Origin of the sequence: Granulosicoccus antarcticus IMCC3135, assembly GCF_002215215.1 — a bacterium.
GTDB classification, from domain to species: domain Bacteria; phylum Pseudomonadota; class Gammaproteobacteria; order Granulosicoccales; family Granulosicoccaceae; genus Granulosicoccus; species Granulosicoccus antarcticus.
Window position 1 is genome coordinate 505,344 of record NZ_CP018632.1, and the last position, 57,671, is coordinate 563,014.

General features: G+C 53.3%; 37 protein-coding genes, 1 tRNA gene and 1 pseudogene (2 of these 39 cut by a window edge). 23 read left to right on the forward strand and 16 right to left on the reverse strand.

The genetic code is table 11. From position 1 onward, the window contains the following. The 3 genes from IMCC3135_RS02320 to IMCC3135_RS02330 all read left to right on the forward strand — a co-directional run. A protein-coding gene (locus IMCC3135_RS02320; RefSeq protein ID WP_205737873.1) for an EAL domain-containing protein crosses the window boundary here: on the forward strand, positions 1-390 show its 3' portion. It extends 2,970 nt beyond the left edge of the window; the window shows 390 of its 3,360 coding nt (coding positions 2,971-3,360); the start codon falls outside the window, past its left edge; its stop codon occupies positions 388-390. 125 nt (positions 391-515) lie between these two features. Next, positions 516-1,223, forward strand: a complete 708-nt coding sequence (locus IMCC3135_RS02325; RefSeq protein ID WP_088916117.1) for an SDR family oxidoreductase — start codon at positions 516-518, stop codon at positions 1,221-1,223. 118 nt (positions 1,224-1,341) lie between these two features. After that, positions 1,342-1,417, forward strand: a tRNA-Phe gene (locus IMCC3135_RS02330). A 22-nt stretch (positions 1,418-1,439) separates the two neighbouring features. On the opposite strand, the gene IMCC3135_RS02335 is transcribed toward IMCC3135_RS02330, so the two are convergent. Together IMCC3135_RS02335 and IMCC3135_RS35385 are read right to left on the reverse strand one after the other, a co-directional pair. Continuing rightward, entirely contained in the window at positions 1,440-2,453 is a 1,014-nt protein-coding gene (locus IMCC3135_RS02335; RefSeq protein WP_418251432.1) for a tyrosine-type recombinase/integrase, read from the reverse strand. After that, the gene (locus tag IMCC3135_RS35385; RefSeq protein ID WP_088916119.1) at positions 2,336-2,668 is read right to left on the reverse strand and encodes a helix-turn-helix domain-containing protein; all 333 of its coding nucleotides are present in this window, start codon (positions 2,666-2,668) and stop codon (positions 2,336-2,338) included. The genes IMCC3135_RS02335 and IMCC3135_RS35385 overlap by 118 nt, the downstream gene beginning before the upstream one ends. A gap of 233 nt (positions 2,669-2,901) precedes the next feature. Between IMCC3135_RS35385 and IMCC3135_RS02345 the strand changes: the two genes are divergently transcribed. Then, the gene (locus IMCC3135_RS02345) at positions 2,902-3,384 is read left to right on the forward strand and encodes a helix-turn-helix domain-containing protein (protein ID WP_088916120.1); all 483 of its coding nucleotides are present in this window, start codon (positions 2,902-2,904) and stop codon (positions 3,382-3,384) included. Further along, the gene (locus IMCC3135_RS02350) at positions 3,365-4,039 is read left to right on the forward strand and encodes an IS630 family transposase (RefSeq protein WP_088916121.1); all 675 of its coding nucleotides are present in this window, start codon (positions 3,365-3,367) and stop codon (positions 4,037-4,039) included. The genes IMCC3135_RS02345 and IMCC3135_RS02350 overlap by 20 nt, the downstream gene beginning before the upstream one ends. Here the strand turns inward: IMCC3135_RS02350 and IMCC3135_RS02355 are convergent. Together IMCC3135_RS02355 and IMCC3135_RS02360 are read right to left on the reverse strand one after the other, a co-directional pair. Next, on the reverse strand, positions 4,036-4,971 hold the full coding sequence (locus tag IMCC3135_RS02355; protein ID WP_157735717.1) for a replication initiation factor domain-containing protein: 936 nt from the start codon (positions 4,969-4,971) through the stop codon (positions 4,036-4,038). The genes IMCC3135_RS02350 and IMCC3135_RS02355 overlap by 4 nt on opposite strands. A 42-nt stretch (positions 4,972-5,013) precedes the next feature. Continuing rightward, positions 5,014-5,388: a hypothetical protein gene (locus IMCC3135_RS02360; protein WP_088916123.1), complete on the reverse strand. Its 375-nt coding sequence runs from the start codon at positions 5,386-5,388 to the stop codon at positions 5,014-5,016. A 406-nt stretch (positions 5,389-5,794) separates the two neighbouring features. Here IMCC3135_RS02360 and IMCC3135_RS02365 point away from each other — a divergent pair, with 406 nt between their 5' ends. The 9 genes from IMCC3135_RS02365 to nhaC all read left to right on the forward strand — a co-directional run bounded on the left by IMCC3135_RS02365 (position 5,795) and on the right by nhaC (position 16,903). Beyond that, the gene (locus tag IMCC3135_RS02365) at positions 5,795-6,640 is read left to right on the forward strand and encodes a TIGR04255 family protein (RefSeq protein WP_088916124.1); all 846 of its coding nucleotides are present in this window, start codon (positions 5,795-5,797) and stop codon (positions 6,638-6,640) included. Further along, entirely contained in the window at positions 6,637-7,380 is a 744-nt protein-coding gene (locus tag IMCC3135_RS02370) for a hypothetical protein (RefSeq protein WP_157735718.1), read from the forward strand. The genes IMCC3135_RS02365 and IMCC3135_RS02370 overlap by 4 nt, the downstream gene beginning before the upstream one ends. A gap of 73 nt (positions 7,381-7,453) precedes the next feature. After that, a complete protein-coding gene (locus IMCC3135_RS02375) occupies positions 7,454-7,963 on the forward strand; it encodes a hypothetical protein (RefSeq protein WP_157735719.1) in 510 nt (169 codons plus the stop codon). Positions 7,964-8,345: 382 nt separating this feature from the next. Then, positions 8,346-9,866, forward strand: a complete 1,521-nt coding sequence (locus tag IMCC3135_RS02380) for a phospholipase D-like domain-containing protein (RefSeq protein WP_169727396.1) — start codon at positions 8,346-8,348, stop codon at positions 9,864-9,866. After that, the gene (locus tag IMCC3135_RS02385; protein ID WP_088916128.1) at positions 9,867-10,124 is read left to right on the forward strand and encodes a Ku protein; all 258 of its coding nucleotides are present in this window, start codon (positions 9,867-9,869) and stop codon (positions 10,122-10,124) included. It abuts the gene before it with no gap. An 86-nt stretch (positions 10,125-10,210) separates the two neighbouring features. Continuing rightward, the gene (locus tag IMCC3135_RS02390) at positions 10,211-11,116 is read left to right on the forward strand and encodes an MBL fold metallo-hydrolase (RefSeq protein ID WP_088916129.1); all 906 of its coding nucleotides are present in this window, start codon (positions 10,211-10,213) and stop codon (positions 11,114-11,116) included. 12 nt (positions 11,117-11,128) lie between these two features. Beyond that, positions 11,129-11,326 carry a hypothetical protein gene (locus IMCC3135_RS33895; protein WP_157735720.1) on the forward strand — a complete coding sequence of 66 codons (198 nt, stop codon included), beginning with the start codon at positions 11,129-11,131 and terminating at the stop codon, positions 11,324-11,326. A 259-nt stretch (positions 11,327-11,585) separates the two neighbouring features. After that, entirely contained in the window at positions 11,586-15,242 is a 3,657-nt protein-coding gene (gene putA, locus IMCC3135_RS02400) for a bifunctional proline dehydrogenase/L-glutamate gamma-semialdehyde dehydrogenase PutA (protein WP_088916131.1), read from the forward strand. A gap of 134 nt (positions 15,243-15,376) precedes the next feature. Next, entirely contained in the window at positions 15,377-16,903 is a 1,527-nt protein-coding gene (gene nhaC / locus IMCC3135_RS02405; RefSeq protein ID WP_088916132.1) for a Na+/H+ antiporter NhaC, read from the forward strand. A gap of 306 nt (positions 16,904-17,209) precedes the next feature. Here the strand turns inward: nhaC and IMCC3135_RS02410 are convergent, their stop codons facing one another. Next, positions 17,210-18,121 (reverse strand): LysR family transcriptional regulator, encoded by a 912-nt coding sequence (locus tag IMCC3135_RS02410; protein ID WP_088916133.1) that lies wholly within the window; start codon positions 18,119-18,121, stop codon positions 17,210-17,212. 95 nt (positions 18,122-18,216) lie between these two features. On the opposite strand from IMCC3135_RS02410, the gene IMCC3135_RS02415 reads away from it, so the two are divergent. From IMCC3135_RS02415 to IMCC3135_RS02440, 6 genes are all read left to right on the forward strand, one after another. Then, on the forward strand, positions 18,217-19,674 hold the full coding sequence (locus IMCC3135_RS02415) for an aldehyde dehydrogenase family protein (RefSeq protein ID WP_236994731.1): 1,458 nt from the start codon (positions 18,217-18,219) through the stop codon (positions 19,672-19,674). A gap of 141 nt (positions 19,675-19,815) precedes the next feature. Further along, positions 19,816-20,829, forward strand: coding sequence for a membrane dipeptidase (locus tag IMCC3135_RS02420; RefSeq protein WP_088916134.1), 1,014 nt, complete (start codon positions 19,816-19,818; stop codon positions 20,827-20,829). Between the two features lie 30 nt (positions 20,830-20,859). Beyond that, positions 20,860-22,572 carry a hypothetical protein gene (locus IMCC3135_RS02425; protein ID WP_088916135.1) on the forward strand — a complete coding sequence of 571 codons (1,713 nt, stop codon included), beginning with the start codon at positions 20,860-20,862 and terminating at the stop codon, positions 22,570-22,572. Further along, positions 22,569-23,237 (forward strand): DUF3726 domain-containing protein, encoded by a 669-nt coding sequence (locus tag IMCC3135_RS02430; RefSeq protein ID WP_157735721.1) that lies wholly within the window; start codon positions 22,569-22,571, stop codon positions 23,235-23,237. The genes IMCC3135_RS02425 and IMCC3135_RS02430 overlap by 4 nt, the downstream gene beginning before the upstream one ends. Positions 23,238-23,279: 42 nt before the next feature. Then, the gene (locus IMCC3135_RS02435) at positions 23,280-24,275 is read left to right on the forward strand and encodes an Ldh family oxidoreductase (protein ID WP_088916137.1); all 996 of its coding nucleotides are present in this window, start codon (positions 23,280-23,282) and stop codon (positions 24,273-24,275) included. 124 nt (positions 24,276-24,399) lie between these two features. Continuing rightward, a complete protein-coding gene (locus IMCC3135_RS02440; RefSeq protein ID WP_088916138.1) occupies positions 24,400-26,217 on the forward strand; it encodes a BCCT family transporter in 1,818 nt (605 codons plus the stop codon). 185 nt (positions 26,218-26,402) lie between these two features. Here IMCC3135_RS02440 and tsaA read toward each other — a convergent pair whose 3' ends face one another. Next, on the reverse strand, positions 26,403-27,140 hold the full coding sequence (gene tsaA, locus IMCC3135_RS02445) for a tRNA (N6-threonylcarbamoyladenosine(37)-N6)-methyltransferase TrmO (protein ID WP_088916139.1): 738 nt from the start codon (positions 27,138-27,140) through the stop codon (positions 26,403-26,405). A 350-nt stretch (positions 27,141-27,490) separates the two neighbouring features. On the opposite strand from tsaA, the pseudogene IMCC3135_RS02450 reads away from it, so the two are divergent. Then, a pseudogene (locus IMCC3135_RS02450) lies at positions 27,491-27,745 on the forward strand (enolase C-terminal domain-like protein); the annotation flags it as partial. An 85-nt stretch (positions 27,746-27,830) separates the two neighbouring features. Then, positions 27,831-28,307 (forward strand): M24 family metallopeptidase, encoded by a 477-nt coding sequence (locus IMCC3135_RS02455; protein WP_088916141.1) that lies wholly within the window; start codon positions 27,831-27,833, stop codon positions 28,305-28,307. Positions 28,308-28,353: 46 nt separating this feature from the next. Here IMCC3135_RS02455 and IMCC3135_RS02460 read toward each other — a convergent pair whose 3' ends face one another. From IMCC3135_RS02460 to dctP, 7 genes are all read right to left on the reverse strand, one after another. After that, on the reverse strand, positions 28,354-29,304 hold the full coding sequence (locus IMCC3135_RS02460; protein WP_088916142.1) for a LysR family transcriptional regulator: 951 nt from the start codon (positions 29,302-29,304) through the stop codon (positions 28,354-28,356). A 94-nt stretch (positions 29,305-29,398) separates the two neighbouring features. Beyond that, positions 29,399-30,748, reverse strand: a complete 1,350-nt coding sequence (locus IMCC3135_RS02465) for an NAD(P)/FAD-dependent oxidoreductase (protein ID WP_088916143.1) — start codon at positions 30,746-30,748, stop codon at positions 29,399-29,401. 48 nt (positions 30,749-30,796) lie between these two features. After that, positions 30,797-32,305 (reverse strand): aldehyde dehydrogenase, encoded by a 1,509-nt coding sequence (locus IMCC3135_RS02470; RefSeq protein WP_088916144.1) that lies wholly within the window; start codon positions 32,303-32,305, stop codon positions 30,797-30,799. Positions 32,306-32,308: 3 nt separating this feature from the next. Beyond that, the gene (locus tag IMCC3135_RS02475) at positions 32,309-33,226 is read right to left on the reverse strand and encodes a dihydrodipicolinate synthase family protein (protein ID WP_088916145.1); all 918 of its coding nucleotides are present in this window, start codon (positions 33,224-33,226) and stop codon (positions 32,309-32,311) included. Positions 33,227-33,266: 40 nt separating this feature from the next. Continuing rightward, positions 33,267-33,722: a TRAP transporter large permease subunit gene (locus tag IMCC3135_RS34630; RefSeq protein WP_205737875.1), complete on the reverse strand. Its 456-nt coding sequence runs from the start codon at positions 33,720-33,722 to the stop codon at positions 33,267-33,269. A 2-nt stretch (positions 33,723-33,724) separates the two neighbouring features. Further along, on the reverse strand, positions 33,725-34,123 hold the full coding sequence (locus IMCC3135_RS34635) for a TRAP transporter large permease subunit (RefSeq protein WP_205737876.1): 399 nt from the start codon (positions 34,121-34,123) through the stop codon (positions 33,725-33,727). Beyond that, positions 34,108-35,043, reverse strand: a complete 936-nt coding sequence (gene dctP / locus IMCC3135_RS02485) for a TRAP transporter substrate-binding protein DctP (protein ID WP_088916146.1) — start codon at positions 35,041-35,043, stop codon at positions 34,108-34,110. The genes IMCC3135_RS34635 and dctP overlap by 16 nt, the downstream gene beginning before the upstream one ends. 511 nt (positions 35,044-35,554) lie before the next feature. Between dctP and IMCC3135_RS02490 the strand changes: the two genes are divergently transcribed. Next, a complete protein-coding gene (locus IMCC3135_RS02490; RefSeq protein WP_088916147.1) occupies positions 35,555-41,377 on the forward strand; it encodes a tRNA wybutosine-synthesizing protein 4 beta-propeller domain-containing protein in 5,823 nt (1,940 codons plus the stop codon). A gap of 469 nt (positions 41,378-41,846) precedes the next feature. Here the strand turns inward: IMCC3135_RS02490 and IMCC3135_RS02495 are convergent, their stop codons facing one another. The 3 genes in view from IMCC3135_RS02495 to IMCC3135_RS02505 are tightly spaced (each overlapping or abutting the next) and all read right to left on the reverse strand, a layout consistent with a single transcriptional unit that may run on beyond the window. Continuing rightward, entirely contained in the window at positions 41,847-44,831 is a 2,985-nt protein-coding gene (locus IMCC3135_RS02495) for a bifunctional diguanylate cyclase/phosphodiesterase (RefSeq protein WP_088916148.1), read from the reverse strand. Beyond that, positions 44,828-56,797, reverse strand: a complete 11,970-nt coding sequence (locus IMCC3135_RS02500; protein ID WP_157735722.1) for a tandem-95 repeat protein — start codon at positions 56,795-56,797, stop codon at positions 44,828-44,830. The genes IMCC3135_RS02495 and IMCC3135_RS02500 overlap by 4 nt, the downstream gene beginning before the upstream one ends. Continuing rightward, a protein-coding gene (locus tag IMCC3135_RS02505; protein WP_088916150.1) for a DUF4347 domain-containing protein crosses the window boundary here: on the reverse strand, positions 56,746-57,671 show its 3' end. 6,556 nt of this gene lie beyond the right edge of the window; 926 of the gene's 7,482 nt are visible here — the last part of the coding sequence; its start codon lies beyond the right edge, outside the window — the gene reads right to left on this strand; it ends in the stop codon at positions 56,746-56,748. Before IMCC3135_RS02505 ends, IMCC3135_RS02500 begins: the two co-directional genes overlap by 52 nt.

Consider the following 57,671-nt stretch of genomic DNA (forward strand, 5'->3'; position numbering starts at 1 on the left):
AATGATGCCGCCGATTTCATTCTAAGCCTACGTGCCTTGAATGTTAAAACAGCCCTGGATGATTTTGGCGCAGGCGCCTCCTCTTTCAGTTATCTGCGGAACCTGCCAGTGGATGCCTTGAAGATCGATGGGCAGTTCATCGGCAATCTTGTCGAGAATCCCTTGAATGCTGCGGCCGTTCGCTGTTTTGTGGATGTTGCAGAGGTGGTGGGTCTGAGGACGGTGGCTGAATACGTGCAGACTCCTGAAGCCCTGGCCTACGTCAAAGAGCTGGGGGTGGATTTCGCCCAGGGTTTTTTGATGCACGAACCAGAGCCTATAGGGCAGTTACTGCGCCGCTCGCTGGGCGCTCAAAGCGAATCCAATGAAGTGGGTGGTGCGCTTGTCTAGCTAGTCCAACCGGAAGATATTTGCGGGTTCAGCGCTGAGTGGCAGATGTACAAGAGATGTAGCGAGGGTTGAGTGCAGCGCTATAGTGTCGGCCTATTCGAAATACGACGAAGGCCAGAATGCCCATGAGCGATTCAAGTAACTCCGACTCCCGCGTACTGTTGATTACCGGGGCTTCCAGCGGAATTGGTGAGGCCACTGCACGTCAGGCGGTTGAGGCTGGCTGGCAAGTGGTGCTGGCTGCCCGGAGTGCGGACAAGCTGCAGGCTCTGGTTCAGGAGCTGGGTGTGAGCAATGCCATGGCGATCACAGTAGATGTCACCAGCTATGAAGAGCAAGTGGTCATGGTGGAGACCATTCTCAAGCACTACGGACGTCTGGATGCGGTGTTTGCCAATGCCGGTACCGGCGGTGAGGCTGGAGGCTTTTCAGGCGCTCCAGTGGGCTCTTGGGAGACCATGGTGAACGTCAATGTACTGGGTGCGGCCTACACTATGCGGGCGACGCTGGATACGCTGAAGCAGAGCCAAGGGCATCTGTTGCTGACGGGGTCTGTAGCGGGTCGTCGTACGCTGGCAGGATCCATGTATTCGGCGACCAAATGGGCGGTGACGGCCATGGGTTATGGGGTGCGAGAAGAGCTGCGAGGCACGGGTGTGCGGGTGACTCTGATAGAGCCCGGTCCGGTGGATACCCCGTTCTTTGACAAGCCGATGGATAATTCTCTGATGCCTGAGGATGTGGCTCGGACTGTCATGTTTGCTCTGTCTCAGCCAAAGCATGTCGACATTCATGAGTTAATGGTGCTGCCGACGCCGGCGGTGGAGCAGTAGAAACAGGCGTGCTGGCGTGTTATTGGAGTTTTTTGGCCCGAGTTGGCAGAATTTAGTGATTCTTGCTTGACGTGGCCGCTGGATTTAGTTCTAATACGCGCTTCGCGCAAGACCTGATGCCCAGGTAGCTCAGTCGGTAGAGCAGGGGACTGAAAATCCCCGTGTCGGCAGTTCGATTCTGTCCCTGGGCACCATTAGTTTTCAAGGTCTTAGCCATCATTCTTCGGTTTCTGAATTTGCAGGTTGTGACAGTTTTGTGTCATCCAACCGATTAGCGACCTCCCGAAGATGATCACCAGCCAGATGTGCGTACCTCAATACCATCTGATAAGACGACCAACCACCTAGCTCCATCAGTTCCTGCAAGCTCGTGCCTTTCTGCACATGCCAGGACGCCCATGTGTGCCTGAGATCATGCCAGCGGAAATCTGTTATTCCAGCTCGATTCAAGGCATTGGTCCACGCCTTGGTCGAAGTTCGATGCAAAGGTTGATCATGAAAGGTGAAGGCGTACACCTCATTGATTCCGGCCCTTCTAGCTAGAACGGACATCGCTCCACGATTTAGGGGAACCGTGAGAGCTTTGGAGTTTTTGGAGTCTTCTGCATGGATCCAGGCCAATTGACGTTCCAGAGAGATTTGGTCCCACTTGAGATAGCTGACATTTGATTGTCGGAGGCCGGTGTTGAGGGAAAACTCTGCCATGTCGGCCAGGTGCGTAGGCAGCTCTGAGAGGAGCGTTCTTGCCTGATCTTGCGTAATCCAGCGAACACGTTTTTTTGGTTCTTTGTAGAGCCTGATTTTTGGGGCTTTGTCGATCCAATCCCACTCATCGCGTGCCATGATGAGGATCGCTCGAATTACAGCCAGATACCGATTTGCAGTTGAAGCGCTTGCCTCGGAGCGTTTTTTTTCTGCAATATGGTCAATGACGTCACGGTCGATTTCATCAAGGTATAAGTCAGCGAGAAAGCCGTCAAGCCAGCAGAGTTTGGCAATGTCTTTGTTGTGGTCTGCCTTGTGTTCTGTGTTGCTCAGCCAGCGCACAACAGCCTCCTGCCATGTTCGGCGAGGCTTGTCACCAAGTTGTTCAACACGCCATAGTTCTGCCTTTAACCGGTCTTCGAATTCTTGTGCTTGTTTCTTGTTTTGAGTCCGAGCAGAGCGTCGTATTCTTTCCCCCTTCGGAGACGTGAAGTGGACCCACCAGTTGGCGCCCCTTTTGTAGATTGACATTGTGTGTTCCTCAGATCACAGCCAACCAGCGGTACATGCTGTTGGACTCGATAAAGTGATCTGATGTATTCGATGAGGTCTTCTTCGAGAAATACCCATCGCCTTCCAGGCTTTGCGGCTTTGACGATCCCTGAGCGAGCCTTCTGGCTGAGTGCTCCTGTGCTCATCTTGAGAAGCTCGGCAGCTTGAGCGATATCCAGGGTAATCATTCATTCTCCGCTAGCCTCATTAGGCGCGTCAGGCAGCTTGAGACGCTTAGGGACGCCGTCAGCGTGAAGTAGGGATACAACGGCCTCATGGTTGCCCTCGTAATGGAGCATGACGTTAACCAGTGGTCCGTATGCTCGTTTTGCGTGTCGTACTAGTGGTGTAACCGCTTGATAAATTCCAGTTATAGTCTAACTTCATAATAGTACTTTGCAACCTGTTGAAGTGATTGAGAATGCCTAAGCGTCATGTGGTTAAGTTGTCCGAAGAAGAGTGCCATGCTCTGGAGCAGATCTGTAAAACGGGACGCATAGCGGCGCAGAAGCGACGACATGCACAGATTTTGTTACTGGTTGATCAAGGAGAGCATGGTCCTTCGATGACCGATGCCGAGGTTGCTGAGCGAATGGAACTGACCACCCGTTGCATCGCAAAGACACGCCAGCGATGTGTGGAAGAAGGATTGGAACTGGCGCTGCAGCGTAAGAGACGCAGTCGAGAGCGAACGGCAAGATTGGATGGCGATGCGGAGGCCAGGCTAGTAAGCCTGGCTTGCAGTGATGCGCCAGAAGGCCAGGTGCGTTGGACGTTGAAGCTGTTGAGCGAGCGTCTGATTGAGCTGGAAATTGTCGAAAGCGTGGCTTATGAAACGGTGCGTCAAGTTTTAAAAAAACATCATAAAACCTTGGCAGAAACGCATGTGGTGCATAGCGCCTAAAGAGGACGCGGGGTTTGTCTGCCAGATGGAGGCTGTACTGGATGTGTATAAAAGACCTTTTGATGCAGAGTATCCTGTGGTTTGTATGGACGAGACAACCAAACAATGCACGCGTGAGGTACAAAAACCGATCCCGGCATCGCCTGGCCAAAGTGAGCGCTACGACGGAGAGTACGAGCGCAATGGAGTTGCCCACCTGATGGTGTTCTATACGCCATTGGAGAGTCGACGCACGGTGCGTATTGCCGACAATCATGCGTCGGGCGAATGGGCCGAAGGCGTCCGTGACCTGGTGGAGAATCAATACCCCCACGCGAAAAAGATCACGCTGGTTATGGACAACCTGAGCACTCATAGCGGAGCCTCCCTATACAGAACGTTCGAACCCGCCGTGGCACATGCGCTTATGCAGAAGCTTGAGTTTGTCTTTACACCCAAGCATGGCAGTTGGTTGAATATGGCTGAATGTGAGTTCAGCGTTCTGGCCAGGCAATGTTTGGATCGACGCATTGCCGACGTGCCTACGCTGACCAAGGAGATAGCCGCATGGCAGACCCATCGCAACGAGAACGCCAAGCCTGCCGACTGGCGCTTTACAACCGACGATGCTCGTATCAAACTCAAAAGGCTTTACCCGAAAGTATCATGCTGTTAACCTACTAGATGCTCGTAAGAAATCTCGGCTGTTTTGTTCAAAGTCGCTATCCGGCAGTCGTCTTCTGTCACCCAGGTCATTACTGCATAAGCACCAGCAACATAACCGCCGATGTTCACCAAAACATCCCATGGTATTTCTCGGTCTTTGCTGTGTAGCTCGAGTTCCCAGCGAACCCATGGACTATTGGCATCGCCGAGTTGTTTTCCTTTCTCATAGGTGCGGATCATTTTGCCGTTCTTGCGCTTGCCTACCTCAAAGGTTCTGCCGCGACCATCTGGACAAATCCAGTTTCCATGCTGGCAGCAGCTTGGCTTGTTGCCGCCTGTGCTGAATTCACCGGCTTGATACTGCCCAACCGCCCAGTCGACGGAGTGTTCTCCCCCGAAGTCATCAACAGCGCCGTCCCAGCGAGTGATCTTTCCTTTGTATTGGGTGTTCATGAGATGGGTGAAGTCCAGCCACGCACGGCGAGTAAACAGTGCGCAGGCTTCACCGGGCAGGCTGATGAATGCAGTGCCGTTCTGGCCGCCAATTGCGAACATCGCACTTGTGTCGCCAAACTTGTAGGAGCGTTTCCACCCGTGTAGTCCCCCTGGTCTTTCAATGACTGACCAGAAGCGTTCGCCTGTGATCTGATTGAATTCTTTGAAGAACTCGCTTAAGGATTCGGGGGTATTGGTGAGGGGGAACGTGACATTCAGCCAGTCGGTTAAGGCAGCGTTTTTAGAAACGCCTGGGCGAGGGACGGGTATGTCTATGGGGATTGGGGTGCCATCTCGCAGGAATCGGTATTCAGTCCGAGTCTGCGAACTTTCCCCCCGTATTACCGTACGGGGGAAGGCGTCGCCATCGATTGTCGCCTGGGGGGCGACTATCTTGTCGACGCTACTCTTCGTCGATACTGTTGAATTTAGAATAGGGATTTTCATAACCCCTAATGTATACATCTAAAAAGGGGTAATCAATACCCTCTATGAAATATCCTGACGATTTTCAACTTTTGTGTCGCCACTGACGATTTTCCAGTACCCTCCGAGCCTTAGCGCCCAACTGTAGCCGTTCGATCTTTCAGCGCTGGGGCCAGCTTCAGGGAAAAACTCCCTCACCGTGATACCCAAAATTTCCTCGTATTTTCTGATAGTTCGTTTGTTGTGGACGATGAGAAGAACGCGCCAGCCGAAGTGGTCTCCCATGTGAAGCATTCCGAGGGCGGAAGATAGTTCTGGGAGTTGTCCTGAGAAGTTGGCAATTGCTTCTCTCTCAACGGCGCTTAGCTCTCCTGCACGCTTTGGATCTAACGCTGCAAGCGATTGAAGATTTTCTCTATATTTTGGGTTCTTGGACATTAGAGTGTAAGGGTTGTTAAGACCCCTAATTGTAGCGAGTTCCCATTAAACGGCTAGGTTTGTCGTAGTATTTCTCAACGTCAGAAATTAGTAGCTAGTGGTAAATGGCAGAGGCAGTAGTTTACGAGGGGGTGAGGGCGCGGTTCTTTTTACTTAGAAGAGGTTTTGACAGCGCCAAAAGTTATGATTTTGAGGAAAGCTATATGTGTTGGATTTTGCTCCCAAATTGCCAGCGTTTGCTGTTAAAACCTATGGTTGAACAGATGAAAACTGAATATTAGCCCTCAACATTGGTCAATGCGTTTGTTGTGGTAGCCTAAACATACAATGTGAGCAGGTTGTCGCTACAACTAAATTTCCTGTAAGGCGTTGTTTGTAATGAATTTTTTAAATTCTTGGTCCGCAGATGAAAACTAATACAGGTATCGAGTTGCCAACGAGTAAGGACTTTCTGTACGAAATAGCACCTCTCGTCGAAGTGATCGCAGAAATTCATTGGAATCTGGTGCCGATTCAGAGTGCTCCAGGCAATGCCATAGATCCATACTTCCAAGACTTCAAAATTTCTTTTCAAGAAGAAATAATAAAGGCTGGATTTGGGTACGTAGAACCGTTGGTGCCTGATAGCGTCCCTTTGGAATTTATGGCGAACAAGCCTTTGCATAGGTATCGACAGAAGGAAGGAAAATGGCCTCTGTATCAAATAGGCCCAGGAGTGTTGACTATCAACATCGTCCCTCCTTATCAAGGTTGGGCGGACTTTTACAAATACATCGAATTGGGCATTGAATGTCTTTACAAGTGCTACCCAGTCTCCGAAAGGTATTTGAACATAGTGTCACTTGACCTTCGTTATCTGGACGCTTTCACAAAGGATCATGGTGTTGAGGATCGATTCGATTTTTTGAGAGATGATCTGAATCTTGCTGCGGAGCTGAATCCACGAATATCAGAGTTGGCAGCCGAGACTGATGAGGCGGTTCTCCAAGCAGCGAACTTATCCATCAATCTTAAATCCCCGGAGCGTACTGTTGCAAACGTATCTTGCCAAAATGGAATGTCAGGGCGTGATCCAGCCACTATAGTTACGTTTCAAACGACAAATTCGAATATTCTTGATAGTGAAAAATCAGCACCAGATGTGGCTCAATGGTTTCAGCTTAGCCATGTAGTGTTACATGACCTGTTTGATGCAATGCTGTCTGATCGAGTGAAAAAATTGCTAGGAGCGAAAATGGAGATAAGGCAATGAGTTCAACTGGAACAGCTGAATGGATGCTTTCAGGTGCTGGTCAACCAAGTATGCCTACTTCACTGCTTATCAAAGGAATTAACAACTTGGGCGGCTCTCTATTCGAGACCTCGTCTGAGTCAGCGTCTACTGTTCAATCTGAAGTTCGGGCTGGTAATGAAAATTCTTCGTCTGTGGATCGGTATGTGTTGTCGATCAAGGAAAGCTCTGTTGAAAATACTCGAATGTTCAAAATTAGAGAGTCGGGAAGAAAGCTATGGAAAGATCATTTTCCGACAGCTGCTGTGGATTTTTTAGAGCTTCAAAATTTTGTGAGTGCACGCACAGACTCGCAGAAAATTTGGAGTGATTATCCTCTTAAGACGATTCGAGAGAACGCTTGGCATAGATCATGTAATTTTTATGGAATGATTGAAGCCGCTAAAAAACTAACCGAGTTTCCTGAAAATTGGAACGGATGCGGCGGTGTGCCCCTGACAATTGACAATTTCAATCGAAGTATCGATCTTCTGTACTTGCTGTCTAAATACGAAGTCCACAATCCTTATTTATACCCTTCGCCGCGTGGAGGCCTGATTGCTGAAGTGGGGTCGAAGAATTCAAGAATAACTATAATTATAGATTCTGATATTGGATTGCTTCACACCAGAAATCAATCCGAGCAAATTGAGTTTGATTTCAGTTTAGGCGATAGTTTCAACAATCTTTTGAAACACTTAAGTGGGCTTTTGGACAGATAGGTCGCAGGATATGGTTTGGACACCGAATTCATCCGAAGTTAGGAAAAGTGAAATATTGGGGCGTAGGGTTTATATGGCTCCAGTATTTGATGCCTCAGACAGGCTCAGGGTAGATCATTTTTACGATAACCGATTAGAAAATGATCTATCTGTTGATAGGCTTGGCGAAGGTCAAGCCTTGGCTAAAGTAAAGGTGCAGTTGGCCCCAAAGGCCAAAGAGGATAACGCTGCTCATCCGTTCAAGGGGTGGGCAGGTTTGAAAGTAAAATCACTTGTTGTTCCTGCTAAAACTGCTGTGTCGCTACTGCCAACACCTTTAGTAGATAACGCATATCACGCTGACATATCACGTGAGGATTACAGAACCGCGAGCGCTGCGTATGCATTAGCTTTTAGACTCAGAGAAGTTTCAGAGTCTGATTTTACAGAGCTTCTAGTGGATGGCAATATAGCGGTTGCTGACGTGAAGCCGGTAGAAGTGGCTACAGAGGTATCAGCAAATGTAACTACCGAAGCACCCCAGATTGCCCTCCCGAGATGGTGGGCGATTTTTTCTAAATTTCTACCGAGTGGCAAGAGCTAAAAAGCACTGTGTCTGTTTTGTGTCAATCTCAGTAAACGTCAGTCTAAATCAAGCATACAAATTGTTCAGTTTGCTTAGGTTGTCCTTTTAATTCTGCATATGTTCCTATTTTCAATTTGAGACTTTACTGACTGAAAATCCCCGAGTCGGCACAGTGGGTGTGTACGCCAACAGGGAGGCACTCACAAAAAGGGCAGGCTGCGGCGCGCCCAAGGGTCCCGTCGTGCAAACGTTGCTTGATGCGCAGTGCAGTATTCTCTTTCATCCTTTCAAAACTGGACGCAAATATCTGAATACGACCTGATTGGGTTTATGGTGTACAAGAACTCTAACCGTAGCGGCCTTCATGCTATTTGATGCCTTGGCCAGAGGTGCTGGCCTAATGCCTGAGAGTCTGTGGACCGCCGTCTACGTTCTCTGGATTATCGGCGGCACCGTCTTTCTTCTGCTGAGACGACGGCGTCCAACAACGACGCTGGCGTGGATAATCGCTTTCTGGGGTCTGCCGCTTATCAGCGGCGTCGGCTATTTCATGTTTGGCCCCCGTCGCCTTGATGATCAAAGCGGTCTGCGTCAGCGCGCTCGGCAAGCTGCGGCCGATCACATACCTCCCGTAACAGAAGACTTACAGCAAGCCTTTATTGCCAAGTTCGATCTTGCATCGCTGGCGCGCGTATCGCAAACGGACGATGACCCCGAACCAGGTCCCAAGCAGGCAAGAGCGGTGCAACTGTTCGCCGATGGTGACAGCGCCTTCCCCGCCATTCTGAAGGCCATCGAGCAAGCCGAAGAAACCTTGCATCTGGAGTATTACATCTGGGAACCCGATGTGATTGGCACGCGCTTTCGTGACGCGCTGGCCGAGAAAGCCCACCAGGGAGTTACGGTACGTATCATTGTCGACGCCATTGGCGGCCAGGACTGTCGCGGAGAATTCTGGCAGCCCATCGTTGACGCCGGCGGTGAGGTAAGAAAATTCAACCCACCGCATATACTCAAACCGCAACCCGGCAAACTCAATTTCCGAACTCACCGAAAAATCGTTCTCATTGATGGTCATATCGCTTTCACGGGCGGAATCAATGTCAGCGATAGCAGCAGATCGTTTGACAACGGTGAAGGCGAACCGGCATGGCGCAACACACATCTGTCTATTGACGGCGCGCCGGCCACTGGCATTCAGTCGATTTTCCTGGAGGATTGGCTGTATTCAGTGTCGGTTGATGCCGTGAATCGTGGAGAGCGCAATGCTGCCGACCTGCTGCCGAAGTCCGAGAAAAAACCGGCCATTCCCGATGACATCTGGCGCTGGTTTCCAGATAGAGACGCCGAATCAACCACTCCCATGACTGATGATGCTCCCTGGGTGCAGATCGTGGACTCGGGACCCGACGAAAAAAGTGAGGATATTCATCTGCTGTTCTTCACAGCCATAACCAGCGCTAAAAGACGACTGTGGATAACGACTCCCTACTTTGTGCCCGACCCCCCAATTGAAACCGCGCTTGCCAGTGCTTGCGCCCGCGGGGTGGATGTAAGAATCATTATCCCTGCCGACAGCGATTCGAAGCTGGCCAAGGCGGCAGCGAAAACCTTCTCTGCTGACGCGTCTGACAGGGGAGCGAAAATCTGGCTTTTCGAGCCTCACATGAATCACTCAAAGACAATGATAGTCGATGATGAATTGAGTATCGTTGGCACAGCGAACATGGACAACCGCAGTTTTCGGCTGAACTTCGAGTTGGTTGCCGCCATCTACGATCACAATGTCAACGCAGAACTGGCCGAGATGTTCGAACGTGATCAAAGCAACTCCCGACCGTTTGAATCTGACGAAGACAATGCTGGGCTGGTCAATCGCCTGATGGCGAATACCTCACGATTACTTGCGCCATTGCTCTGAGTGATCACACGCACACACTCTGATGCCGCTGTGCCCTACTATGAAAAACCCTACTACGTGGTGTCGGCCGGTGAACTGGCATACGAGGCCTATATCGTGCTGCGCGAAGCGCTGAGAGACAGTAGCAAGGTCGATATCGGCCAGCTTGCGGTGCGAGGCTCCGAGCATCTGGTCAGTCTCAAGCCCTGCGGCAATGGTCTGGTCCTGGAAGCCCTGCGCTATGCCGATGAAGTGCACCAGGAACTGCCGGACATGTAGCGACAGTCAACGTGACAAGGTTACTGAAGTCTGTGTGTAATTGCGTAGCATGAGTACCAGCAAACGAATTCGAAAGGACACATCTAATGCAATACCATCCATCCTCATCCGCCCCTTGCAGCCCGGACGTGGCGGCGTTCTACGAAAAGGCTACCGGGTCCTGGCAATACGTGGCCTGGGATCCGAACAGTCGCAAGGCCATCATCGTGGACCCTGTTCTGGACTTCGATCCGGCCTCGGGCGCCACTTGGACAGACAGTGCCGATGAAATACTGCAATTTGTGAACGACAGGAAGCTGGACGTGGAATGGGTTCTGGACACTCATCCCCATGCGGATCACATCTCCTCGGCGCACTACCTCAAGGAAAAACTGGGCAACAAGCCGCAGCAGGCCATCGGTCGGAAGGTGCTGGATGTGCAGAACATCTGGGCTGACCTGTATGCAGACGACAGCATGAAGCAGCAGCCGCAGTTCTGGGACAGGCTGTTCGACGACGGAGACAGCTTCCAGATCGGTGATTGTCAGGTGGAGGTGACATTGTCCACCGGCCATACTCTGGCCTCGGTGACTTACCGGGTGGGGGATGCCGTGTTCGCCCATGACACCTTCATGGTGCCGGACAGCGGTACCGCACGCGCCGACTTCCCCGGTGGTTCCTCGGAAGAGCTGTGGGACAGTCTGCGGGCGATACTGAGTCTTCCCGGCGATACCCGCATATACATCGGACATGATTACTGCAAGGATGGGCGAGAAGTGATGTGCATGGCAACTGTGGGTGAGCACCGGGCGAAGAACATTCACGTGCGTGATGGTATCAGCAAGGAGGAGTTCATCAAGATTCGCGATGAGCGTGATGAGACCCTGTCATTGCCGGATCGCATGCTGGCGGCCCTGCAGATAAATATCCGTGGTGGTCGCCTGCCCGAGCCGGATGATCAGGGTCGAGCGGTACTACGACTGCCGCTGAACCGTTTCGAACCGAAGTACTGAGGGAGCAGGCTCTTGGGTCGAGGGTGTCAGTCGCTGACTGCCCGCGGGTGGGAAATCCGATCTGGTTGTCCAGTAGAAGAAGAACCCGAACACCAGGCTGATGAAGGCGGTGGCATCTCCCAGCATGATGATCCAGACTCCCCACCAGCCGGCGGATTCTGGGCGGCAATCAGCGTGATCCAGGCCGGGCCGGTCACTCGCATGCATTGAATCGGTTTGGCATTGGCCTGGTCTTCCTTGAGAACAAATCTCTTTTGAAAATTCGGGTTGGAGGATAGAAAATTCGCGATTGGTTTAGGAGTCTGTTACCTTAGAATTCAAGGAGCGAACAGTTTCACCCCGCTCACAGCAACGAGTTGCATCAGTGATGCCGGGGGAGAACAGAGCCCGACGCCGCCTGTCATTTCAGATTTACCTGATACAGAAAAAATTCTGCACATCGGGCTCGAACAGAAGGGGAAATTTTAAAATGCCTAGCAACGACATTTCGCAAGCGAATGTTCGGGAAAACGTGCGTACAGCCTATTCAGCAGTAGAGTCTGAAGTGGTAAAGGGGCTGATCGGGAAGATTCGCCTTTCAGCCGAAGAGCGTGACAGGGTCGCAGCGGTCGGTGCGAACTATGTAGACAGGGTTCGCAAGGAAACCTCGCCCACCATGATGGAGGCGTTTCTGGCTGAATACGGACTGTCCACAGCGGAGGGCGTCGGCCTGATGTGTCTGGCTGAAGCACTTCTGCGGGTTCCCGATGCCGAAACCATCGATGAGCTGATCAATGACAAGGTCGAGCCTTCGAACTGGGGTGCGCACCTCGGGCATTCGTCGTCCTCACTGGTCAACGCTTCAACCTGGGCGTTGATGCTCACTGGCAAGGTACTCGACGAAGACCCGAAGGGGCCGGGTCGTTCATTGCGTGCACTCGTAAGGCGTATGGGAGAACCGCTGGTGCGCACCGCGGTCGGTCAGTCAATGAAAATTCTTGGTCGCCAGTTCGTGCTGGGACAGACCATTGGTGAAGGTATCAAGAACGCTCGCGAATGGGAAAGTCAGGGCTACACCTATTCCTACGACATGCTGGGCGAAGCCGCACGCACGGATGCTGATGCGGTGCGTTATCACAAGGCATACGCCGACGCTATTACAGCTATCGGAAAAGCTGCCAAGGGTGACGTTCGTTCAAGTCCTGGCATCTCGGTCAAGCTCTCGGCACTGCATCCACGCTACGAATACACGCACCGCAAGACCGTCATGGAAGAGCTGGTCCCGCGGGCACTCGATCTGGCCAGGCAAGCAGCACGTGCCGGAATCGGATTCAACATCGATGCCGAGGAACAGGACCGTCTTGATCTGTCACTCGACGTGATAGAAGCCATGCTCAGTGATCCGGAGCTTGCAGGTTGGGAAGGCTTTGGTGTGGTCGTGCAGGCCTATGGGCGGCGTGCAGCACAGGTTATCGAAGTGCTTTACGATCTTGCTGAGCGGCTGGAGCGCAAGATCATGGTGCGACTGGTCAAGGGTGCTTACTGGGACACCGAAATCAAGCTGGCTCAAGAGCTTGGCGTAAACACCTTTCCGGTCTTTACGCGCAAGGTGAATACGGATGTCAGCTACATGGCCTGCGCACAAATGCTGCTGGATCGCCGCGACCGGATCTACCCACAATTCGCTACGCATAATGCGCATACCTGTGCGGCCGTGATCGCGATGGCAGGCAACGACAAGGACAGTTTTGAATTTCAGCGCCTGCATGGCATGGGGGAATCGCTACACGCGATTGTCAAGGGTTCAGAAGGTACCCGTTGCCGAACCTACGCACCCGTCGGGGCGCATCGCGACTTGCTGGCCTATCTGGTGCGTCGCCTACTCGAAAACGGTGCAAACTCATCGTTTGTAAACCAGATCGTCGACACAACCATAGATTCCAGATCGATTTCACGCGATCCAGTGACAGAAGTCGAAGCTCTGGGTGATTCAGTAGCTAGTCCGCTGATTACTTTGCCCTATGATCTTTTTCAACCCGAGCGCCCGAATTCGCGCGGTTTCCGGGTCAACGAGCCTGCCTCGATCCTGCCACTTCTCAAGGCGCGTGAAGCATTTGCCGACACGACCTGGCAGGCAGGACCGATGATCGCAGGCGCTCCCGCACCCATGGGCACGGCACGCGATGCACTCTCTCCTGCTGACCCGGCGCGGATTGTTGGCCAGGTATACGAGGCCGTTGCGGCGGAAACGAGTGCGGCGCTTGATGCCGCACAGGCAGGCTATGAAGACTGGTCGGCCAGACCCGCATCAGAACGTGCCACAATCCTGCGCAAGGTCAGCGACCTCTATGAGGACCATGTTGCCGAATTGACGGTCATTGCAACCCGAGAGGCTGGAAAGACATTGCTGGACGGCATTGCCGAGGTACGCGAAGCGGTGGATTTTCTGCGCTATTACGCGAATGAGGCCGAACGGCTGGAAGAGGAATACCCCGGCAAGGGGCGCGGCATCTTCGTTTGTATCAGCCCCTGGAACTTCCCGCTGGCGATTTTTACCGGCCAGATAGCGGCAGCACTTGCCGCTGGCAATGCGGTTATTGCAAAACCTGCAGAACAGACCCCGTTGATCGCTGCCCGCGCGGTGGAGCTGATGCGCGAAGCAGGTTTGCCCGAAGCGGCACTTCAGCTTTTGCCCGGCGACGGTCCCACTGTTGGCGGTCCGCTGACCTCAGATCCGCGTATTGCCGGAGTCTGCTTTACCGGCTCGACCGAAGTTGCACAGATCATCCATAAGGTCGTTGCACAAAACGCAGGGCCCGACGCGGTATTGATTGCAGAAACCGGGGGCCTGAACGCGATGATTGTGGATTCCACTGCGCTGACCGAACAGGCTGTTCGCGACATCGTCATCTCTTCTTTCCAGTCTGCCGGACAACGCTGTTCAGCCTTGCGCATGCTCTACGTGCAGGAGGAAGCGCGTGATCGTCTGCTTGAAATGCTCGAAGGCGCAATGGACGCACTGAAGATTGGCGATCCCTGGAATACGGATACCGATGTATCGCCTGTCATCGACAAAGAGGCCATGCAGGACATCACAAGCTATGTTGAAATGCATGCCAGTGCAGGCAAGGTTCTCAAACGTCTGGACGTACCCACAACCGGCAATTACGCGACTCCGGCTATCGTCAAGGTTGACGGTATTGCGGATCTTGAACGCGAAATTTTTGGCCCGGTGCTGCACGTTGCCACATTCAAGGCTCGTGATATCGACAAGGTGGTTGATGCCATAAATTCACGCGGATACGGGCTGACCTTTGGCCTGCATACGCGAATTGATGATCGAGTGCAGCAAATCGTTGATCGCATTCACGCTGGCAATGTCTACGTGAATCGCAATCAGATCGGTGCCATCGTGGGTTCGCAACCATTCGGCGGTGAGGGTCTTTCGGGTACCGGACCCAAGGCGGGTGGACCGCTTTACGTTGCCCGTTTTCAGCGAACTGGCACAACACCCAATGCTGCCGAGCCAGGTGCAGGCAGCGTTATTTCAGGCAAAACGCTGCAGGAGGCCATTGATGGGATTGAATCACATAGCTGGGATACCAGGTCAGATCGCGTCAATGCATTGCGCTCTGGCCTGAGCAGCGCTAAAGGCATCGTCCGCAAGGCCTTGTCAGAAACAGCCGTCTTTGTCGGCCCACCGGTATCATTGCCGGGACCAACAGGCGAGAGCAACCGCTACCAGTTACTCCCGCGCGGGACGGCAGTGTGCCTTGGGCCTACGGCTGAGGTTGCTCTGGCTCAGGCAGTACAGGCGCTTGGTGCCGGCTGTCGTGTGCTCATCGTCGCGCCGGACGTCTCATCCATAGCCAAAGCCGTCGCCAATGTAGATGCACCAATAAGCGTGCTGGAAGGAACAATCACGCCTGAGGTGCTGACAGAACTAACCGGAATCGACATCGTCGCGGCCGCAGGTGCGTCCGACTGGACTCGTGCCTTGCGCATTGCATTGGCTCAGCGTGATGGCCCGATCGTACCATTGGCAACCGATATCATTGGTCCGGACCGCTATGTGTCTGAACGTCATTTATGTATTGATACAACTGCCGCTGGTGGCAATGCCAGTCTTCTTGCCTCTTCCACATAACGCCCTTGGTTTCGTGTGCGACACCTTGCTGGGCTGGCACTTTTTCGGTGCCGGTTCAGCTCCGTGTCGATAGACCTGCTTTTCTCATCCTCGATTGACAAGTAGTCTTCTCCTCAACAAAAAAGGATAGAACCATGTCGGCTCAAGACACTTCGCCGCGCAAACCATCGCTTGGCCTGGCACTGACTCCAGTGATTCTGACGCTACTGTTACTGGCGCTCCAGCTTTTCTATTTCGGTGATTTTACTCCCCAGATACCGTTGGCCATCGGTCTGGCCATCACGGGTCTTGTCGGCGTCTATCTGGGGCACAATTGGGAAGGTCTTGAAAAAGGGGTTTTTCACGTCATCAACGTGGCATTGCCCTCTGTATCTGTGCTGATCGTTGTCGGCATGATCATCGGCGTCTGGATCGCCAGTGGCACGGTACCTACACTGATCTACTACGGGCTTATCATTCTGTCGCCGCAGATCTTCCTGGCTGCGGCCATGATCATGTGTGCAGTCGTTTCGGTTTCACTGGGCACTTCATGGGGCACCGTTGGGACGGTGGGCCTGGCGTTGATGGGCATCGGTGCGGGATTTGACGTACCTGTGTACTGGACGGCTGGAGCCGTTGTTTCGGGCTCGTTCTTCGGCGACAAGATTTCACCGCTGTCTGACACCACCAATCTGGCACCAGCGGTAACCGGACAAGATCTTTTTGCGCACATTCGCAACATGATGCCGACAACCGTCCCGGCAATGCTGATCGCGTTCGGAATTTATGTCTGGGCCGGTTTCACCCTTGTCCATGGCGACGGTGTTGCCTTCGAGCGAATCGATTCAATTACCACTGCGTTGCAGGACAATTTTTCCATCTCTCCGTGGCTACTATTGCCTGCGGTAGTCGTCATTGCGCTTGCCATCGCAAAGCAGCCACCGATTCCTTCGCTTTTTGCAGGTGTCGTTCTGGGGGCGCTCACGGCCGCTCTGACCCAAGGTGCATCCCTGCATGACATCTTCCAGTATGCCAATAGTGGTTATACAATCGAAACTGGCATCAGTGAAATTGACAGCCTGCTGAATCGTGGTGGCATCCAGTCGATGATGTGGACTATTTCATTGATCCTTATTGCACTCGGCTTTGGAGGCGCTCTGGAAAAGACCGGCTGCCTGCAGACAATCATCGCGGCGATCCTGACAAAGGTACACAGCTTTGCAGGAGTGCAGACTGCCGCTATCGGTACCTCGTTGGCCACTAATCTCGTTGCAGGCGACCCCTACCTCTCCATCGCCTTGCCTGGGCGAATGTATTCGCCGGTCTATCGTGGCATGGGATATTCCACACTGAATCTCAGCCGTGCTGTAGAGGAGGGTGGAACCCTCATGTCGCCACTGATTCCATGGAATGCCGGTGGTGCCTTTGTGATTTCGGCGCTCGGCCTGGGTATCGCATCGGGTAATTTCGAGAACTTGCTGTATATCCCCTTGGCCTTTGCCTGCTGGCTGACACCGGTCATCGGAATCATCTATGCCTGGACCGGGCTGTTTTCACCACGTGCCAGTGATGCTGAACGACGCGATTGGGTGGAAAATGACCGTACGGTTGCCGACATGACGTCGTATGGATACGAAAGCCAGTCAGAGACCAAGGGCGAACCAGAAAAAGCGTCTGCTTGATTTCAGGAGGTCATTGCAGACTTCACAGAACGCGACGCAGGCTGCGACATTCGCCAATGTCACATGATGGATGCGGCGGGGCGCTTTACGATTGGCATACGTGGTATTACGGATAGTAGAATCCCCTATAGGCACTGCCGACACTTCATTTAATCAAGGCCTGCAATCCCATCTTCGAGAGGCATTACCTGCTGACGTTGAAGTGACGGGCTACAAGGGCGAAATCTACGGCACTTCAATCCCGGATGAGCTGCAAAGCCAGTATTATCACGTTAATTCAGTGATGCTGACGTCCGCCTGACGAGCTTATCGCCTTTGCAAGGGACTGCGGGGTTTAGGGGATGGGTCGCAACTTCCAGTGAACTGTTCAATGATGGCTTGTGTCAATTCGCGTACTGCCGGTGATGGTGTCTGGTCGGTGCGTCTTAACAAATAGAGGTTGCGTGTGGCGCTCTTGTCTCTGAGTTGTCTTGTCACCAGGTTTCGACAATCAGTGACGGAGCCCTCTGGCAATAGAGTAACTCCCATGTCTTTTCGGACAAAGGCCAGCAGGGAGGCAATGTTATAGACACGCAGATGGGCGTTGGCGCTGAGCTCACTGACGGTAGGGTGCTCTATTTGTTCGCAAAGGCCATTATGTATAAAGCGATGTTTAGCCAGTGAACTCCATGACAATGGAGATTGGCTACGAGCGAGCGGGTGCTTGGCGTTGCATACGCAGACGAAAGCGTCGGAGGCGAGTTGCTGATAGGCCAATGAGCTACCGTCGAACGGTAGGCTGGCCACACCCAGGTCTGCATTACCACTGAGTACGGCGGCGTGCACGGCTTTGGAGTCGGTGTCGTGCAGCTCTATATGAAGCGTGGGCCTATCCTGTTGGCAGTTGGCGATAGCCTCGGGCAGTTGCTGAGTGGCCGCAGAGGGCACAGCAGCAATACGCACTAAACCGGTATCACCCTTAGCGTAGCTTTCGATCTCTTTGATCATGCGCTGATGTTCCGATACCGAGCGCTCGGCTCGTGTATACACAAATCGGCCCAGTGGGGTGAGGTCTCGTTTGCGATCACCTTCAAACAAAGGCCCACCCAGCCTTGTTTCTATCTGCTTTAAAGTCATTGACACGGCAGAAGGTGTGCGGTGCAGCTTGTCGGCGGCATCCATCAGGCTGTTGCATTGGCTGACGACGAGGAATTGTCGGAGCTGTTCGAGTTTGATCATGGCTTCAGTTAAATTGAAGTGAGATGTAAAATAATCAATTTGACTGAATATCACTTGAGGCGCAACCTGCGAGTATCAAAAATCATCATGAGGCGATGGAAATGGCGGCACAGGGGCAGAATTTCATCGGTGGGCGGTGGTTGGATGGCGTATCGACGATAGAAAATCGCAACCCTTCAGATCTGAGTGATTTGATTGGCCACTACGCACAAGCCTCGACGGCGCAGCTAGACGAGGCACTTGAAGCGGCACAACAAGCGCAGAAGCTCTGGGCTACCTCTGGTCTGGAAAAGCGCTACAGCGTGTTGATGGCCGTGGGTGAAGAGTTGATTGCTCGCTCGGCTGAACTGGGTGAATTGTTGGCCCGTGAAGAGGGCAAACCAAAAGCCGAAGGCAAGGGCGAGGTGTATCGCGCTGGCCAGTTTTTTACTTATTACGCTGCAGAAGCGCTGCGTCAGATTGGCGATACCGCTGATTCTGTGCGCGATGGAATTGAGATCGATGTACGCCGTGAACCTGTAGGGGTCGTCGGCATTATCTCGCCCTGGAATTTCCCGACTGCGACGGCCGTCTGGAAGATCGCACCGGCCTTGGCCTTCGGTAATGCGGTTGTTTGGAAGCCTGCCAATTTGGTGCCGGCCTCTGCGGTTGCTTTTGCACAGATCATCGCCAAGCAAGATATTCCGGCTGGTCTGTTTAATCTGGTGATGGGGCCGGGTGGCAGTATTGGTCAGCATTTGGCCGAAAGCCCGATGGTGAACGCAATCAGCTTCACCGGTTCCGTGCCTGTCGGTCGGCAGATCGCGGCTGCTTGTGTGGGTAATTTCACCAAGATACAAATGGAGATGGGCAGCAAAAATGCGCTGGCTATACTTGATGATGCGGACATGGACACGGCCGTGGCGTGTGCTTTGGGTGGCGCCTTTGGTGGTACTGGGCAGAAGTGCACAGCATCGTCGCGCCTGGTGGTGCACAGTGCCTTGCACGATGAGTTTGTTGAACGCTTGGTAGCGGGTGCCAAAGCGATGGTTGTAGACCACGCGCTGAAAGAGGGCACGCAGCTGGGCCCCGTGGTCAGTGAGCAACAGTTGAATGAGAACTTGGCCAATGTGGCGCTGGGCAAGCGCGAGGGTGGCGAGCTGCTGTGTGGTGGTGAGCGCGTCGAGCGGGACACCGAAGGTTATTACATGACGCCGGGTGTGTTTGCAGGTACGCGCAATGAATGGCAAGTGAACCGCGAAGAGCTGTTTGCACCCCTGGCTTGCGTGATCAAGGTCGACAGTTACGACGAGGCGCTGGCCACCGTCAACGATACTCGTTTTGGTCTGACGGCAGGAATCATCACTCAGTCGCTAGCGCGTGCATCGCACTTTCGTCGCAACGCCGAGTCTGGTTGTGTGATGGTGAACCTGCCCACCGCTGGTACTGACTACCATGTGCCTTTTGGCGGTCGAGGTCAGTCTAGCTATGGCCCTCGCGAGCAAGGAGCCTACGCACAAGAGTTCTATACCACGGTGAAGACAGCTTATATCAGCTCTGGCACGCCTTCCTGAAGCCAGGATTTGTTTGCATGGAGCGACTTGATGCGCTTACAGTTGATGCTGTACAGGCCTACGAAAACCGGTGTAGGGCTGTACTGGGCAAGTCGCTCAGTTACTTACACCGATTTTGAATGACAGATAAAGAGGGGATACATGGCGACTCACTATCGGATTGACGGGCTGCAGTACGCGAACTGGTCAGAGAAGGTTTTTCGTCAGATGCGCGAAGGTGCTGTGGATGCGGTGCATGTGACCATCGCTTATCACGAGAATTTTCGTGAAACGGTGTCGCAAGTCGAACGCTGGAATCGCTACTTTGAACGCTTTCCTGAACTTATCTTCAAAGGTCTATCTGGTTCGGATGTGGCTTTGGCACGCAAGACGAATCGCACGGCTATCTTTTTTGGTTTTCAGAATCCGTCGCCCATTGAAGATGATATCGGTTTGGTGGAGATATGCCATACGTTGGGCGCGCGCTTTATGCAGCTTACTTATAATAATCAGTCGTTGTTGGCGACCGGCTGTTATGAGAAGGAGGACACTGGCCTGACCCGTATGGGGCGCGAGGTGGTCGCTGAGATGAACCGTGTCGGACTGGTGGTCGATATGAGCCATTCAGCTGAGCGCTCTACCCTGGAGGCGATCGAACACTCTAGCCGTCCCATCGCCATTACCCACGCTAACCCTGGCTCCTGGCACCCAGCATTGCGTAATAAATCAGATACGGTGTTGAAGGCCTTGGCCCAGACGGGTGGCATGTTGGGTGTTTCTCTGTACCCACATCACCTCAAAGGTAAAAATGACTGCACCTTGGAAAGCTTCTGTCAGATGGTCGCCGATACGGTGGAGTTAATGGGGGCGGGGCATGTGGGCATTGGCTCTGACTTGTGCCAGGACCAGCCGGACTCAGTCGTCGAGTGGATGCGTGTGGGTCGTTGGACCAAAAAAATCGACTACGGGGAAGGATCGGTTAGTGACGCCGGTTTCCCGCCAATGCCGGATTGGTTTGAAGACAATCGTCACTTTGGCAACATTGAAGCAGGGCTGCGTGCTGTTGGCTTGAGCGAGCAAGATGTGGCGGGTGTGATGGGCAATAACTGGATGCGATTTTACGAAGAGAATTTTCAAGCTGCAGCGAAGCCCGTCGCAGAGTCTGCAGTAGCTTGATTCACAACCGAGATTCCCACGGAGGCTAAGATGAGTTTGCTGGAAAATGTAGAGGCAACACCAATCGAAGTCGTCGGGAAACGCGGCCCCGACACGGTTATGCGGATGGCTCGTCTGGGTAGTTTTCACCAGACACGTGTGAGTTTCATGCGCTCATTGTTGCGCCGATTGCGACGAGAGAACTGGCGCTTCGAACGTAATCGCTGGCAGATCAACGCCGAAGGTGTGGGCTTTGCTGTTTATACCGCCTACGGACCTCGGCGCAATTACTCTCTGGTTGCTTTCGCCCACGATTTACCGCCAGAAATGCGTTCCGATCGTGTGATAGCAACGGCCTGGGACGCCACCTTCTGTCTGTTCGACGGTATACCCACCGAGGTTGATATCCAACGTCTGCAAGCCAACGTACCTCTGCAAGAAGCAGGGCGTATCAGCGACAGTGAGCTGTCACTTTCGCGGGCGAATCGTTCAGTGCGCCTATGGGCGCATGTCGTCGAGCGCTTGGCGGCAGGTGAGCAGCCCGATGCCGAACAGATCGATGAGGTGGGTTACCTGATTCGCACCACCGCGGTGTATGGGTCAGGTAAGTTTGGTGCCGCTGATCGCTACCGTATTCAAGATCGTATGTTGGCCGGTGGGCCCTTCAGAATCGAGATGTTATCGGTCTATCTGACACGTGCATTTAGCCTGGATTTGGTCGAGCACATGGCGAAGCAGGTAGGCGGTGACAAAGCGGTTGCATTGCAACCCGATCTGCGTCGACGCTTTGGTGTCGGCAATTCGACGGGGCTGGGTATGGCGCCCTTTCTGATTAATCACCCCTTGCTGCTGCACCGTTGGATAGATGCCAAAGAGACGGCCTTGCAAAGGGTTCGTCAGGTGCGGATAGCTTCTGATACGGAACGATCACACTTTCTTCAAGTGGTGGCGCGAGCCAGCCTCAATGCCTATTTCTGGCACAGTGCTCACCCGCTACAAGTCGAAAAGCTACAGCATTTGCGTCATGATATGGATGCTTTACAGCGGTGTGTGACGTCTCTGGACCTGACTGGTGAATATGTTTGGAACAAGCTATATCTCTGGTCTGAACAGCAGTTATCGCTCGAAGGGCAGGAGCAGCTGGTTTCTCTGCTACTTGAACCCTACGGCGCCTTGGTCGATGATCTGAGCGCTAATATGTGGGCCGACGAGTACGCTGCATTCCGTATCAACGGCACCGAGACGGTTGCGATCCTGCGTGAACGCTTGAAGAGCGAATATCATTGGGCGCTAGATCTGGACTATACGCAGCATCAGAACAGTGCTCGCTTCTGGTATGTATCGGAAGAAAAAATGGAACCTCGTATCGGTGAGCGCTATGAAGAAGAGGGCACTGAATTCGAGCAACCGTTGGACATTGGTCGAGCAGCAGCCCAACTCTACCAGGCGTTGAATGGTTGGGATGTCAGCGCCTCGGTCGCTGACTTCCTGTTGGCCGCTCCTGAGCATCGGCACATGGTGCGGCGGATACAACTACAAGCCAAGTACCCTTACGCTGAGATACGCGACAACCTGATTGCCGCCGACATGCTGCCGATTGATCTGTTGCGCTGCAAGCTATCGTTCTTTGGTGCAACACATTTTGATCCGCGTTCAGATCGTTGGGTGCGCATTTGTATGTTCCAGCACGCGCCGTTTCCGCATGAGCTTGCGCAATTGAATGACGATGACTGGGTCTACCCACCAGTGGGAGAGCCATCGTGAGTCGTCTATTTTCTTTGAGTGAAATAGACGCTGTGTGCCGCAAAGCGGCGCGCGGAGCTGGTTATGGTTGGGGTATGGCGGAAGAGGCAGGGCGTTCCGCTCGTTGGCTGGCTGCTTACGGTTTTCAGGGGCCCGAGGCCCTGGCTGCCTGGTTGCGTACGCTTCAGCCAGAGGCAAGTCTGCATAGGCCGAGCCTGCAAGAGGGGATCTGGCGCGCGCAACGAAATATCTGCCCGTTGAGCGCAGGCACGTTGGCGAGTGATTACGAGTCAAAGTTGTTCAGTGGTGAAACATTTGAATTCGAGCAGGTACAGCAGCCGATTTTGATGTTGTCGATGGTGGCACGGATTGTAGAGAATCGTGAGTGTTCGCTGATTTTCTCGTTGAACGATCATGACATAGTCTGCGTGGCGCAAAAAATCATGTTCAGTTCAGATTTCCCGTGGGAAACATCTTGCGCCGATGTCAGCGTGTACCTGACTGACTTTGAGACTGCGTCTAAACAGGAGACTGTCGAGCCGTCTGCGCAAAGCCGAGTCGTTGACGAAGCTGCGTATGAGACCTTGCTGGAGTTGGCGCACCGTACTTATGCTCCAGCAACTGAGGCCTCGCGTATAGCGGGTGCGGGTGCAAGTGCGAGCGCGGGTACAACGGATAACGATTGATGCTCGCCGCTGATGCGCGGTGCGAGTGAAAGGATGAATTAAATGAGTGAACAACAGAAAATAACGGTCAGCCTTGATGATATTGAGCAGGCCACACTGCAAGCACTGGTTAAAGCGGGTGCAGAGTCGTGGATAGCGGCAGAAGTTGCGTCGGCTGTGCGAGAGGCTGAGGCCACGGGCAATGTGATTTGTGGATTGTATTACCTGGAGAGTTACTGCAAGCAATTAGTCTCTGGGCGTGTAAAAGGTGATGTCACGCCTGAAGTGAGTAGGCCGCGAGCGGCGAGTGTGCGGGTGGATGCAGCGTTCGGTTTTGCTCAGCCTGCCTTTGCCAGGGCGTTGCCACTGGCGATAGAGACAGCACGCGAGGCAGGGACGTGTAGCCTTGCGGTTTGTCATGCACACACTTGCACATCCCTTGGTTTTTTCACTCGCCAGATTGCGCAGGCCGGACTGGTCGCGATTGGCTTCACCAATGCTTCGGCAGTTGTCTCTCCACCCGGTGGCACCAAGGCGGTACTGGGGACTAACCCAATTGCCATGTCGGTGCCTGCTGAACACGGCGGTGTTGCGTTTCAGTTCGATCAAAGCACCAGTGCCATCGCGCTCGGCAAAATCACGATGGCGGCGGCTGCTGGCGAGCAAATTCCACCAGGTTGGGCTGTTGATGCGCAAGGCCAAGCAACCACAGATCCTCAAGCTGCGCTGAAAGGCTCGTTGGTCTCGACCGGCGGTTACAAAGGTTATGGCTTTGGACTGATGGCCGAGATCCTGGCGTCGGCGATGACGGGTGGCGTCAACTCGGTTGATATCAAAGGTCTGAAACTACCTGAAGGCGCTCCGCACAATTTGGGGCAGTTCTATTTCTTGCTCGATCCGAGCACTTATGCAGGCGATGAGTTCTGGCAGCGCCTGGCCCGATTGAGTGAAGTGGTCGATGAGCAAGAGGGCGCGCGGCTGCCCGGATCCAATCGAATCGATGTATCTGAAGTAAGCATAGATAGCGCAGTTTGGCAGCTTGCTCAGGCCCTGGGCTAGAACCAAGCCTGGAACCTGGCGGGCATGGAGTAACGAGGCTGGTTCGCATGCATATGTGCGCCTGTCGAACGGGCATTTCAATGCCTGTTTTCAATAATCATAATTAATAAGGCGGAGAAAATTCATGGCGATAGAACCCCCATTCACAGACTTGGAAATCAAAAAAGCCGAGTCAGGTTTTTACGAAGGAAATAGCTTGCCTATTGCCTTGGTCAGCAAGTCCATCATGGTGGCTTTGGTGCTGTGGGCGCTGCTGTCCCCGGAAACGGCCAATAAAATGCTCAGCGCGTGGAACTCATCGTTGCTGGTGGGCTTTAATACGTTTTATATTGTAGCCACTGGGGGATTTGCGTTCTTCCTTCTGATTTTGGCACTGATTCCTTCAGTGGGTAGGCGTCGATTGGGCACCGGCAACGACAAGCCTGAGTTTTCAAACTTCTCCTGGTTCTCGATGATGTTCGGTGCGGGTCTGGGTGTTGGATTGATGGTCTACGCGACTGCTGAGCCTATGGGGTTGTGGGGTTCCAATCCTGTGATACTGGAAGGCGGTGCGGTTGCCAATACAGCAGACGCTCTAGGCTCTGCCTACCGTTACACCTTCTTGCACTATGGTTTTCACGCATGGGCGATCTACGTCGTGACAGGTCTGTGTCTGGCTTACTATGCCTATTCGCGAGATATGCCTCTGACTATCCGTACTGCTCTGACGCCATTATTTGGTCGTTTTTTGAATGGCTTCCTGGGTCACGTGGTCGACATCCTGGGTGTCGTTGCCACAATTCTGGGGGTGTCTGTCACCATCGGATTTGGTGTCAGCCAGTTGGTCGATGGCCTCTATGCGATTACCGATATGTCGTGGCTGATGAACACGTCCGGTGATATACCGACGCCAAGCACCGTAGGGTTGATTTCAGCCTTGATGATGATCATGGTGATGTCGATCATCTCTGCAGTATCGGGTGTGGGCAAAGGGGTTAAATATCTCTCTAACCTGAATCTTGTCTTGTCGTTGATCTTGTTGGGTACGTTTGTTGTCTTTGGCTCGTTTGGTTTTTCCATGAGCACTTACGGCACAGCCTTTATTGACTATGTGGCCCACTTTGCTCAGCTGTCATTTGGTGCTTTCAGCTCAATGACACAAGCTGATTTCACAGCAGCATTGCCAGAAGCGGTAAGGGCTTTGCCAGAAGCTGATGTCAACGCACTCTACAGTGGTGCCATCAATGCGTGGGGGTCTTTGTCTGGCTTCCAGGACAAGCTGCCCGAAGCTTTCTCAGCCTTGGAAAACAGCGAAGCGCTATCAGCAACTGTTTATGAGGTGGGTACCGAAGGGCGACAGTTTGGTTGGCAAGCAGGCTGGACCACTTTCTACTGGGCGTGGTGGATCGCATTTTCCCCTTTTGTTGGTCTGTTTCTGGCACGTATTTCACGCGGCCGTTCAGTGCGTGAATTCATTGTAGGCTGTGTGTTTGCGCCGGCGATGGTGTGTTTCGCCTGGATGACTATTCTCGGTGCTTCCGCTATCGAGATGGAACTCAATGGCACGGCAGATGGGGCGATTATCGCGGCTTCTACCACCAATAAGTTGTTCGCTACACTTCAGGTGATGTTGGCTGGCAATGAGGCCTTGCTGTCAGGTATCACGATCATGAGTGTTGTGTTGATCCTGACTTTCCTGGTCACTTCTGCTGATTCGGGTATTTTGGTGATGAACACCATCATGTCCGGTGGCGATCAAGAGGCCGGCATCAAGCACCGCATCGTGTGGGGTGTTGTCATGACCGCTGTTATCGGTACTTTGCTGGTCGCAGGTGGTGGTGGGTTTGATGCTCTGAAGAACGCCATGATCATCGGTGCATTGCCATTTGCGATGGTAATGGTATTGATGTGTGTTTCGCTGGCTAAGGCGTTGTATCGCGATAGCTTGCGCGAGATGGCTTAACTTCCGGCTGTTTGAACGACAGGGGATCACCGATATCGGGTGCACCCTTTGGTTTGCAAAATCTGCGCGGTACTAGTTGCCGCGCAGTCATAGGCACCTTCAATATCGAAGCTCATGGACATGATAGGAATGAATGAAGAGCTAAATAATTCTCTTGCTTCAGAGATCGGAGGTTCCAGGTTTTCTCATTTTGGTTCCACTACCTCGATGATTGCGACACCCCCCTCGACTTTGAACCTGACATCGACAGGGCCGATCATGACGCCCCAAAGCTGTCCCTGCTTGCCATCCTTGCTGCGTTCATGAGCAGGGCGGGGGTCTTGGGCGAGTGTCTGCTCGATCAGGCTTTTCAGGCCAAGAGAGCCGGATGCCACAAGATTGTCGTCTGGTTCAATCTTGTCCAGGATTTGTAGCGCCTCCGTTTTCCAGGCGACCTCGAGACCATCCTGCAAAGGGGTCGCCCAGTCAGATCTGGCATCGGGTATGGCATCGATAAAGGGCACATAGGGTTTGATATCGAGCACGGGTGTGCCGTCGAGAAAATCGCCACCATCGACGTAAACACGAAATAGGTCCTTGTCGAAAGTGACTTCTCGCAGGGCTACAACGCTTAGCCCGATAGGGTTCGGCCGGTTGGGGCTGCGCGTAGCGTAGACACCCATCGTCGTCTTGCCGCCGAGCCGAGGCGGCTGTACCAGTGGCTTGAAGCGTGTGTAGTGCTGGCTGTGGAAGACAAATACGACCCACAGGTGAGAGAAGGAGCCAAGATCGCGCAGTGCCAGCTCGTTATCGCGCGTCGGTTCAAATTCGATCGCTGCAACAGCGCTGTCTACCAGTCCGGGCTGTCTGGGTATGCCGAAGCGTTGGCTGTAGCATGATCTGATGGTCGCTATGGCATCCATCGAAAAGGTTTGGCTGGGCATCGGTGTTGTCTAAGGGTGAAGGCGGAGTGAGGGCCGCAAGTCAAGAGGGGTATTTATCTTGTCTGCAAAGCTCCTGGCAGACGTAGCCTATACCGGTGTAGAAGACCAATGATACCGATCAAGACACATCAGGTGGGTGGGATCGGGACTGGCGCGCAATCTGGGCAACACCCTCGCCCCTGAATCAGAAGCTGATATTGCCACTGATGCGGCTGTCGCAACGTCAGCGCAGCCATTCATCAAGTATGTCGTAGCTCTTTCTGATCAGAAACTGTGGAAAATTACCGATGTCTGGAATGGTGTTCGATTATTTAAAGGAGTAATAATCACGGCAGTGAGATACTGCACATGTCGGTGGTATCAGAGAGATGGTCAGAATCGGCTATTGGGCAGAAGCCTATGACGTGGCATTGGCTCCGCATTGTCCGCTGGGTCCGATAGGATGCCTGCAGGTAGATGCTGTTTGCCACAATGCTTTCATTCAGGAGCAGAGCCTGGGAGTTCACTACGATAAGGGCTGTGATCTGAATGACTATCTGATGCCTGAAAGCCGTTTCGAGTGCTCCGCAGGCTATCTGCCAATTCCTCAAGGGCCTGGCTTGTGAGCCTGACAGTTTTACGCAAGTTCTGGCTGAGGTTTTACCCGAGCGTCGAGTATCGTTTCAGGTTCCGCTGGCCCGACTGCGTGCCGTGAAGAACGAGGACGAAATTGCACGGATGACAGTGGCTGCTCAGGTAGCGGCAGTGGGGCAGCAGACAGCGCGCCTGTTGTCTGTGGCAGGCGCTGATGAATTAGCTGTGTTCGGTGCTGTACGCAGCAAGATGGAGCAGTGTGCCGGGATACGCATAGCCTTTGCCGGAGAGTTGCTGACAGGCGTTGAACGTTCGTCACGCCTGGGAATTTCGATCGCTACTCGAGAAATACATGACGGCGATCCGGTTATTTGTGATTTGGCCCCACGTGTCAACGGCTATTGGGGGGACAGTTGTTCTGCGTTTGTCGTTGGAGGTGCCCCGGAAAAAGACTATGAGCGAATGTACAAGGCCGCGCATGAAACACTGCGACTGGCAGTAGCCGAGTTGAGGCCCGGTCTGCGAGTCTGTGGCTTCGACGCCAGCCTGCGTGAATTCATGAAAGGGCAGGGCTACGCTTATCTAGTTGGTTAGCAGGTGGCCGGGAGTAGAGTTTTTCAGCTTCCGGCCGCCGGCAGATTTACCATAGTTCAATGGCCTCACAAGTCTTCAAGATATAATCGTGAAACAGCATGACTTGACTCTTCTTTCTAGAGTCCTGATTGATCTTCAGGAAGTTGCCACGTTCAACACGAAAAGAGGCTTCGTTGGCAACCACCAGCGAGCCTGCATCGATATGTTGCTGCACGATGTGCTGCCAACCCAGAATCAAGCCTTTCCCTTCCACCGCCGCATCGATCAGCAAGGGATAGCTATTGCTCGAAAGAGTACCCGGCCTCTCTGTGTACAGTCGTCCATTTGCCCTGAACCAGTTCGCCCATGTTAACGGCTTCCAACCGATAGCATCCGAAGACCAGTGTTTCTCATGCAGGTGAAGCAGATTTGCCGTTTCGAGTACACTCAGGTCATCGAACGGACCGTACCGCTCCAGATAACCGGGACTGCAAACAGGTCGCACGATCTCCGGAAAAAGATACTGAAGCTTTTCACCGACATCGCATCGTTCGTTGCCGCAGATCAGAGAAACATCAACGTCGCTGAAGTTGCGCAAGGTGTCATCTTCATCAGAAGCCAGGATGACAAACCTGACCTCTGGATGAATGAACTGAAACCCATCAACGAGCGTGCGCAACCAGTAGCTCGCAGCACCGGTCGTCGCCGACACTGTGACGAGCTGATCTGTCGTCGTGCTCTCCAGATCACCGATAGCCTCACTGATACAATCCAACCCTGTACTGACGGCAATCAGTAGCCGTGTCCCGGCATTGGTTAACTCAAGCCCTTTGTGCTTTCTTACAAAAAGCGGTTGTTCCAGAGCCTTCTCAAGGTTTCTGACATGCTGACTGACCGCAGCTTGCGTGACGTTGAGCTCTTTGGCTGCAATGGTAAAGCTCAAATGCCTGGCAGCAACCTCAAAGGTTGCGAAAGATCCGATAGACGGCAGGTATCGTCTGGTGTCCTTAAGCATCATTCCTATCCAGTGAGTGAGTACGACGAGAGCGAAACATAACGTATTCTGGTGATCGATCCAGATGCATCAGATCTGGCACGAGCCTATAACAACTTCAATCTCGACGAGCTTGCCACTCCTTCCACCGCAAATAGGCATTGGCTCCGAGTGTTGCCACCGGGGCCGGCACCAGGAATCGTTCCGGTTCTGGTTCTGCGGCAAAATATCGGGAGATTTCACTACTGACACCACACACCGATTCGGCCGCAGCAATCCCCGTCAAGACCCCACGTGTGGTTCCCAGGCCATTTTGACAACAAGCCGCGAACACGCCCTCATCCAGCTCATGGGCCACCGACACGCTATTGCGTGACAGGCATAAGTGCCCCGCCCATGTGAACTCCATTTTCACTGATGACAGTGCGGGGAATCTATCATCGAACTTTCTACGCATGACCCTGAGTGCTCGGTCCTTCATTTTCTCTGACGTCTCCATTTGCGGGCAGAAGTCGGCGCAAGTCCGGGTGATAATTCGGTGCCCACCCTGAGAACTGTCAATTCTACGCACAGTCGTTCCCATCGGATCTGACGGCGTCAGGCCCCAGCGAGAATGTCCGCCCAAAGCGCGTTGCAAAGAGGGATTTATCTCTTCGGTCATACATGCAAATAGAAACACATGCATCAAGCGACCTCGCATAAGGCCGAAACTCTCCAGATGACCGTTGTTGGCAAGGATGACCTTGTTGGCCGTAACCTTGCCTTGCGGGGTGCTCACACACCAATCCGATGCCTGGCGTTCGAATTTTATCACCGGCGAGTTTTCACAAATACGGACTTTGTCCATCAAGCCAGTCGCTAGTCCACGAACATAGCCTGCAGGTTGCAGCATGACCGTGCCCGGTGTGTAAAGTCCGGACTGGTAGTAGGCACTTCCAGTCATCTCTTGCATGGCAACCTGATCAAGCATCTCGTACGGCTCGTTCATCTGCTCAAGATGATGTGCATAGCTTTTATTCTGCTGATGGCTTTGTTCGGATGCTGCGGCATTCACCTTACCCGCACGATCGAAATAGGCAGGATCAATACCGTATTCCTCCACGGCCTGTGCGGCAAATTCGATGGCTTTCCGGTTCAGACCCGTTAACGTCAGATCCTTGTTTTTTTCGCTGCCCGCGTAGTCGCTTGATGCCAGTTCGTGAGGCAAATCAATCATGAAGCCCGAGTTTCTACCTGAAGCGGCCTCCGCTATCTGCCCGGCCTCCAGGATAGTGACTTTCATGTCCGGATTTAACTGAATCAACCTTCTTGCCGCTGACAAACCCGCGAAACCTGCGCCTACGATTACCACATCGCTATGCACATCCGAGCTCAACACAGGTGTTGGTTTACGTGCGGTAATTATCGCGTTCCAGGCCGCCGGCCCCACATGCGTGGGTAGACGACTAGCCTTATAGACTGTGCTCATAATGGGTATATGTCCCGACATTGATTCGACGGTCGAATCAGAACCTGACTAGTCGACAGCCTCATTATCATCGTCTGATAAATCGATCCAGATGGTTTTCAACTGCGTGTACTGATCATGCGCATGAATGGAGTTATCCCGGCCGCCGAACCCCGAACTTTTGTAACCGCCAAACGGTGTGCTGATATCGCCTTCCCCGAAGCTGTTTATTGTGACCGTACCGGCTTTCAGTTCTCGGGCTCCTCGAATCCCTCGCTTTATATGAGAGGTAAATAGTGAGGCCGCCAGACCATACTCAGTATCGTTGGCAACCCGAATGGCCTCATCAAAACTGGAAATCGTGATGACCGTCAGAATAGGTCCAAATATCTCCTCACGAGCCAGCTTGTCCTGGTTATCCTTCACTTCTATAATCGTTGGCTCGACAAAGGCACCCTCAATCGCCTTACCACCCAGACGAATGGCGCTTGGCTCCGCCAGGTCCAGATAGCTGCAGACTTTCTTGAAGTGCGCCGGTGATACCAGCGCTCCCACGCGCACGGAAGGGTCCAGTGGATCACCGATATTCCACTCGCGAGCGTGTGCCAGAATTCTCTCCAATAGAGCCTCTTTTATATCTTTGTGCACGATCAATCGCGACGCCGCCGAACAGTTCTCCCCCATGTTCCAGAAAGCGCCATTGACGATATGATTAGCCACGACATCCAGATTCTCGGCATCATTCATGACGATGCAAGGATTCTTGCCACCCATTTCGAGAACCACTTCCTTGAGATTGCTCTCGCCGGCATAGCCCAAAAAACGACGCCCGGTAATAGTCGAACCGGTAAACGACACCATATCAACGTCCGGATGCCTGCCCAAGGGCTCTCCAACTTGTTCTCCGCTACCTGTGACTACATTAAAGACACCGGCTGGCACTCCCGCCTCAAAGGCCAGTTCTGCGACCCGTAGCGCCGTTAGCGACGTCTCTGCTGCCGGCTTCACGACCACTGAACAGCCAGCCGCCAGTGCCGGTCCGATTTTCCATGCAAGCATAAGCAGCGGAAAATTCCATGGCAACACAAGCCCCACCACTCCGATGGGTTCGCGAACGACCAGGGCAATATGATCATCAGAGGCTGGCGACACCTGATCATAGATTTTATCAATCAGCTCGGCATGCCACTGCAAACAATGAATGGTCTCCGGTATGTCGACCGTCTCGCAATCGAAAACAGTCTTGCCACTGTCCACACTTTCCATCACGGCTAATTCATGGCTTTCCCGAGTCAACAGCTTGCATAACTTGATGAGTACCGATTTTCGCTCTGACGGCGAACGTCTGGACCAACGACCGTCCTCGAACGCTTCGCGGGCCTTTGCCACAGCGACATCCACATCATCACTGTTGCAGGCTGCAACGTCCGTCAGGCTCTCACCCGTGGCCGGGTTGATTGACTTGAAGACCTCCCCTGAGAGTGCAGGGCGAAAGCCGCCGTCAATAAATGCGTTTTGCGGAAAATTCAAAGCGTTGGCAATGCACTTGTATTCATCTTGTGTCAATAGTTCAGACATGTTCTATCCCTCACTTCGAATGGCGGCAATGGTGGATTTCAATATGCGCACTACCTGTTCCAATTCACGCTTCTCATCCTTGTTCAATGACTTCAGAGGTGGGCGCATGGGGCCTGAGTCAAGACCGGAGAGCTCGACTCCGTGCTTTACACACTGAATGAACTTGCCGCCTTGCTCAAGCACAAGCATTAGCGGCAACATCGCGGACATGATGCGACGACCAGTAACATAGTCATTTTTCAGTACACAAGTCTCATACATCAGCACATGCTCTTCAGGCAGAAAATTCGAACCTGCACAGATCCAACTGCGAGCGCCCCAAGCGAAGAATTCCAGGGCCTGATCGTCCATTCCACAGCACATCTGAATGTGCGGGTAGTCGCGGGCTAGCAAATGAACTCGGTTGATGTCCCCCGAGCTCTCCTTGATACCGACAATGTTACGCGAACGACTCACACGGTCCAGAAAGTCTTCTCCCATGTTCACACCCATGCGGCCAGGGTAGTTATACAACACAATGGGAAGATCAGCCTCTCTGTCTATTGCCAGTGCATTCAATGCATTCTCTTGTTCGGTGGGCACCGAATAAGGTGGAGTACCTAACAGAATTGCCTCTGCCCCCATCTCCCTGGCGCCACGTGCCAAAGCGATCGAGTCAGGTGTGCGCATGGCACCGGTGCCGACAATCAAGGGCAGACGTTCATTCAGGCACTGCTTCGTAAAGCGTGCAACCTCGAGACGTTCGGCAACGTCCATTGTATAGTTCTCGCCCGTCGAGCCACCTGATACCACCCCGTGAACACCACAGGCGATCAGGTTCTCGATGAGAGCGGTGAGCGACTCGTAATCAATCGAGCCATCCTCATGCATCGGTGTAATCAGTGGCGTATAGATACCATCTAACGAAAATCTGGAAGTCATAGTTATAAGTCCGTTGTTATGCAGAGGATATGTTTACAATTCATTCGATGAATCCAAACGCACGAGGCAGGAAAAGCGCAAGTGGTGACCAGTAAGTTGTTACCAGCATGACGGGGAATGCAGCGAAAGCCATGAAATAGAACGCAGGCTTGATGACATTGGATATGGTCACACCGCCGACCCGACACGACATGAACAGGATGGGCGCCATGGGAGGACTGTTCGCACCAATAACGACACTGGTCCCTATAATCGCAGCAAAATGTACCGCATCAACTCCAATCTCTGCCATGACAGGCACCATCAGAGGACTGATGATGGCAATGACACTGACATCATCCATGATCATTCCTAACAGGATCAGAAAAATGTTAACCATCAACAGTATCAGGATTGGACTGTCGAACGTACCCAGCAAGACATCGGTGAGTTGTTGCGGTACCCGTTCGAGTGTAAAGATCCGGCTTGCCACAAATGAGAACACGAGAATGACCATGATCACACCGGTGGTGGTTGCCGCACTGATAATCGCCTGAAATATTTTCTTCGCGTATTTCTTCTGACATGAAGCGCATTCAGAAGTGACAGAATAATCATCAGCAAGATGCCTGGACCAATGGTGGCCAGAAAGCAGGCTGCCACAGATTGTCGGGTTACGACTGCATACAGGATCATCGTGATACTAGGCGGAATCAGTAGACCCAATAGCGACGATATACCCAGCAAAGCACTGGTATAGGAGCGAGAGTATCCGTGCTTTTCCATCGGGTCAATCATGATGGAACCAATGGAGGCAACAGCTGCCGATGCGGTACCGGAAATAGCACCGAATACGCCACAAGCCACGACCATGGAAGTCCCCATGCCTGTCCGGGAACGACCTACAAGAGTCTCCACAAAATCCAGGCAGCTTTCTCATCGGCGGTGGGCACGATGTACTCCATGCCAGCTTCCTGAGCGGCAGCGATCCATTTGTCATCCTCCTTCTTTGCACCAGCAAACTGCTGATCGATGATGGTCTGTGCACTCGTCTCGATTATTCCACGATCTTCGTCATCCATTTTTTCCCAAGTCTCGCCATTCATCAGCAGTGAGTAGGATGAGAAGTTGTGCGATGACTGAACGAAATAATCCAACTGATCTTTGAAGTACTCATAGTCCCAATAGATGACATTGCTGGAATCACCATCAACCACGCCTGTTTGTATGGATGTGTAGACTTCAGCCCAATCTATCGGTACTGCCTGAAACCCCATGGCCTCGATGGTTTGAGGAAGTGGAAATATGGGTTGCGAACGAACTTTCAGACCTTTGGCCTCTTCAAAGCCGGTGGCATATCTACCTTTGGTGGCCACACCACCAAACCCTTCGGGAAACGGACCGAAATACTTCAGGCCCATATCCTGATAAACAGGTTCGATCAAGTCTCTGACCCAACCATCCTGACCGAATGATTCAATGGCATCTTCCCAGTCCATGACCAGATAGGGAAGATAGTTGACACCAATTCGCTGATCATAAGAGGTCTGAGGCCATGTGATCATCATATGAACGTTGCCCTTGACCAGTTGATCAAACAACTCCTGCTGCCCGCCTAGTTCACCCTGATAGAAAACATTCACCTTCATGCGTCCATCTGACTCTGTCTCAATGGACTCAGCCCAGGCTTGCATGGACTTTCCGAGAACCGAATCTCTATCCCCTGCCTCACTGGTGAGGACAAGTTTGTATTTATCATCACTCGCTTGCGCAGTGAGTGGTAGTGCACAAAGGGCTGATACCGCCAGCGCTAGTCCTATCACTTTTTCATGTTTCATTCTGTCTTCCTCCGACCGTCTACTTGGTGTTGGTGTTTCACGAGTGAGTGTCTATGCCTGATTCTCACCATACTGATTAAACATCGCAAACGAGATTCACCTTGGGTCTGGCATAAGTAAATGTTGTGCAGGGTGTTAGTCCGATAGTCAGGACAAAAGAACGCATGTATATACGACCAAGCGGAATACAGGAGGAAGAAGCGGTCTGCTAGATGCCTGCAGGCGCTCGACATGCGATGGCTTCTTTTCAATCAGCTGCGTGAGGCCGGGCAAGACATCGACTCGGCAACTCGTGATGCCGTATGAACTGTCGAAAACAGTGCCGTCTAGCAGCGTACCGTGATATTGCGCTTTCAACTTATTCGTGGCCTGGGCGGAGCCTTGAACTCATCGTCCTTATCGTGGCGTGAATAGTGACAATGCTCACGTTTGGTGGGGGCATGGCTACAGATCAACTGCTGGCGGGCGATCTTCATGGGATCAGTTGCTAACCTGACCTGGCACTTCGTCGATGACTCAACGATCAATTACACCTGTGGCCCGGCCGCTGCCCAAATATGTACTGCTCGCGGCGTTCGTGGTTTGTGCGCTGCTGTTATGGGTAGCCGCCACTACGACGAACAACTTCCAGCTGTCGGGCGGCGAGCCGGGGCTGGGTACAGCGAGTCCTGAGGAGACAGCGCCGCGCCTGGTCAGTAGTGTCAGTGAGATCGATTTTGGAACCATCGATGCCGGTGACAGTGGCACCAGGCGACTTGTACTAACCAACAGTTCTCTGGACGATGCAGCCATTACGGTCAGTTCGACCTGGCTTAGTGAACCTGATGCGCTCGTTTTTGCTAGCGATTTTAAAGGGCCGCGCACGTTACCTGCGGGGGAGTCGCTCATTATCGAATTGAGTTTTACGCCTTTGGATGCAGGTCATCGGGTCGGTGCTGTGTATGTGTCACATGACGGCGATTCGAATCTTGATATTTTTACGTTGAGTGGTAATGGGGCCAACTCCGAGGCGTCAATACCGTCTCTTGGCGGTGCCTTGCCGGTAACCGAACCCGCGTTCGGCAAGAGTGATCTGGCTGGTATTTCCAACATCAAGCCGACTTCGCTGCAGTTCGGTCCGGATGGTCGTCTGTACGTGGCTGATATGCTCGGTCTGATCGAGATATTCGAGATCGAGCGAGGGGACGTCAACGACTATCGGGTGGTTTCAGAAGAGACGATCACCCTGATCCGGGATATACCGAACCATGACGATGACGGCGATCCGAACCCGGCGATCAACAAGCGTCTGGTGACAGGTCTGCTGGTCACCGGCACAGCTTCCAGTCCTGTTATCTATGTTGGTTCCAGTGACCCACGCATTGGCGGTGGCCCGTCGCACACAGAAACCGGCCTTGATACGAATTCGGGTGTGATCTCGCGTCTGACGCGTGCGGCAAACGGCAGTTGGAAAAAGCTTGATCTGGTGCGCGGTCTATCGCGTTCTGAAGAGAATCACCACACCAATGGCATGGCTCTGGATGAGGCAACTCAGCGGCTCTATGTGACAGCCGGCGGTAATACGAACGAGGGCGGTCCGTCGAACAATTTCGCCATGTTGCCAGAATATGCCTTGAGCGCTGCAATTCTTGAGATAGATCTGGGTGCGATCGGTGAGTCGACCTATGATTTGCCGACGCTTGATGATGAGACGCGCACCGGCACTAATGACAAGGGTGACCCTTTTGGTGGTAACGATGGTCGCAACCAGGCGAAGCTGGTGCCCGGCGGACCTGTACAGGTCTATGCACCTGGGTTTCGCAATGCGTATGATATCGTCTTGACTGAAGGCGGGCAGTTGTACACCATAGATAATGGCCCCAATGGTGGCTGGGGCGGACCGCCGATTGGTGAAGGCTCGGATGGCAAGTGCACCAATCAACAAAGTGAGCCGGGTGTCACCTACTTCGACTCATTGCACCTGATTAGTGAGCGCGGCTACTACGGCGGGCATCCTAATCCAACCCGTGCCAATCTTTCAAATACCTTCAATACTTCCAATCCGCAGTCGCCGGTCAGTGTGCCGAATCCGATTGAATGCGATCTGCATGGTGCCGGCGGTGTACAGGCACTCACCACATTCGGCTTTTCGACCAACGGAATGGTTGAGTACCGCGCATCAAATTTCGGCGGTGCAATGCAGGGTGACCTGCTGACCGCCGGCTGGAATAATTCCATTCAACGGCTTGTGCTTAACGCCTCGGGCAACAAGCTGACCAAGAAGGATGCTTTGTTTGCCAATGTCGGTGGTTTGCCGCTGGATGTGACCGCGCAGAGTGATGCACAGCATTTTCCCGGCACCATCTGGGTTGCCGACTTTGTCCTGAAGCAGATCGTCGTATTTGAACCGGTTGACTACGACGGTGCAGTAGCAGGAGTTTGTGGTGGCATTGCATCTTCCGATGATGATGAGGATGGATTTTCGAATGCGGATGAGTTTGCCAACGGTACTGATCCGTGTTCAGCCGCGGATCTTCCTGCAGACCTGGATGGGGACTTCCTGTCAGATCTGGTAGACACCGATGATGATGGCGATGGAATCGCTGATCAGGACGATCCCTTCGCACGCGATCCGGACAACGGACGCGCAACGAAGCTGCCGGTGACCCATGATTGGGAAAACGACAGCGAATCAGCAGGGTTTCTATTCAACCTGGGTTTCAGCGGTTTAATGAATAACGGTTCGAGTGAGTATCTGGACTTGTATTCTCTGGAGAACCTGACAACCGGTGGTGCTGCGGGTGTGCTGACGATCGATGAAATTCCTGGCGGCGACCCCATCGGCGACGTTAACAATCAGGCCTATGCTTTTCAGTTTGGTGTCGACGTGACGCCGACAACTGCACCGTTCACCGTACATACCCGTCTGTTGTCACCCTTTAGCGGTGCTGATATCGGTGGTCATCAATCAATGGGGTTCTACATCGGTACTGGTGATCAGGATAACTACATCAAGCTTGTCATGAATTCAAAAGGTCAATCAGGTGGTATCCAGTTTGCCGCCGAATATGATGGCGTATTCAAGGAAGTGGCGAACATTACGGCGCCCATTCTCGGTCAGGCGGAAGTTGATCTGTATTTATCTGTTGATCCGGCTGCGGGCACTGTGCGAGCCTTCTACCGTAGCGGTTCAGACGATGAAGTTGTTCAGGTTGGCCCAGCGACTGCGCTGCCAAGAGCCTGGCTTGAGGGTGAAAGTGGGCTGGCCGTTGGCATTATCTCAACCTCATTTGGTGGGCCCAGCTTCGGGGCTACGTGGGACTTCATGCGCGTGACCAAGGGTGCGATAGTGGCGCAGAACTACGAGGTTATAGACGAGCCCGTTGATGAGATCGTTGACGAAGTCATCGAGGATGAAGTCGAGGTAACGGAATCTACCGGGGATATTCACAAGGCTATCGATGGTGTCATCGCGATTGAGGCTGAGCATGCCTTGAGCAATGTGGCAACGGCTAGTCATAATTGGGTGGCGGGCAGTCGCAGCGGTGCTCGTGGTAACGCCTCAATGATCACCAACCCTGATAACGGGATGATTCGCCAGAACAGTAGCGATTCACCTCGCTTGAGTTATCGGGTGGATTTTCCGCAAACAGGTACCTGGCATGTCTGGATGCGCGGTTGGGGTGATGCGGTTGATGGTGAGGGCAAGAGTGACAGTGTGCATGTCGGGCTGGATGGCAAGCTTGACGGGGCTGCAGCTTTGCAGGGATTTCCTGCTGGTGGCTGGGCCTGGTCGAATACCGTTCGTGGCAACGCCTTTGCGGCGGTGCAGGTCGACTCTGCCGGAGTGCATACGATTGATGTCTGGATGCGCGAGGATGGTTTCGAGTTTGATGCACTGGTGCTTAGTCTGGACAACGGCTATGCCCCCAGTGCTACAGGCCCTGCCGAACTGCACGCGGCAGCTGATGACGCAAGTGGTGGTGATACCAGTGATGGTGATACCAGTGAGGCGGGAAGTGACGATTCCACTGACAGCACAGCAGATGGTGACGGCTCAGCAGACGATGGTGGTGGTGGTGTTGACTCTGCAGGCGATAGCGATATCAGCACCGGTGAGGGTGGCAACGAAGTCGATGATCCTGCTGGTGACGTTCACACCGCTGTCAATGGTCTGATCGCGATTGAGGCTGAACACACCGTGAACACTGTTGCGGCTGCCAATCGCAGCTGGGTGGCTGGCAGTCGCAGTGGTGCTCGAGGCAACGCGTCGATGATCACCAGTCCCGATACCGGGCTGATCCGCCTCGATAGTAGCGATACACCTCAATTGAGTTATCGGGTCAACTTTACGGAAGCCGGTACCTGGCATGTCTGGATGCGAGGCTGGGGTGATGCGGTTGGTGGTGAGGGCAAGAGTGACAGTGTGCATGTCGGGCTGGATGGCAAACTTGCCGGGGCTGCAGCTTTGCAGGGTTTTCCTGCGGGTGGCTGGGCCTGGTCGAATACCGTTCGTGGCAATGCTCTGGCAACAGTACAGGTTGGTTCTGCCGGAGTGCATACGATTGATGTCTGGATGCGCGAGGATGGTTTCGAGTTCGACGCACTGGTATTGAGCCAGAGCAGCGGCTATATGCCTAGTGGTGCAGGCCCTGCTGAGCTGCATGTGGTCGGTGATACTGATGATACTGATGAGAGTGATGGTGACAGCACCGGCACCGGCAGCGGTGGTGATGTTGGTGGTAGCACCGATAGCGATGACGCTAGTGACACGGCTGGTGATGATGGTGCTGAAGGCGAGAGTGGTGATGGAGGTACGGATAACGAGGAGATGAGTGCTGTCGATGACGATGTGATACTCATCGAAGCCGAGGCTTTTGACTCGAAGAGCACTACTGCAAGTCATGCATGGACGTCGGGAGCTCGAGGTGGTTCAAGCGGTGGGTCGATGATTACGACACCAGACTCGGGCGTATTGAGTGCGGGGACAACCGGCTCGCCAGTCATGCGCTATGAAGTTGATTTTCCTGCTGCTGGCAGTTGGCGGATATGGGTGCGCGGTTGGGGCGATGCCGTAGGTAACGAAGGCAAGAGTGACAGCGTGCATGTGGGGCTAGACGGTACATTGGCCGGGGCTGCAGCTTTGCAGGGATTCCCTGCTGGCGGCTGGGCCTGGTCGAATACGATCCGTGGCAACGGCTTCGCTACAGTGCAAGTGAATTCGGCTGGAAAGCACACCATCGGGGTCTGGATGCGTGAGGACGGTCTGGAGGTCGATGCATTGCTGTTGACCAGAGACACGGATTACGTGCCGAGTAGTGCTTCTGATAACGACGATGGAGATTCCGAGTCGGGTGGCGGCTCGGGTGACAGTTCAGGAGAAAGTTCTGACAATTCAGGTGATCAGAACGATGACGATCCCGATAGCCAGTCCCGTGCCTCGAATACACGTGACTGGGTCAAGCGTTCTAGCGCAAACGGTAGCAACTTTACGAAAAGGCATGAAGCTGGAGCTGTCGAATTTGACGGCAAACTTTTTCTACTGGGCGGTCGCGGAACACGACCTGTCGATATCTATGACCCGGTGACGAAGAGTTGGAGTAAGGGGGCAGCTGCGCCGATCGAGATTCATCACTTTCAGCCGGTCGTATTTGACAAAAAAATCTGGATCGTTGGGGCGATGACCTGCTGCTTTCCAAGAGAGGATAACGTTACCCATGTCTGGACCTATACGCCGGCCACCAACCGTTGGGAGAAGGGCGTAGAGATTCCGGTCGCACGACGCCGCGGCTCGGCCTCTACCATCGTCCGGAACGGCAAGATCTACCTGGCGGGTGGCAATACCTTGGGGCACGATGGGGGCGCCGTCGGCTGGTTCGATGAGTTTGATCCGTCAATGGGGACTTGGCGCACACTGCCCGATGCCCCGGTTGCTCGGGATCACGCGCAGGGAGCCATGATTGACGATTGGCTGGTACTCGCCGCAGGACGTCAATCAACTCGTCCGAATGTGTTCTTGAATACCATTTCGCGTGTCGATGTCTATAGCTTCAAAACTGGAGCGTGGAGCCGTGGGGCGGACATTCCGACAACGCGGGCCGGCACAATGTCGGTGACGGTGGGACGTGAGGTTCTGGTTATCGGAGGCGAGTCCGCAAACAGGACTACTGCTCACGATGCCGTAGAAGCCTATGACGTCGACACTAAGGGCTGGCGAGCGCTAAGACCGCTTCAGCAGGGGCGTCACAGCGGCGGGGCAGTGCGGCTCGACGATGGCGTGCATGTGGTTGCCGGTGCCAGCTCAACTGGCGGGGCGACTGAGACCACATTGCATGAGAGCCTGAGTATAGATTGATTCACCGGTATTACCTGGTATAGGCAGATCAAAAGGGCGATACGTTCTTCTTGGTAGCAGCGCACCTCATGGCAGCAAGTGCTTTGGCCTCACGTGCTCACGCACGTCTGTGTCGATAGGTTCTCCGGTTTCATCGGCGAACGCCTGCCGATAATCGTAGGCTGCCACGATCCCTAAGGTGGGCGACTCACACGTCAAGTTCATAACCATGAAAATGCGATAGGCTCACCATCGCTGACAACGATCACGCCGTGCAAGGTTGCCGGCCGCGATCGACAGGTACTTGATATGCATGGGCACACGCTTGGCGGTGTTATCGAACGTCCACACCGATGGCTCTGCGTTTACCCAAGCGAGCCGAAGGTTAACCCAGGTGCTGTGGGGTACCTCGATCGACTACAAGATTGCCACTCATTGCCAGTGAACGTGATGAATGCCATAACACTATACTCAAGAGCTGTCAGCCCATTCATGCAGAACGGCGTTGTTGCGCCTGCTGCAGGAAGGCAGTCATGTCGCTGGCAGTAAGGGGGCGGCTGATGAGGTAGCCCTGGATTTCGTTGCAGCCAAGAGCTGCGAGCAAGGCCAGCTGCTCGTTGGTCTCTACTCCTTCTGCAATGATCCGTAGCTTCAATGCATGTGCCATGTTGATTACCGATTCGATGACTGCTCGGCTGCGCTCGCTGGTACCCATTGCGATAACGAATGAGTGATCGATCTTCACCACATCCAACGGCAGATCTGCCAACTGGCCGAGTGAAGTGTAACCGGTACCAAAATCATCCATGGCAATGCTTAGTCCGGCATCGCGCATACGACTCAAGCCCACGCGGGCCCGCTGTGGCGATTCGAAGACAGAGGTCTCGGTTAGTTCGATTTCTATCTGGGAGGTCGGTACCCCCATCTTTTTCATTGCAGCAAGTATGTTACCGACGAGATTGGGATCACGAACCTGCACCGGTGACACGTTGATCGAGACCTGCAATCCGCCCAGACCCATGCTGTTCCACTGCTTGATCTGTTTAAGGCTCTCGTCCAGAACAAAATCCAGTATGTTGTTGATCAAGCCGTTGGCTTCTGCCACCGGGATGAAGTCGGCCGGAGATATGAGGCCTTTGGTTGGGTGGTGCCATCGAAGCAAGGCCTCCATGCTATTCACGCGCCGCAAAGCGAGATCAAACTTGGGTTGGTAGTAAAGTTCGAATTGACTTTTTTCATAGGCTTCGTAAAGGTCCGCCTCAAGAATGATGTACTCGCGTGAGACTTTCTCAAGGCTGGCAGAGGCAAAACTGTGAGAGACCTTGTCGGGCTTCATCGCTGCCTGGGCACGGGCCTGGCTTGCGCTTTCCATTAGCTCAAGTGCGTTACTGCCCCCCTGAGGATAGAGCGACACGCCGATATTGACACCAAGATAAATATTCTGGTTGTCGATTTCGAACGGCATTGACAACAGGCGCCGCAAACGTGTGATAACTGGCATGGCCTGAGCCGAGTCGTCCAGATCCGAAAGCAACACTCCATACTCGTTGGTGGTAACCAGTGACATACTGTGAACGTCCAGGATCTCCGTGACCATGTCGGTACTGCGTAAACCTTCTTGCAGCCGAGTTACGAACTCGATGACCAGAGCATCACTGGCAGTGTGGCCGAAGGTGGAGGTAATGAGATTCAGATCCTTGATCTCTAACAACATCGTACCGATGTTCAGCTTCAGGCGTTCGGCGCGCTGTACTTCGGTGTCGATACGCTGCATGAACAGGGTTCGTCTGGGAATGCCTGTCAGTGAGTCGTATTCGCGCATCTGTTCAAGATCACGAGAACGCTCTTTGACGATAGCCTCCAACTCGATGACCCGCGACAGATTTACATCTTCTGTTACAACTTTTATGGCATCTGCAGTGATGTCTTCAGTTGCACGAACTGTTGCATCTTCTGTTGTATCTTCTGTGAGTTTTTGGCCGTCAGGCAGGTCAAGTGTTTTTGCATGGGAACCGTAACCGATCACTCGATTTCTGCCACCCTGCTTGGCAGCATACAGTGCCTCATCGGCTTGTTCTATCAACTGCATGACACTGGTGGTGCTGGTATCGACCGTGTTGACACCGAAGCTTGCGGTCAATTTTTCCACTGGCACCACTTTGTTTTTAGTCAGATGAGAGACCTTTATACGAATTCTCTCAGCTACCTCAATCGCCTCCTCAGTTGATAGGCCCGGCAGCACGATCACAAACTCCTCCCCGCCGTAGCGTCCAATCGTGTCGTACTCACGGCATTCGGCTACCATGGTGTTGGCCACTGCACAGATGACTTCATCACCCACACCATGCCCATAAGTATCGTTGATGTTTTTGAAATGATCGATGTCGAGCATGATGCAACTTAACGGTGCGGGCAGGCGCAATGCTTTGGCGTATTCCTCTTCGAAATTACTCATCAGTGCGCGTCGGTTGGCCAGCCCCGTAAGCGGGTCCTGTGTCGCCAAAGCTTCAAGCTCCTTGTTCTTGGTATTGATCAATTCCTGATAATTGCGCAGCTCACGCAAGGTGAGTGCAAGGTCTTTGTTCTTCTGTTCAATAGCTGTCATATCGTTCAGAGTAACCAGGATACCGCTCACGCCCGCGTGTTCATTTCCCACGGTAACGCAGCTGGCGACCAGCACCCGTGTCTCGCCGTTGTCCAGCTGCAGATGCAGTGTCTGATCGGAAAGCTTCAAGCCACTGTGCAGTGTAGTAGTCCATGGTGGTTGCCAGTCCTCGGGCTGACGCCACGACCACTCTTCAAGCCGATGTCCCACCAGTTGCTCGGCAGGCTTGCCAACGGTCTGTGCGGCAGAATCGTTGATTAACAGGATGCGTAGATTGTCGTCCAGTATGATCACACCTTCGGAGAACATATTGAAGGCAGAATTGATCCTGCTTGGCACTACCTGGTTAGGATCGAGTTGTACCAGAGCCTTGCGCAGAAACAAGAGATAGAGCAAGAAGCAGCTCGCGAGTACAAATCCTAAATAGCGCAGTTGAAAGTTCAGTGAATTGACCGGCAGAAAAGCAATATGAAGATGGCCCCAATTCTGGTTCTCGTGGTAGATGGGTACGTTCATCTGACTCAATGTAGAGTTACCTGAGGGGATGATCAACTGTGCTAAATCTCCGTATTCGGCCAGCGTCGAATCATTGGCATTATTGAGTGAAACGGCCAGTACATCCGGGTTGCGCTCCACCAGGGCTGAGATCGACAGCTGAATGCCGTTATAGTCCGAAACGCTTGCGAGCATGGAGAGCTGCACTGCAAGTGCTTCGGCCACCATCTTGCGAGCCTCACGTAATCCGTGACGCTGATCGCCGCGCAAGTCCAGAGAGTCGGCAGTGAATAGCACGCTGGTGGTCAGCAGTAGGATGCTGAGAGTCAGTTTCAAGGGGCGGGAGCGCCAGAATTCCAGAAGTTTCCGCATCATGGCTGTGTTTCCGAGCGGTACTGGCACGAATGGTCGTCGTCTTCGTTCTGGCCAGCCTTGAGCACCGGAATTGGATCTATCGCACGCCACAAGGGGGCAGTGGACAAGGCTGTGGCGAGCAGTGAGCCACTTTGCAGCAACCAGGTGACAAAACCGACTGTCAATGCCATGCTGGCCACGGCGCCGGCCTGGACTATGATTTTCAGGACTTCATCGGACTGTTCCTGTTGCTCATCGACATCGGAATGCATGCTCGACAGAGCTCTGAGTATGTCAGGAGTCAGCGTAATGCTGAACAACGAGCCGTCCATGACGCTGGCAAACGTATCTTCGAGCTCGTCGAACACGTTTTCCGTCTTATCGAACAGCAGTTCTAACGTCAGGTTGTAGCCTCGGATTCGTGAATCTGCGTAATCTATATCAGCCATGTCCAATGGATAAGAGGCGTGATGAGTCGCGTATGAGTTTGCTGAAAATAGGGTATTGATGGTTTCACCGATCAACGATGTTCCGGTGTTCGCTCCTGACACAGGCTCCTCAAGCGAGTTCTCGAATGTCGGCTTGGAGAAGTCAACATATTTTCCGATTGATTGATAACCGAGCTGGTCGGTGGAATCGAATTGATCTTTAATCAGTGAATAGCCATCCTGCTCATCTGGCTCTGTGACAATGGACGATTCGTTAGCGAATTCCGCACTGTCTATCGGACTGCTTGCCGCTCCAAGATCCGGTTCAATCGGGTCGATGTGTATCTGCATCTGAGCATTGATGGTCATGCCATTTGCATCTCTGAGCTGAACTTCCAGCGTGTAGGCCCCAGGTGTCAGGGTAGCAATGGCATGGACAGATCCCGAGTCCGGATCGACGCTGAAGTATGCCTGCGCACTACCGCCCACAATGTGCAGGGATACCTGGTCTCCAATGTCGGGATCGGTGAAGGTGATCATGCCTATATCGCCAGTGAAGCCCTCGGTGGTCCAGAGTTCAGAGACTGTAAGGCTTGGCGCCTCATTGACATCGACAACATTTACGGTGACACCAAGTGTGGCACTCAGGCCTGCGCCATCTTCAACCTGCACGGTCAGATCATAGATGTTGTTATTGTCGAAATCGGTGGGAGATTCGAAGTTTGGAGCGTCATTGAAGCTCAAGATACCGGTCGCTGACTCTATGTTGAATAGCTTGTCGTCGTCGAATCCGACCAAAGAGTAGCGCTGCCCGGTACCAGTATCGTCAGTACTGGTGATTGTGGCGACAACGGTAGTGTTCTCAGCCACAGTAAAGGCGGCGGGGGAGGTGAAGGTGGGTGCATCGTTGGTGTCGGTTACCAAAACACTAAAACTTTGTTCTGTTGTCGCAGTTCCATCGGTGACTTCCAGTACCACTGAATGACTGCCCACCTCTGCATCGAGCGGTGTGCCAGTGAGTGAAGCGGTGCCGTTCTCATTGTCGGTGAGCGTCAACCAGTCCGGCAAGGTTGTAGCCGTGATCTTCAGTGGGTTCCCGTCACCGTCTATCGTGGTGATGTTGTAGTTATAAACTGCATCTTCTGTCGCTGAGGTGAGAGGAACCGATTCGAAGGTAGGCACATCGTTGACGGGGTTGACGGTGATGTTCATCAGGGCCGAGGTCGCACCTGAGCCTGAGTCATTGACCTTGTAGGTGAAGCTGGAATTGGTGGAGTCGTTGAGCGCCGAGGTAAAGGTCAGATCAGTCAAGTTAGCGGCAAGGATTGTCATGCTGTTGGTAACGTTCACGCTGCCAGCGCTGTGAGTCAGCGTTCCACCGTTCAAGTCCAGGCCCATAATGGTCACTGAGACCAGGTCATTATTTTCCGTATCGGTGAATAGGAAGTCCGCTTCGTTGATGACCAACGGGACATCTTCACTGGCCGTGACGGTATTGCCGGTCGCCTCCGGTACATCATTGACCGGGTTGACGGTGATATTCATCAGAGCCGAGGTCACACCACTACCTGAGTCATTAACCGTATAGGTGAAGCTGGAATTGGTGGAGTCGTTGAGTGCCGAGGTAAACGTCAGGTCAGCCAAGTCAGCGGCAAGGATCGTCATGCTGTTGGTGACGTTCACGCTGCCAGCGCTGTGAGTGAGCGTTCCGCCGTTCAGGTCCAGGCCCGTAATAGTCACGGAGACCAGATCATTATTTTCCGTATCGGTGAAAAGGAAATCTGCCTCATTGATAACCAACGGCACATCCTCACTGGCCGTGACGATATTGCCCGTCGCCTCCGGTACATCATTGACCGGATTGACGGTGATGTTCATCAGAGCCGAGGTCACACCACTACCTGAGTCATTAACCGTATAGGTGAAGCTGGAATTGGTGGAGTCGTTGAGTGCCGAGGTAAACGTCAGGTCAGCCAAGTCAGCGGCAAGGATCGTCATGCTGTTGGTGACGTTGACGGTCCCCGAATTATAAGCAAGCGTGCCGCCGTTCAGGTCCAGGCCCGTAATAGTTACGGAGACCAGATCATTATTCTCCGTATCGGTGAACAGGAAATCCGCCTCGTTGATCACCAACGGGACATCTTCACTGGCCGTGACGGTATTGCCGGTCGCCTCCGGTACATCATTGACCGGGTTGACGGTGATATTCATCAGGGCCGAGGTCACACCACTACCTGAGTCATTAACCGTATAGGTGAAGCTGGAATTGGTGGAGTCGTTGAGTGCCGAGGTAAAGGTCAGATCAGCCAAGTCGGCGGCGAGGATTGTCATGCTATTGGTGACGTTGACGGTCCCCGAATTATAAGCAAGCGTGCCGCCGTTCAGGTCCAGGCCCGTAATAGTTACGGAGACCAGATCATTATTCTCCGTATCGGTGAACAGGAAATCTGCCTCATTGATAACCAACGGCACATCCTCACTGGCCGTGACGATATTGCCCGTCGCCTCCGGTACATCATTGACCGGGTTGACGGTGATGTTCATCAGAGCCGAGGTCACACCACTACCTGAGTCATTAACCGTATAGGTGAAGCTGGAATTGGTGGAGTCGTTGAGTGCCGAGGTAAACGTCAGGTCAGCCAAGTCAGCGGCAAGGATCGTCATGCTGTTGGTGACGTTGACGGTCCCCGAATTATAAGCAAGCGTGCCGCCGTTCAGGTCCAGGCCCGTAATAGTTACGGAGACCAGATCATTATTCTCCGTATCGGTGAACAGGAAATCCGCCTCGTTGATCACCAACGGCACATCTTCACTGGCCGTGACGGTATTGCCGGTTGCCCCCGGTACATCATTGACCGGGTTGACGGTGATATTCATTAACGCCGAGGTCACACCGGAGCTTGAATCATTGACCGTATAGCTGAAGCTGGAATTGGTTGAGTTGTTGAGTGCCGAGGTAAACGTCAGGTCAGCCAAGTCGGCGGCGAGGATCGTCATGCTGTTGGTGACGTTGACGGTCCCCGAATTATAAGCAAGCGTGCCACCGTTCAGGCCCAGGCCCGTAATGGTCACGGAGACCAGATCATTATTTTCCGTATCGGTGAACAGGAAATCTGCCTCGTCAATCACCAACGGGACATCTTCACTAGCCGTGACGGTATTGCCCGTCGCCACCGGTACATCATTGACCGGGTTAACGGTGATGTTCATCTGGGCCGGGGTCGCACCTGAGCCTGAATCATTGACCTTGTAGGTGAAGCTGGAATTGGTAGAGTTGTTGAGAGCCGAGGTAAACGTCAGATCAGCCAAGTCAGCGGCGAGGATCGTCATGCCGTTGGTGACGTTCACGCTGCCAGCGCTGTGAGTCAGCGTGCCACCGTTCAGGTCCAGGCCCGTAATAGTTACGGAGACCAGGTCATTATTCTCCGTATCGGTGAACAGGAAATCCGCTTCTTCAATCACCAACGGCACATCTTCACTGGTTGTGACGGTATTGCCCGTCGCCACCGGTACATCATTGACCGGGTTGACGGTGATGTTCATCTGGGCCGGGGTCACACCTGAGCCTGAGTCATTGACCTTGTAGGTGAAGCTGGAATTGGTGGAGTCGTTGAGTGCCGAGGTAAACGTCAGGTCAGCCAAGTCAGCGGCGAGGATCGTCATGCCGTTGGTGACCGTTACAGAACCGGCACTGTGAGTCAGCGTACCGCTATTCAAGTTCAGGCCAGAAATAGTTACGGAGACCAGGTCATTATTCTCCGTATCGGTGAACAGAAAATCCGCTTCTTCAATCACCAACGGCACATCTTCACTGGCCGTGACGGTATTGCCGGTCGCCTCCGGTACATCATTGACCGGGTTGACGGTGATGTTCATTAATGCCGAAGTCACACCTGAGCCTGAATCATTGACCTTATAGGTGAAGCTCGAATTGGTTGAATCGTTAAGTGCCGAGGTAAAGGTAAGGTCAGCCAAGTCAGCGGCAAGGATTGTCATGCCGTCAGTGATCGTTACAGAACCGGCACTGTGAGCCAGCGTACCGCTATTCAAGTTCAGGCCAGAAATCGTCACTGAGACAAGGCCATTATTTTCCGTATCGGTGAACAGGAAATCTGCTTCATTAATCACCAACGGCACATCTTCACTGGCCGTGACGGTATTGCCCGTCGCCACCGGTACATCATTAACCGGATTGACGGTGATGTTCATTAATGCCGAAGTCACACCTGAGCCTGAATCATTGACCTTATAGGTGAAGCTCGAATTGGTTGAATCGTTAAGTGCCGAGGTAAAGGTAAGGTCAGCCAAGTCAGCGGCAAGGATTGTCATGCCGTCAGTGATCGTTACAGAACCGGCACTGTGAGCCAGCGTACCGCTATTCAAGTTCAGGCCAGAAATCGTCACGGAGACCAGGCCATTATTTTCCGTATCGGTGAACAGGAAATCTGCTTCATTGATCACCAACGGCACATCTTCACTGGCCGTGACGGTATTGCCCGTCGCCACCGGTACATCATTAACCGGATTGACGGTGATGTTCATTAATGCCGAAGTCACACCTGAGCCTGAATCATTGACCTTATAGGTGAAGCTCGAATTGGTTGAATCGTTAAGTGCCGAGGTAAAGGTAAGGTCAGCCAAGTCAGCGGCAAGGATTGTCATGCCGTTGGTGACATTCACGCTGCCAGCGCTGTGAGTCAGCGTGCCACCGTTCAGGTCCAGACCTGTAATGGTCACGGAGACCAGGTCATTATTTTCCGTATCGGTGAACAGGAAATCTGCCTCATTGATCACCAACGGCACATCCTCACTGGCCGTGACGGTATTGCCCGTCGCCTCCGGTACATCATTGACCGGGTTGACGGTGATGTTCATCAGGGCCGGGGTCACACCACTACCTGAGTCATTGACCGTATAGCTGAAGCTGGAATCGGTAGAGTCGTTGAGCGCCGAGGTAAAGGTCAGATCAGCCAAGTCAGCGGCGAGGATCGTCATGCTGTCGGTGACATTCACGCTGCCAGCGCTGTGAGTCAGCGTGCCGCCGTTCAGGTCCAGGCCCGTAATAGTCACGGAGACCAGGTCATTATTCTCCGTATCGGTGAACAGGAAATCCGCTTCTTCAATCACCAACGGCACATCTTCACTGGCCGTGACAGTATTGCCGGTCGCCTCCGGCACATCATTGATCGGATTGACGGTGATATTCATTAACGCCGAGGTCACACCGGAGCTTGAATCATTGACCTTATAAGTGAAGCTGGAATCGGTGGAGTCGTTGAGCGCCGAGGTAAACGTCAGATCAGTCAAGTCAGCGGCAAGAATTGTCATGCCGTTGGTGACCGTTACAGAACCGGCACTGTGAGTCAGCGTGCCAGCGTTCAAGTTCAGACCGTCAATGGTCACCGAGACCAGGTCATTATTTTCTGGATCAGTGAACAGGAAATCTGCCTCGTCAATCACCAACGGGACATCTTCACTGGCCGTGACGCTATTGCCGGTCGCCACCGGTACATCGTTGACCGGGTTGACGGTGATGTTCATCTGGGCTGGGGTCACACCACTACCGGCGTCATTAACCGTATAGCTGAAGCTGGAATCGGTAGAGTCGTTAAGTGCCGAGGTAAACGTCAGATCTGCCAAGTCGGCAGCAAGGATTGTCATGCTGTTGGTGACATTCACGCTGCCAGCGCTGTGAGTCAGCGTGCCAGCGTTCAGGTCCAGACCTGTAATGGTCACGGAGACCAGGTCATTATTCTCCGTATCGGTGAACAGGAAATCCGCTTCGTTGATCACCAACGGCACATCTTCACTGGCCGTGACGGTATTGCCGGTCGCCTCCGGTACATCATTGACCGGGTTGACGGTGATGTTCATCAGGGCCGGGGTCACACCACTACCTGAGTCATTGACCGTATAGCTGAAGCTGGAATCGGTAGAGTCGTTGAGCGCCGAGGTAAAGGTCAGATCAGCCAAGTCAGCGGCGAGGATCGTCATGCTGTCGGTGACATTCACGCTGCCAGCGCTGTGAGTCAGCGTGCCGCCGTTCAGGTCCAGGCCCGTAATAGTCACGGAGACCAGGTCATTATTCTCCGTATCGGTGAACAGGAAATCCGCTTCTTCAATCACCACCGGCACATCTTCACTGGCCGTGACAGTATTGCCGGTCGCCTCCGGCACATCATTGATCGGATTGACGGTGATATTCATTAACGCCGAGGTCACACCGGAGCTTGAATCATTGACCTTATAAGTGAAGCTGGAATCGGTGGAGTCGTTGAGCGCCGAGGTAAACGTCAGATCAGCCAAGTCGGCGGCGAGGATCGTCATGCCGTTGGTGACGTTCACGCTGCCAGCGCTGTGAGTCAGCGTGCCACCGTTCAGGTCCAGGCCCGTAATAGTCACGGAGACCAGGTCATTATTCTCCGTATCGGTGAACAGGAAATCCGCTTCTTCAATCACCAACGGCACATCTTCACTGGTCGTGACGGTATTGCCCGTCGCCACCGGTACATCATTGACCGGGTTGACGGTGATGTTCATCTGGGCCGGGGTCACACCTGAGCCTGAGTCATTGACCTTGTAGGTGAAGCTGGAATTGGTGGAGTCGTTGAGTGCCGAGGTAAACGTCAGGTCAGCCAAGTCAGCGGCGAGGATCGTCATGCCGTTGGTGACGTTCACGCTGCCAGCGCTGTGAGTCAGCGTGCCACCGTTCAGGTCCAGGCCCGTAATAGTTACGGAGACCAGGTCATTATTCTCCGTATCGGTGAACAGGAAATCCGCTTCGTTGATCACCAACGGCACATCTTCACTGGCCGTGACGGTATTGCCAGTCGCCACCGGTACATCATTAACCGGATTGACGGTGATGTTCATTAATGCCGAAGTCACACCTGAGCCTGAATCATTGACCTTGTAGGTGAAGCTGGAATTGGTGGCGTCGTTGAGTGCCGAGGTAAAGGTCAGATCAGTCAAGTCAGCGGCAAGAATTGTCATGCCGTTGGTGACCGTTACAGAACCGGCACTGTGAGTCAGCGTGCCAGCGTTCAAGTTCAGACCGTCAATGGTCACCGAGACCAGGTCATTATTTTCTGGATCAGTGAACAGGAAATCCGCCTCGTCAATCACCAACGGGACATCTTCACTGGCCGTGACGCTATTGCCGGTCGCCACCGGTACATCGTTGACCGGGTTGACGGTGATGTTCATCGGAGCCGAGGTCACACCACTGCCCGAGTCATTAACCGTATAGCTGAAGCTGGAATTGGTAGAGTCGTTGGGCGCCGAGGTAAAGGTCAGATCGGCCAGATCTGCGGCGAGGATTGTCATGCTGTTGGTGACATTCACGCTGCCAGCGCTGTGAGTCAGCGTGCCACCGTTCAGGTCCAGACCTGTAATGGTCACGGAGACCAGGTCATTATTCTCCGTATCGGTGAACAGGAAATCCGCTTCGTTGATCACCAACGGCACATCTTCACTGGCCGTGACGGTATTGCCGGTCGCCTCCGGTACATCATTGACCGGGTTGACGGTGATGTTCATCAGGGCCGGGGTCACACCACTACCTGAGTCATTGACCGTATAGCTGAAGCTGGAATCGGTAGAGTCGTTGAGCGCCGAGGTAAAGGTCAGATCAGCCAAGTCAGCGGCGAGGATCGTCATGCTGTCGGTGACATTCACGCTGCCAGCGCTGTGAGTCAGCGTGCCGCCGTTCAGGTCCAGGCCCGTAATAGTCACGGAGACCAGGTCATTATTCTCCGTATCGGTGAACAGGAAATCCGCTTCTTCAATCACCACCGGCACATCTTCACTGGCCGTGACAGTATTGCCGGTCGCCTCCGGCACATCATTGATCGGATTGACGGTGATATTCATTAACGCCGAGGTCACACCGGAGCTTGAATCATTGACCTTATAAGTGAAGCTGGAATCGGTGGAGTCGTTGAGCGCCGAGGTAAACGTCAGATCAGCCAAGTCGGCGGCGAGGATCGTCATGCCGTTGGTGACGTTCACGCTGCCAGCGCTGTGAGTCAGCGTGCCACCGTTCAGGTCCAGGCCCGTAATAGTCACGGAGACCAGGTCATTATTCTCCGTATCGGTGAACAGGAAATCCGCTTCTTCAATCACCAACGGCACATCTTCACTGGTCGTGACGGTATTGCCCGTCGCCACCGGTACATCATTGACCGGGTTGACGGTGATGTTCATCTGGGCCGGGGTCACACCTGAGCCTGAGTCATTGACCTTGTAGGTGAAGCTGGAATTGGTGGAGTCGTTGAGTGCCGAGGTAAACGTCAGGTCAGCCAAGTCAGCGGCGAGGATCGTCATGCCGTTGGTGACCGTTACAGAACCGGCACTGTGAGTCAGCGTACCGCTATTCAAGTTCAGGCCAGAAATAGTTACGGAGACCAGGTCATTATTCTCCGTATCGGTGAACAGAAAATCCGCTTCTTCAATCACCAACGGCACATCTTCACTGGCCGTGACGGTATTGCCGGTCGCCTCCGGTACATCATTGACCGGGTTGACGGTGATGTTCATTAATGCCGAAGTCACACCTGAGCCTGAATCATTGACCTTATAGGTGAAGCTCGAATTGGTTGAATCGTTAAGTGCCGAGGTAAAGGTAAGGTCAGCCAAGTCAGCGGCAAGGATTGTCATGCCGTCAGTGATCGTTACAGAACCGGCACTGTGAGCCAGCGTACCGCTATTCAAGTTCAGGCCAGAAATCGTCACTGAGACAAGGCCATTATTTTCCGTATCAGTGAACAGGAAATCGCTCTCGTCAATCACCAACGGCACATCTTCACTGGCCGTGACGGTATTGCCGGTCGCCTCCGGTACATCATTGACCGGGTTGACGGTGATGTTCATCAGGGCCGGGGTCACACCACTACCTGAGTCATTGACCGTATAGCTGAAGCTGGAATCGGTAGAGTCGTTGAGCGCCGAGGTAAAGGTCAGATCGGCCAGATCTGCGGCGAGGATTGTCATGCTGTTGGTGACATTCACGCTGCCAGCGCTGTGAGTCAGCGTGCCACCGTTCAGGTCCAGACCTGTAATAGTTACGGAGACCAGGTCATTATTCTCCGTATCGGTGAACAGGAAATCCGCTTCGTTGATCACCAACGGCACATCTTCACTGGCCGTGACGGTATTGCCGGTCGCCTCCGGTACATCATTGACCGGGTTGACGGTGATGTTCATCAGGGCCGGGGTCACACCACTACCTGAGTCATTGACCGTATAGCTGAAGCTGGAATCGGTAGAGTCGTTGAGCGCCGAGGTAAACGTCAGATCTGCCAGGTCAGCGGCGAGGATCGTCATGCCGTTGGTGACGTTCACGCTGCCAGCGCTGTGAGTCAGCGTGCCGCCGTTCAGGTCCAGACCCGTAATAGTCACGGAGACCAGATCATTATTCTCCGTATCGGTAAACAGGAAATCCGCTTCGTCAATCACCAACGGGACATCTTCACTGGTCGTGACGGTATTGCCCGTCGCCTCCGGCACATCATTGACCGGATTGACGGTGATATTCATTAACGCCGAGGTCACACCGGAGCTTGAATCATTGACCTTATAAGTGAAGCTGGAATCGGTGGAGTCGTTGAGCGCCGAGGTAAACGTCAGATCTGCCAGGTCAGCGGCGAGGATCGTCATGCCGTTGGTGACATTCACGCTGCCAGCGCTGTGAGTCAGCGTGCCACCGTTCAGGTCCAGGCCCGTAATAGTTACGGAGACCAGGTCATTATTCTCCGTATCGGTGAACAGGAAATCCGCTTCTTCAATCACCAACGGCACATCTTCACTGGTCGTGACGGTATTGCCCGTCGCCACCGGTACATCATTGACCGGGTTGACGGTGATGTTCATCTGGGCCGGGGTCACACCTGAGCCTGAGTCATTGACCTTGTAGGTGAAGCTCGAATTGGTTGAATCGTTATGTGCCGAGGTAAAGGTCAGATCTGCCAGGTCAGCGGCGAGGATTGTCATGCCGTCAGTGATCGTTACAGAACCGGCACTGTGAGTCAGCGTACCGCTATTCAAGTTCAGGCCAGAAATCGTCACGGAGACCAGGTCATTATTTTCCGTATCAGTGAACAGGAAATCTGCTTCACTGATCACTAACGGCACATCTTCACTGGCGGTGACCGTATTACCCGTGGCCACCGGTACATCATTAACCGGATTGACGGTGATGTTCATCAGGGCTGAGGTCACACCTGAGCCTGAATCATTGACCTTGTAGGTGAAGCTGGAATTGGTGGAGTCGTTAAGTGCCGAGGTAAACGTCAGATCTGCCAGGTCAGCGACAAGAATTGTCATGCCGTTGGTGACCGTTACAGAACCGGCACTGTGAGTCAGCGTACCGCTATTCAAGTTCAGACCATCGATGGTCACTGAGACCAGGTCATCATTCTCCGTATCCGAGAACAGGAAATCGCTCTCATCAATCACCAACGACACATCTTCACTGGCGGTGACCGTATTACCCGTGGCCACCGGTACATCATTAACCGGATTGACGGTGATGTTCATCAGGGCTGAGGTCACACCTGAGCCTGAATCATTGACCTTGTAGGTGAAGCTGGAATTGGTGGAGTCGTTGAGTGCCGAGGTAAAGGTCAGATCTGCCAGGTCAGCGACAAGAATTGTCATGCCGTCAGTGACCGTGACAGAACCCGCGCTGTGAGTCAGTGTGCCAGCGTTCAAATTCAGGCCAGAGATGGTCACTGAGACCAGGTCATTATTTTCTGGATCAGTGAACAGGAAGTCCGCTTCGTTGATCACCAACGGCACGTCCTCACTGGCAGTGACGGCATTACCCGTAGCAACTGGTACATCATTGACGGGAGTAACGGTCACTGATGCGACTGCCAGACCTCCGCCTAAACCAGAATCGTTGCCGCTCGTCGATGCCTGCACATTAAAGTTTGCAGTGCCATTGAAGTCGAGTGAGGGCGTAAACTTGAGACCTGCATTGCCTTCAGCAATGGTGATGAAAGAGCCGTTAGTAACCTGCGTGACACCGTCGTTTTTGTAGAGCGTACCATCAGCGATCCCGGTGATTTTGTAGTGACTTACTTCGGTACCGTCGGCCGTGTTTCGTGACAATACAAGGCCGGTAGCAGACTGCGTGTCTTCACTTGTTGTGGCGTTGGTGACAGAAGGTGTATCGGCAACCGGCTCGACTGTCAGAGTCGCTGTATCGCTTGCGGTGGAGAACGCAGATGTTCCTCCACCTAAAGATGTATATTCAATCTGAATGTCATCTATTGATAGATTTCCGGCATCGGCACTTTCTACCAATAAGCGGATTCTGGTGTCAGATGCGATGTATGAGCTGATATCAAACGATTTAGTGCCCGATCCAGTGTCGGAAAAAGTATCAAAGGTATGAAGCGTAGAATAACTTATGCCTCCATCGCCCGATACTTGCATCGCTACCGATTCCGTCCCTACAAACGGGTTGGTATAGGCGAATGACAGCGTTGCCGTTGCCGCTGTGCTCAGATCGACCTCTCGGTACATCTCTTCGGCCAGTGTTTTTGGTTTGAGCACGAGTTCCCCGCTCTTGACCCCAAAGTTGCCGCCTCCAGCTCCCGCATTAGCCCCCCCCCCGAATCGACCTCTATCCAACCTGTAGACCAGGACTGAGAGCCATTGTTGTTGCTGTAGGAGACCGTGCTGAAGTTGTCCAGAACGGTTTCTGATCCGGAACCAGTCAGTACCGTTGTAGTTCCGTTGCTTCCGCTGGTTTGGTCCCAGGCGTGGAACGTGATGGCATTGGCAAGTGTGCCGTGATAATCCGCATTGGCCTGGAAGAACAATCGTGTCGATGCGTCTGCGGCCAGCAATCGTGCATTGGTATCGCTGACCGCTCCCAGTGTATTCCAGGTACTGCCATTGTTCGTTGAATAGAACCAGGTGCCGTTGCTTGTATCGGCCGCTGAGATCGCAATACCCAGCCCAGCGCCACTATCTGGATCAGTGACATTGTCCACCTGGCCGGATGGCGTGGCGAAATCTACCAGTTCAGACACCAACGAACCAACAGCACCTGTCGGAACGCCGGCATCTTCATCCACAGGGGAGATTATCGGACTCTGGGCGTTATCCAGAACGGGGGCTGTATTGGCATCGACGACAGTGATAGCTGCCGATTCCGATGCGGTGCTGTAGGCGGTATTACCGCCACCGGTTGAGGCATCTGCTTTCGTACCCGCCGTGCCAGTTGTCTGGTCCCATGCATGAAAATCGAAACTGGCTGTGGTTCCGCTGACGCCGTTGGGCACGAACCGGACCAGATCGTCTGCACCGAGCAACAACGCCGATGTAGTGGTGACCGAGCCGATTGCCGCCCACGAGCCTGCACCGTTAAGCAAATATTCCCAAGTTCCATTGCCACTGGCCAGGGTTGTGATAGCGATCCCTT

Bases quoted from the DNA above. Each gene is read 5' to 3' on its own strand.
- IMCC3135_RS02425 (WP_088916135.1), top strand. From the start codon at position 20,860: ATGAGTTTGCTGGAAAATGTAGAGGCAACACCAATCGAAGTCGTCGGG.
- IMCC3135_RS02345 (WP_088916120.1), top strand. From the start codon at position 2,902: ATGCCTAAGCGTCATGTGGTTAAGTTGTCCGAAGAAGAGTGCCATGCT.
- IMCC3135_RS02415 (WP_236994731.1), top strand. From the start codon at position 18,217: ATGGAAATGGCGGCACAGGGGCAGAATTTCATCGGTGGGCGGTGGTTG.
- IMCC3135_RS02435 (WP_088916137.1), top strand. From the start codon at position 23,280: ATGAGTGAACAACAGAAAATAACGGTCAGCCTTGATGATATTGAGCAG.
- IMCC3135_RS35385 (WP_088916119.1), bottom strand. From the start codon at position 2,668: ATGATTACCCTGGATATCGCTCAAGCTGCCGAGCTTCTCAAGATGAGC.
- IMCC3135_RS02440 (WP_088916138.1), top strand. From the start codon at position 24,400: ATGGCGATAGAACCCCCATTCACAGACTTGGAAATCAAAAAAGCCGAG.
- tsaA (WP_088916139.1), bottom strand. From the start codon at position 27,140: ATGCCCAGCCAAACCTTTTCGATGGATGCCATAGCGACCATCAGATCA.
- IMCC3135_RS02365 (WP_088916124.1), top strand. From the start codon at position 5,795: ATGAAAACTAATACAGGTATCGAGTTGCCAACGAGTAAGGACTTTCTG.
- IMCC3135_RS02410 (WP_088916133.1), bottom strand. From the start codon at position 18,121: ATGATCAAACTCGAACAGCTCCGACAATTCCTCGTCGTCAGCCAATGC.
- IMCC3135_RS02325 (WP_088916117.1), top strand. From the start codon at position 516: ATGAGCGATTCAAGTAACTCCGACTCCCGCGTACTGTTGATTACCGGG.
- IMCC3135_RS02370 (WP_157735718.1), top strand. From the start codon at position 6,637: ATGAGTTCAACTGGAACAGCTGAATGGATGCTTTCAGGTGCTGGTCAA.
- IMCC3135_RS34630 (WP_205737875.1), bottom strand. From the start codon at position 33,722: ATGGTCATTCTCGTGTTCTCATTTGTGGCAAGCCGGATCTTTACACTC.
- nhaC (WP_088916132.1), top strand. From the start codon at position 15,377: ATGTCGGCTCAAGACACTTCGCCGCGCAAACCATCGCTTGGCCTGGCA.
- IMCC3135_RS02465 (WP_088916143.1), bottom strand. From the start codon at position 30,748: ATGAGCACAGTCTATAAGGCTAGTCGTCTACCCACGCATGTGGGGCCG.
- dctP (WP_088916146.1), bottom strand. From the start codon at position 35,043: ATGAAACATGAAAAAGTGATAGGACTAGCGCTGGCGGTATCAGCCCTT.
- IMCC3135_RS02380 (WP_169727396.1), top strand. From the start codon at position 8,346: ATGCCTGAGAGTCTGTGGACCGCCGTCTACGTTCTCTGGATTATCGGC.
- IMCC3135_RS02460 (WP_088916142.1), bottom strand. From the start codon at position 29,304: ATGATGCTTAAGGACACCAGACGATACCTGCCGTCTATCGGATCTTTC.
- IMCC3135_RS02475 (WP_088916145.1), bottom strand. From the start codon at position 33,226: ATGACTTCCAGATTTTCGTTAGATGGTATCTATACGCCACTGATTACA.
- IMCC3135_RS02490 (WP_088916147.1), top strand. From the start codon at position 35,555: ATGACTCAACGATCAATTACACCTGTGGCCCGGCCGCTGCCCAAATAT.
- IMCC3135_RS02470 (WP_088916144.1), bottom strand. From the start codon at position 32,305: ATGTCTGAACTATTGACACAAGATGAATACAAGTGCATTGCCAACGCT.
- IMCC3135_RS02355 (WP_157735717.1), bottom strand. From the start codon at position 4,971: ATGAAAATCCCTATTCTAAATTCAACAGTATCGACGAAGAGTAGCGTC.
- IMCC3135_RS02420 (WP_088916134.1), top strand. From the start codon at position 19,816: ATGGCGACTCACTATCGGATTGACGGGCTGCAGTACGCGAACTGGTCA.
- IMCC3135_RS02495 (WP_088916148.1), bottom strand. From the start codon at position 44,831: ATGATGCGGAAACTTCTGGAATTCTGGCGCTCCCGCCCCTTGAAACTG.
- IMCC3135_RS02360 (WP_088916123.1), bottom strand. From the start codon at position 5,388: ATGTCCAAGAACCCAAAATATAGAGAAAATCTTCAATCGCTTGCAGCG.
- putA (WP_088916131.1), top strand. From the start codon at position 11,586: ATGCCTAGCAACGACATTTCGCAAGCGAATGTTCGGGAAAACGTGCGT.
- IMCC3135_RS02350 (WP_088916121.1), top strand. From the start codon at position 3,365: ATGTGGTGCATAGCGCCTAAAGAGGACGCGGGGTTTGTCTGCCAGATG.
- IMCC3135_RS02390 (WP_088916129.1), top strand. From the start codon at position 10,211: ATGCAATACCATCCATCCTCATCCGCCCCTTGCAGCCCGGACGTGGCG.
- IMCC3135_RS02375 (WP_157735719.1), top strand. From the start codon at position 7,454: ATGGCTCCAGTATTTGATGCCTCAGACAGGCTCAGGGTAGATCATTTT.